The 57,671-nt window shown below is 66.9% G+C and carries 49 protein-coding genes (2 of these 49 running past the window's edge); 31 read left to right on the top strand and 18 right to left on the bottom strand.

Features of this window, described 5'->3' with window-relative positions; translation table 11 throughout:
• A protein-coding gene (locus tag J3P31_RS09650) for a calcium-binding protein (RefSeq protein WP_210528222.1) crosses the window boundary here: on the bottom strand, positions 1-1,660 show its 5' portion. Its footprint begins 584 nt before the window's first position; the window shows 1,660 of its 2,244 coding nt (coding positions 1-1,660); the start codon lies at positions 1,658-1,660; the stop codon falls past the left edge of the window.
• 657 nt (positions 1,661-2,317) lie between these two features.
• Positions 2,318-3,475 carry a LacI family DNA-binding transcriptional regulator gene (locus J3P31_RS09645; RefSeq protein WP_210528221.1) on the bottom strand — a complete coding sequence of 386 codons (1,158 nt, stop codon included), beginning with the start codon at positions 3,473-3,475 and terminating at the stop codon, positions 2,318-2,320.
• Between the two features lie 162 nt (positions 3,476-3,637).
• Here J3P31_RS09645 and J3P31_RS09640 point away from each other — a divergent pair, with 162 nt between their 5' ends.
• A complete protein-coding gene (locus J3P31_RS09640) occupies positions 3,638-4,057 on the top strand; it encodes a hypothetical protein (RefSeq protein ID WP_210528220.1) in 420 nt (139 codons plus the stop codon).
• Positions 4,058-4,289: 232 nt separating this feature from the next.
• Positions 4,290-5,438: a copper-containing nitrite reductase gene (nirK, locus tag J3P31_RS09635; protein ID WP_210528219.1), complete on the top strand. Its 1,149-nt coding sequence runs from the start codon at positions 4,290-4,292 to the stop codon at positions 5,436-5,438.
• Positions 5,439-5,737: 299 nt separating this feature from the next.
• Here the strand turns inward: nirK and J3P31_RS09630 are convergent, their stop codons facing one another.
• A complete protein-coding gene (locus tag J3P31_RS09630) occupies positions 5,738-6,175 on the bottom strand; it encodes a pseudoazurin (RefSeq protein ID WP_210528218.1) in 438 nt (145 codons plus the stop codon).
• Between the two features lie 98 nt (positions 6,176-6,273).
• Here J3P31_RS09630 and J3P31_RS09625 point away from each other — a divergent pair, with 98 nt between their 5' ends.
• Positions 6,274-6,972 (top strand): Crp/Fnr family transcriptional regulator, encoded by a 699-nt coding sequence (locus J3P31_RS09625; protein ID WP_210528217.1) that lies wholly within the window; start codon positions 6,274-6,276, stop codon positions 6,970-6,972.
• On the opposite strand, the gene J3P31_RS09620 is transcribed toward J3P31_RS09625, so the two are convergent.
• Positions 6,959-7,186, bottom strand: coding sequence for a DUF1858 domain-containing protein (locus J3P31_RS09620; RefSeq protein WP_210528216.1), 228 nt, complete (start codon positions 7,184-7,186; stop codon positions 6,959-6,961). The genes J3P31_RS09625 and J3P31_RS09620 overlap by 14 nt on opposite strands.
• Positions 7,187-7,331: 145 nt before the next feature.
• Between J3P31_RS09620 and J3P31_RS09615 the strand changes: the two genes are divergently transcribed.
• From J3P31_RS09615 to J3P31_RS09580, 8 genes are all read left to right on the top strand, one after another.
• Positions 7,332-7,784, top strand: coding sequence for a c-type cytochrome (locus tag J3P31_RS09615; protein WP_210528215.1), 453 nt, complete (start codon positions 7,332-7,334; stop codon positions 7,782-7,784).
• Between the two features lie 15 nt (positions 7,785-7,799).
• Complete coding sequence (locus J3P31_RS09610) at positions 7,800-9,140, top strand: cbb3-type cytochrome c oxidase subunit I (RefSeq protein ID WP_210528214.1); 1,341 nt, start codon at positions 7,800-7,802, stop codon at positions 9,138-9,140.
• A gap of 3 nt (positions 9,141-9,143) precedes the next feature.
• On the top strand, positions 9,144-9,941 hold the full coding sequence (locus J3P31_RS09605) for a CbbQ/NirQ/NorQ/GpvN family protein (protein ID WP_210528213.1): 798 nt from the start codon (positions 9,144-9,146) through the stop codon (positions 9,939-9,941).
• Between the two features lie 4 nt (positions 9,942-9,945).
• Positions 9,946-11,862, top strand: coding sequence for a nitric oxide reductase activation protein NorD (locus tag J3P31_RS09600; RefSeq protein ID WP_210528212.1), 1,917 nt, complete (start codon positions 9,946-9,948; stop codon positions 11,860-11,862).
• A 2-nt stretch (positions 11,863-11,864) separates the two neighbouring features.
• A complete protein-coding gene (locus tag J3P31_RS09595; protein ID WP_210528211.1) occupies positions 11,865-12,038 on the top strand; it encodes a hypothetical protein in 174 nt (57 codons plus the stop codon).
• A complete protein-coding gene (locus J3P31_RS09590) occupies positions 12,035-12,262 on the top strand; it encodes an NnrT protein (protein WP_210528210.1) in 228 nt (75 codons plus the stop codon). Before J3P31_RS09595 ends, J3P31_RS09590 begins: the two co-directional genes overlap by 4 nt.
• Positions 12,259-12,948, top strand: a complete 690-nt coding sequence (locus J3P31_RS09585) for an NnrU family protein (protein ID WP_210528209.1) — start codon at positions 12,259-12,261, stop codon at positions 12,946-12,948. Before J3P31_RS09590 ends, J3P31_RS09585 begins: the two co-directional genes overlap by 4 nt.
• Positions 12,949-13,467: 519 nt before the next feature.
• On the top strand, positions 13,468-14,244 hold the full coding sequence (locus J3P31_RS09580) for a dienelactone hydrolase family protein (RefSeq protein WP_210528208.1): 777 nt from the start codon (positions 13,468-13,470) through the stop codon (positions 14,242-14,244).
• 52 nt (positions 14,245-14,296) lie between these two features.
• Here the strand turns inward: J3P31_RS09580 and J3P31_RS09575 are convergent, their stop codons facing one another.
• From J3P31_RS09575 to J3P31_RS09565, 3 genes are all read right to left on the bottom strand, one after another.
• Positions 14,297-16,477 (bottom strand): right-handed parallel beta-helix repeat-containing protein, encoded by a 2,181-nt coding sequence (locus J3P31_RS09575; RefSeq protein ID WP_210528207.1) that lies wholly within the window; start codon positions 16,475-16,477, stop codon positions 14,297-14,299.
• 793 nt (positions 16,478-17,270) lie between these two features.
• Positions 17,271-17,750, bottom strand: coding sequence for a Cu(I)-responsive transcriptional regulator (gene cueR / locus J3P31_RS09570; protein ID WP_210528206.1), 480 nt, complete (start codon positions 17,748-17,750; stop codon positions 17,271-17,273).
• A gap of 28 nt (positions 17,751-17,778) precedes the next feature.
• Positions 17,779-20,328: a heavy metal translocating P-type ATPase gene (locus J3P31_RS09565; protein WP_210528362.1), complete on the bottom strand. Its 2,550-nt coding sequence runs from the start codon at positions 20,326-20,328 to the stop codon at positions 17,779-17,781.
• A 153-nt stretch (positions 20,329-20,481) separates the two neighbouring features.
• On the opposite strand from J3P31_RS09565, the gene J3P31_RS09560 reads away from it, so the two are divergent.
• Entirely contained in the window at positions 20,482-20,685 is a 204-nt protein-coding gene (locus tag J3P31_RS09560; protein ID WP_210528205.1) for a heavy-metal-associated domain-containing protein, read from the top strand.
• Between the two features lie 57 nt (positions 20,686-20,742).
• Here J3P31_RS09560 and J3P31_RS09555 read toward each other — a convergent pair whose 3' ends face one another.
• Entirely contained in the window at positions 20,743-22,389 is a 1,647-nt protein-coding gene (locus J3P31_RS09555; protein ID WP_246849403.1) for a methyl-accepting chemotaxis protein, read from the bottom strand.
• A 187-nt stretch (positions 22,390-22,576) separates the two neighbouring features.
• Positions 22,577-23,704 carry an aminotransferase gene (locus J3P31_RS09550; protein WP_210528204.1) on the bottom strand — a complete coding sequence of 376 codons (1,128 nt, stop codon included), beginning with the start codon at positions 23,702-23,704 and terminating at the stop codon, positions 22,577-22,579.
• 242 nt (positions 23,705-23,946) lie between these two features.
• Here J3P31_RS09550 and J3P31_RS09545 point away from each other — a divergent pair, with 242 nt between their 5' ends.
• Entirely contained in the window at positions 23,947-24,828 is an 882-nt protein-coding gene (locus tag J3P31_RS09545) for a manganese catalase (protein WP_210528203.1), read from the top strand.
• Positions 24,829-24,926: 98 nt separating this feature from the next.
• Here the strand turns inward: J3P31_RS09545 and J3P31_RS09540 are convergent, their stop codons facing one another.
• Complete coding sequence (locus J3P31_RS09540; RefSeq protein ID WP_246849404.1) at positions 24,927-27,314, bottom strand: glucose/quinate/shikimate family membrane-bound PQQ-dependent dehydrogenase; 2,388 nt, start codon at positions 27,312-27,314, stop codon at positions 24,927-24,929.
• A gap of 257 nt (positions 27,315-27,571) precedes the next feature.
• Here J3P31_RS09540 and J3P31_RS09535 point away from each other — a divergent pair, with 257 nt between their 5' ends.
• From J3P31_RS09535 to J3P31_RS09490, 10 genes are all read left to right on the top strand, one after another.
• Complete coding sequence (locus J3P31_RS09535; protein WP_210528201.1) at positions 27,572-29,890, top strand: glycoside hydrolase family 15 protein; 2,319 nt, start codon at positions 27,572-27,574, stop codon at positions 29,888-29,890.
• A gap of 333 nt (positions 29,891-30,223) precedes the next feature.
• Positions 30,224-31,339, top strand: coding sequence for an L-dopachrome tautomerase-related protein (locus J3P31_RS09530; RefSeq protein ID WP_210528200.1), 1,116 nt, complete (start codon positions 30,224-30,226; stop codon positions 31,337-31,339).
• 21 nt (positions 31,340-31,360) lie between these two features.
• Positions 31,361-32,443, top strand: coding sequence for a catalase family protein (locus J3P31_RS09525; protein WP_210528199.1), 1,083 nt, complete (start codon positions 31,361-31,363; stop codon positions 32,441-32,443).
• 65 nt (positions 32,444-32,508) lie between these two features.
• Positions 32,509-32,976, top strand: coding sequence for a (2Fe-2S)-binding protein (locus tag J3P31_RS09520; protein ID WP_368373060.1), 468 nt, complete (start codon positions 32,509-32,511; stop codon positions 32,974-32,976).
• Positions 32,973-33,986, top strand: a complete 1,014-nt coding sequence (locus J3P31_RS09515) for an FAD binding domain-containing protein (protein ID WP_210528197.1) — start codon at positions 32,973-32,975, stop codon at positions 33,984-33,986. The genes J3P31_RS09520 and J3P31_RS09515 overlap by 4 nt, the downstream gene beginning before the upstream one ends.
• A 15-nt stretch (positions 33,987-34,001) precedes the next feature.
• Positions 34,002-36,266, top strand: a complete 2,265-nt coding sequence (locus tag J3P31_RS09510; protein WP_210528196.1) for a xanthine dehydrogenase family protein molybdopterin-binding subunit — start codon at positions 34,002-34,004, stop codon at positions 36,264-36,266.
• Positions 36,267-36,386: 120 nt separating this feature from the next.
• Positions 36,387-36,965 (top strand): AAA family ATPase, encoded by a 579-nt coding sequence (locus J3P31_RS09505; protein ID WP_210528195.1) that lies wholly within the window; start codon positions 36,387-36,389, stop codon positions 36,963-36,965.
• 706 nt (positions 36,966-37,671) lie between these two features.
• Positions 37,672-38,619, top strand: coding sequence for a substrate-binding domain-containing protein (locus J3P31_RS09500; RefSeq protein WP_210528194.1), 948 nt, complete (start codon positions 37,672-37,674; stop codon positions 38,617-38,619).
• A gap of 55 nt (positions 38,620-38,674) precedes the next feature.
• Entirely contained in the window at positions 38,675-40,249 is a 1,575-nt protein-coding gene (locus J3P31_RS09495) for a sugar ABC transporter ATP-binding protein (RefSeq protein ID WP_210528193.1), read from the top strand.
• Positions 40,246-41,262 (top strand): ABC transporter permease, encoded by a 1,017-nt coding sequence (locus J3P31_RS09490; RefSeq protein WP_210528192.1) that lies wholly within the window; start codon positions 40,246-40,248, stop codon positions 41,260-41,262. Before J3P31_RS09495 ends, J3P31_RS09490 begins: the two co-directional genes overlap by 4 nt.
• A gap of 61 nt (positions 41,263-41,323) precedes the next feature.
• Here the strand turns inward: J3P31_RS09490 and J3P31_RS09485 are convergent, their stop codons facing one another.
• Positions 41,324-43,030 carry a PAS domain-containing hybrid sensor histidine kinase/response regulator gene (locus tag J3P31_RS09485; protein WP_210528191.1) on the bottom strand — a complete coding sequence of 569 codons (1,707 nt, stop codon included), beginning with the start codon at positions 43,028-43,030 and terminating at the stop codon, positions 41,324-41,326.
• A gap of 758 nt (positions 43,031-43,788) precedes the next feature.
• On the opposite strand from J3P31_RS09485, the gene J3P31_RS09480 reads away from it, so the two are divergent.
• Genes J3P31_RS09480 through J3P31_RS09470 form a run of 3 tightly spaced genes read left to right on the top strand, consistent with a single transcriptional unit; the run spans position 43,789 to position 45,945 of the window.
• Positions 43,789-44,538 (top strand): amino acid ABC transporter substrate-binding protein, encoded by a 750-nt coding sequence (locus tag J3P31_RS09480; RefSeq protein ID WP_210528190.1) that lies wholly within the window; start codon positions 43,789-43,791, stop codon positions 44,536-44,538.
• 4 nt (positions 44,539-44,542) lie between these two features.
• Positions 44,543-45,217 (top strand): amino acid ABC transporter permease, encoded by a 675-nt coding sequence (locus J3P31_RS09475; RefSeq protein ID WP_210528189.1) that lies wholly within the window; start codon positions 44,543-44,545, stop codon positions 45,215-45,217.
• Positions 45,214-45,945, top strand: a complete 732-nt coding sequence (locus J3P31_RS09470) for an amino acid ABC transporter ATP-binding protein (protein ID WP_210528188.1) — start codon at positions 45,214-45,216, stop codon at positions 45,943-45,945. Before J3P31_RS09475 ends, J3P31_RS09470 begins: the two co-directional genes overlap by 4 nt.
• 145 nt (positions 45,946-46,090) lie before the next feature.
• Here J3P31_RS09470 and J3P31_RS09465 read toward each other — a convergent pair whose 3' ends face one another.
• From J3P31_RS09465 to J3P31_RS09435, 7 genes are all read right to left on the bottom strand, one after another.
• Positions 46,091-47,758 (bottom strand): hypothetical protein, encoded by a 1,668-nt coding sequence (locus tag J3P31_RS09465; RefSeq protein ID WP_210528187.1) that lies wholly within the window; start codon positions 47,756-47,758, stop codon positions 46,091-46,093.
• Entirely contained in the window at positions 47,739-48,815 is a 1,077-nt protein-coding gene (locus J3P31_RS09460) for a protein-glutamate methylesterase/protein-glutamine glutaminase (protein WP_210528360.1), read from the bottom strand. Before J3P31_RS09460 ends, J3P31_RS09465 begins: the two co-directional genes overlap by 20 nt.
• A gap of 32 nt (positions 48,816-48,847) precedes the next feature.
• Positions 48,848-49,750 carry a CheR family methyltransferase gene (locus J3P31_RS09455; RefSeq protein ID WP_368373050.1) on the bottom strand — a complete coding sequence of 301 codons (903 nt, stop codon included), beginning with the start codon at positions 49,748-49,750 and terminating at the stop codon, positions 48,848-48,850.
• Positions 49,747-50,268 carry a chemotaxis protein CheW gene (locus tag J3P31_RS09450; protein WP_210530863.1) on the bottom strand — a complete coding sequence of 174 codons (522 nt, stop codon included), beginning with the start codon at positions 50,266-50,268 and terminating at the stop codon, positions 49,747-49,749. The genes J3P31_RS09455 and J3P31_RS09450 overlap by 4 nt, the downstream gene beginning before the upstream one ends.
• 471 nt (positions 50,269-50,739) lie before the next feature.
• Positions 50,740-51,282 carry a chemotaxis protein CheW gene (locus tag J3P31_RS09445; protein WP_210528185.1) on the bottom strand — a complete coding sequence of 181 codons (543 nt, stop codon included), beginning with the start codon at positions 51,280-51,282 and terminating at the stop codon, positions 50,740-50,742.
• Positions 51,279-52,979, bottom strand: a complete 1,701-nt coding sequence (locus J3P31_RS09440; protein WP_246849405.1) for a chemotaxis protein CheA — start codon at positions 52,977-52,979, stop codon at positions 51,279-51,281. The genes J3P31_RS09445 and J3P31_RS09440 overlap by 4 nt, the downstream gene beginning before the upstream one ends.
• The gene (locus tag J3P31_RS09435; RefSeq protein WP_210528184.1) at positions 52,979-53,347 is read right to left on the bottom strand and encodes a response regulator; all 369 of its coding nucleotides are present in this window, start codon (positions 53,345-53,347) and stop codon (positions 52,979-52,981) included. Before J3P31_RS09435 ends, J3P31_RS09440 begins: the two co-directional genes overlap by 1 nt.
• Positions 53,348-53,676: 329 nt before the next feature.
• On the opposite strand from J3P31_RS09435, the gene J3P31_RS09430 reads away from it, so the two are divergent.
• The 5 genes in view from J3P31_RS09430 to J3P31_RS09410 are tightly spaced (at most 10 nt apart) and all read left to right on the top strand, a layout consistent with a single transcriptional unit that may run on beyond the window.
• On the top strand, positions 53,677-54,051 hold the full coding sequence (locus tag J3P31_RS09430; protein ID WP_210528183.1) for a response regulator: 375 nt from the start codon (positions 53,677-53,679) through the stop codon (positions 54,049-54,051).
• Entirely contained in the window at positions 54,048-56,171 is a 2,124-nt protein-coding gene (locus tag J3P31_RS09425; protein WP_246849406.1) for a chemotaxis protein CheA, read from the top strand. The genes J3P31_RS09430 and J3P31_RS09425 overlap by 4 nt, the downstream gene beginning before the upstream one ends.
• Positions 56,155-56,619: a chemotaxis protein CheW gene (locus J3P31_RS09420; protein WP_210528182.1), complete on the top strand. Its 465-nt coding sequence runs from the start codon at positions 56,155-56,157 to the stop codon at positions 56,617-56,619. The genes J3P31_RS09425 and J3P31_RS09420 overlap by 17 nt, the downstream gene beginning before the upstream one ends.
• On the top strand, positions 56,616-57,497 hold the full coding sequence (locus J3P31_RS09415) for a CheR family methyltransferase (protein WP_368373049.1): 882 nt from the start codon (positions 56,616-56,618) through the stop codon (positions 57,495-57,497). Before J3P31_RS09420 ends, J3P31_RS09415 begins: the two co-directional genes overlap by 4 nt.
• 10 nt (positions 57,498-57,507) lie before the next feature.
• Positions 57,508-57,671, top strand: partial view of a response regulator gene (locus tag J3P31_RS09410; RefSeq protein ID WP_210528181.1) — the start only. The gene runs 223 nt beyond the window's last position; 164 of the gene's 387 nt are visible here — the first part of the coding sequence; it begins with the start codon at positions 57,508-57,510; the stop codon falls past the right edge of the window.

Here is a 57,671-nt window from a genome sequence, read left to right as displayed (position 1 = left end):
GGACCGAAAGGTCGGCGTCGATGTAATCGACACGGTCGTATCCCTGGCCCCCGTTAATCCGATCGGACTTGAAATCCTCCGACCGAAGATAGGCCCCCATGTGGAAGACGTCCCCGCCGGCTCCGCCGTTCAGGATGTCAGCGCCGTACCCGTCGTTGAACGTGTCGGCCCCGCCGCCGCCGAAGTAGGTGTCCGAGCTGGCGTCATCCACGCCTTCCGTGTCATGGAACGTATCATTGCCCGAGCCGCCATCCGCCCTGTCGGACCCGGCCTGGCCATCGATGGTGTCGTTGCCGCCGCCGCCGTTCAGGACGTCCTGACCTCGGCCCCCCTCCAGGATATCGGCGAAGCGGGCGCCGGTGACGCGGTCGGCTCCGGCCCCGCCGTCGAAGTTGATGACCTCGAAGCCCCCAAGCTGGGTGCCGTTGGCCAACGTGGTCATCTTCTGGCCTTGCGTCGCCAGGTTATAGGTCACGCCGGTGTCGAACTCGGGATCACTCGACGACAGGTACTGGAACGTGAGGTGGACCAAGTCGACCGTTCCGCGCTGGTCGCCCCCGACCGCCTTGTCCCTGACGCCGGCCCAGACCTCGTCGCTCCCGCTGCCGCCGAACAGGACGTCGATGTTCCGGAGATCGTCGCTGCTGCGCCAGTTGGACGAATAGAGCTCGTCGTTGCCGGCACCCCCGTAGATCCGGTCGGCATCGAAGCCTCCGGTCAGGATGTCGGCACCCTGGCCCCCGTCGACCAGATCGTTCCCGTAGTCGCCATTCAGGCTGTCCCGGCCATCCTCGCCATAGATCTTGTCGGCCAGGTCGCCGCCGGACGCCGTATCGTCCCCGCGGCCGCCATAAAGCACGTCGGTCCCGGCAGAGGCCGGCGTCTCGCTCCAGTCCGAGTATCCGGTCTGGTCGCCCTGAAGGCTGTCGTTCCCGTTCCCGCCACGCAGCACGTCGTCGCCATAGGCCCCGAACAGGCTGTCGGCCCCGCCCATGCCGGAGAGCGCGTCGTCGCCCTTGCCCCCCATCAGAGTGTCGCCCATGGCCCACCCTGTGAGCCGGTCCGAGTAGTTCGAACCGCGGATCTCATACTGCTCGATGTTCCGGATGGTGAAACCACCCGGCACGGCGGTCGGACTCAGATAGTCCTTGGCCGCGAACGAGACGAAGGAGCTGCGCTCGTGGTAGCTCGCCCGGAGGAGGTCGACCCCCGTTCCGCCATCAACCACGTCGTCCACCATGTCGCGGCCGCTTCCGACATCGAGGACATCGTCGCCATTCCCGCCGTTCATCACGTCGCCGCCAGCGCCACCGACCAGGGTGTCGTTGCCCTCACCGCCGTAAAGCCGGTCGGCGCCGTCCGGCCCGCCTCCGGAGTAGGAGTTGCCATAAAGCCGGTCGTCGCCCTCGCCGCCGTAGAGCGTGTCACGACCGGCGTCCCCGCTGAGACTGTCGTTGCCGTAGTCGCCGGTCAGGTTGTCGTTGCCGGTATCTCCTTCGATCGAGTCGTTGCCGTAGCCCCCAAAGACCGCATCGTCTCCCGAGCCTGCCGAGGCAAAATCGTCGCCGTGGAACAGATTGATACGGTCTTGGGCGTTCGTGCCGAACAGATAATCGTAGCCAGAATAATACCAGTCGTTCTTGCCGTTGATAACAGCCATTCCAAGCCCCTTTGAGATTTGGGAAAGTGATATGGAGATCGAAGAATATGGCGGAATTGTGCGTGCAGCCGGATGGCCTGTCAACGGAGGCCGAGCGGTCCTGATGGTGGGGAAATCCCGACTTTCTGAAAGGCTCGCGCTGCCCTAGATCCATGCAGCAGAGCTCTGATTTCAGTGCCTTACCGGCCCGTCTGAGCGCAGTTCAGCACCGCGACGTGCAGTCGCGATAATCGAACGATTTAATCCAGCAGATATGGTCGAGCCGCTCGCCACACGGCCTTCAAGCTGACGGGTCCGGATCTTAACCCACCCTATCGAGCATTATTCGGCTACCCCGAAGCGGTTCGGGTTCGGGTCAGGCGCATGACCCAAACCGTAGCAATATTTCCGCACAAAGGGCCGATCTATTGCGCAAGTGTTCAGCCATTTCGATGAACCAGAGATGGTCCTGAATTTCGGCCTGATCTGAAAATCTCAGGGAGCTTTGGGCCTCTGCACGTCGCCCTGGACCATACGGACCGGGTGGGCCTCCCTCTCGGCAGGTTATGCGCTGGCACCTATGGAGCGAGGCACGGCAAGACCCCACCCGACGTCGCTGGGCTGGACGAACGCACATACTCCGCCCGGGAACCCCATCGAACTGAGGGCGGTCCCGGATCAGACTTCCCCAGTGACGCTGACGCCCAAGCCGGTTGCGACCAATGGCTTGGGGCGGTCCGGCGACGTGTCGCGGCTATCCGCGCCGGCTTCCGTCCGACGGGGCGGCGGCCCGCTGCTATCCCGGACCAGCAGCCTGAGCGGCAGCACTTCGCGGCCGACGGGAAGGTCGTCGTCCAGGATCGCCCGCACGGATCGTTCCGCGATCTGCCGGTAGGGCTGCTCGACAGTGGTCAGGGCCGGGATGGCGGCCGCCGCTTCAGGGACGCCGTCGAAGCCGACGACCGAGACGTCGGACGGGACGTGCCAGCCCCTTGCGCCAAGCCAGTCCAGCGCCGCCAGCGCCACGAGATCCGACATGGCCAGGACGGCCGTCGGCGGCGGCTCGGCTCCTTCGAACAGCGCCTCCATGGCGGCCGCGACGCTTGCCTGATCGTTGCGGGTGCTCAGGAACGGAACATCCGTGTCCTTGATGCCCGCCTCGGCAAGGGCCGCCCAGTAGCCCCGCGCCCGTTCGCGGACATTCACGAACCGCGTCGCCCGCACCTCGTCGGGAGTGGACCGGCCCGAGCCATCGCCGACGCCGATGCCCAGGATGGCGAAACGGCGGTGCCCTAGGTCCACGAGATGGCGCGCGGCGTCGCGAGCCCCGCCGAAATCGTCGATGTCCACGGCCGGGACGTCCGGCTCGCTCGTGTCGAGCGACAGGGCCACGAACGGCAGACCGCGCCGCTGGGCGATCTCGACAAGAAGTTCACGTCCCCCACACCGCAACAGGAATCCATCGACCAAGGCGCTCTCGATGCTCCAGGCGAGCCCGTGGTCCTCGGCCACTGAAACCAGCGCCAGACCGGCGCCGCGCGCGTGGCATACGCTGGCGATTTCGGTCATCAGCCGCCGCGCCCATGGATCGGCAAAGAAGTAGTCCAACGGTTCGGCGGCGGCGACGCCGATCGCATGGGCCTTGCCGGCGCGCAGAAGCCGGCCTTTCGGGCTCGGACCGGCGTAGCCGAGCACCCTGGCGGCCTCGCGGACCCGTTCCCTAACCTCCTCGCGTACCAGATCGGGACGGTTGAACACGTTGGACGCGGTGCCCTGGGATACGCCGGCCGCCTCGGCCACGTCTCGGAGCCGGATCGGGTTCGGCGTTCGTTTCATCTCCTGCAGCCCTCTGCCCTGCGACCCCTGTCCGGTAGCTCGCACCCGACTTGGATCGATTCAAAAATCACTTGACGGAGTCCTAATCCTCGGCTTGAATCGTTTCAAGTCACGAAACCCCAACATTCCATTGTATCCTTTTTTGCCGACTGGGAGGTCGCTATGGCCGATTCTCATGGTGTGGGTCCGTCAGCTTGGGCCGTTGCTTACGTCGGCCTTCCTTACGTTCTCGGGGTGGGCGAATGCAGTCACCGCGCCGCGCTGGTGTGGCGCCAGGAGTTCGGCCTGGACATCGAGGTGCCGGCCGCCTTCGGCGATCTGAACGTCGCCCAGACGTTGCTGAAGGCTGAACTGGCCAAGCCCGACTGGGTGCCGGTCCGGCGACCCGCCGAAGGCGATGCCGTGATCATGTGGAAAGGGGATCGGCTGGCCCATGTGGGCGTCTGGGTCGCTCCCGGACATGTCTTGCACTGCACCCGTGCCGAAGGCATGGTGCTGACCCCGGAGGCTGACCTCCCGGCACAGGGCTTCAGGATCTTCGGCTACTTCCGTCACCGGATGGAGCAGGCTGCGGCGGCCTGAACGCCATCACCGGCCGGGCCTGGATCCGGCGTTGCCCGGATCCGTCGGTCAGGCCCCGCCGTCGACCCAGATGGATCCCTGCCCGCTGCGACAGCGCGGCCCGGCACATGGCGTGTGGTTGGCACAGCAGGAGCCACGTCCGCTGCAGATCGTTCAAAGCTTGCGAAACCGCAACGTCCGCTTGGACCGGTCAGGGCAAGGTCCCGCTCGACAGGTAACCAAGGAGATGACGATGCTGTCGCGCAGAGCCGCCCTGATGATCGGTGCAGGGCTTGCTGCCGCACCGATGCTGGTCCAACCCGTTCTCGCCGAAGGAGGTCTCGACACCTCGAACTCGGCGCCGAGCGATCTTTCGGGCCTGACCCGGATCAAGCGCGAGCTGGTCGCGCCGCCCGAAGTGCACGAGCACGAGCAGGTGGCTCTCGGCGGACCCCGCATCGTCGAATTCGAGATGCGCATCCAGGAGAAGGAGATCCAGATCGCCGACGACGCCTGGCTGCAGGCGATGACCTTCAACGGTTCGGTGCCGGGCCCGATGATGGTGGTGCACGAAGGGGATTACGTGGAGCTGACGCTCAAGAATCCTCCGACCAACATGATGCAGCATAACATCGACTTCCATGCTGCGACCGGCGGCTTGGGCGGCGGCGCCCTGACGCTCATCAACCCCGGCGAGATGACCAAGCTGCGCTTCAAGGCCACGCGCGCGGGCGTGTTCACCTACCACTGCGCACCCGGCGGCCCGATGATCCCGTGGCATGTCACCTCGGGCATGTCTGGCACGATCATGGTGCTGCCGCGCAACGGCCTTCGGGACCAGCATGGCGAGCCGGTGGCCTACGACCGCATCTTCTACATCGGGGAAAACGACTTCTACATCCCCAGGGATCAGAACGGCGCGTTCAAGCGCTACCCCGATCATGGCGAGGCCTATCCCGACATGCTCGAGGTGATGAACAAGCTGATCCCCAGCCACGTCGTGTTCAACGGCCGTGTGGGATCGCTGACCGGAGACAATGCGCTTAAGGCCAAGGTCGGTGAGCGGGTCCTCATGATCCACAACCAAGCCAACCGCGACACCCGCCCGCACCTGATCGGCGGGCACGGCGACCTTGTCTGGGAACAGGGCAAGTTCAACAATCCGCCGGCGGTCGACCTGGAGACCTGGTTCATCCGCGGGGGCTCCTCGGGCGCGGCGCTCTACCAGTTCCGGCAGCCGGGCCTTTACGCCTACGTGAACCACAACCTGATCGAGGCCGTGAACCTGGGCGCCACCGCGCACGTGAAGGTCGAAGGCGAATGGAACAACGACCTGATGGAACAGCTCGTCGCGCCGACCCCGTACGACGCAGATCTTGAGATCAGGACAGCGTTGCCCTGACCCCTTGCCAGACCATCCAGATACGCCAGCGGGGCTGCCAGTGACGGCCGCCCCTGTTGCGTTGGACGGCGCAGGAGTGATCGTCCGGTAGCGGACGGTGCAGGAGCCGGAGGACCCAGCCGGGTCGGGGGTGACCTGTCGATGGAACCAAGGGTCAGGGCCGCCTCCGAAAGGTCCCTGCGGGGCGTTGAGTCCGATCACTCGGCAAATCGCGGCCCAGAGGTACGCTGATCGGGACAATCGACATGAGAAAAGGGCGGCGGACATGTGTCCGCCGCCCTTGCACGATCGATCCAGGATCACTGGACCTGAGCCAGGTCCTCGACCAGCCGCGTCTTGGCCTTTCCGCGGAGGGCCTCGGCGGCGGCGGTCGCAGCGTCGAGGTTGGCGGCAGCCCCCACCTGCACAAGACCCACCATGCCCATTCCGGCGTGGGGCGTGCACTTGACGCCATAAAGGCCTTCCTTGTCGACGGTCAGCGTATAGCCCTGCCCCATGGGGCTTTCGAAGGGCTCGACGCCGTCCGGAAGCATCCCGTCGATCGAGGCCACGTTGTGGCCCTTGTCGGTCGCGATGAACTCGATGACATCGCCCGGGGCGGCGGTCACGAAGGCGGGCTCGAACACCATTGCGCCTTGGGCGCCCTTGTTCAGCAGCTGGACCTGAATGGTCTCAGCGGGGGCCACTCCGGCCACCAGGGCCAGGAGGGATGACACAGTGAGGATCTTGGCGAGCATCGGACTGTCCTTTCCAGCGTGATGCATTTGTTCTGCGCCCGGTGGTAGGCTATGGGCGCGGCCGGGACGTTGCGCGGCGACAAACTCGGAGGCCGATGGTGAGGAAACTGGACGAAAGCCTGATCGCGCCCCTGCCCCCGTTCCGCAGGCTGGAGCGGACCCAGATCCGCGAGATCCTGGATCAGGCCACGTCGCGGCGACACGACGAAGGGTCAGAGGTTTTCCGGTCGGGGGAAGAGGCAGACCGCTTCTTCCTGCTGCTGGACGGAGTCGTGCGCGTGGTCCGCATCCTGCCGGGCGGGGATCAGGTCATCCTGCGGCATATCCCGCCGGGGCAGCTGATCGGCATTGCGTCGGCCCTGGGCCGCTCGACCTACCCCGCCTCGGCCCTCGCGGCCAGCGAGGCTCTTACCCTCGCCTGGCCCACGCGGCTCTGGGCCGGGTTCGTGCAACGCTACGAAGGCTTCGCGACCGAAACCTGGGCCACCGTGGGCCGGAGGTTGGACCAGCTCCACGACGACATGGCCGCGATGGCCACCCAGGCCGTCGAGCAGCGCGTCGCGGCCTGCGTGCTGCGGATGGTGAACCAGACCGGCCGACCGGTCGAGGGCGGGATCGAGATCGCCTTTCCCATTACCCGGTCCAACATCGCCGAGATGACCGGAACCACGCTCCACACTGTGAGCCGCCTTCTGTCGGCTTGGGAAAAGGACGGTGTCGTCGAAAGCCGGCGCAAGCACATCGTGGTGACCGCGCCGCACCGTCTCGTGCTGCTTTCGGGCGCTAGCGGCGGCTGATGGCCGGTTCCGCGGCCGCGGCCCGCAGCTCCTCGCGGAACTCCGCTTCGTCCAGGCGGTATTCGCGGCAGGCATCGATCACCCGGTGAAAGGGGGCGATCGGACATCCGAAGCACAGCATTCGGTGCTTCAGGAACACCGCGCCGGTGCCGGGCCACAGTTCGAACAGGTTGAGCAGCGCGAGGTCAGGGTCGTCGACAGACGGAGCCGCCATGACTCATCTCCTGGTTTGCGGCACGGGGGCCGGATCACAGGCACCATGGCCGCGACGATCGTTCCGGTCTTTGCGCAACCGCAACAACCGCTCCTGGCGATCCGGCTAGGACCGAAAAGGTCCGAACCATCGTCCGAGGAAGCCCATGTCGGAAATCCTGACAAAAACCAGGGCGCGGAACGTGTTCTACGGAGGATCCCTCTTCTTCGTAGCCGTTTTCGCGGCCCTGGTCGCCAATAGTCACCATTACATCGCCACCACCTCGACATCCTCCCTGCCCCTCACCGATGAGGTCACCCTGGGGAAACGGGTCTGGGAGGCGAACAGCTGCATCAACTGCCACACGCTCCACGGCGAAGGCGCCTATTTCGCACCTGAGCTCGGGAACGTGATGACCCGCTGGGGCTTGGCCGACGATGCCGAGGGGGCCTACGAGGCGCTCGACGGCTGGATCAAGGCGCAGCCCTCCGGGATCGAGGGGCGCCGCCAGATGCCCCACTTCGACCTGACCGAGGAGGAGACGCGCGGCCTGGCCGAGTTCCTCCGCTGGGCCGACCACACCGACACCCAGTCCTGGCCGCCCAACGACGCCGGCTGAGAAGGATCACCCGACATGAAGTATCAATCCCAAAAGGTCGCGCTGGCGTATTTCGCCGTGGCGCTCGGCCTCTTCGCCGTCCAGGTCCTCGCGGGGCTGCTCGCGGGCTGGATCTACGTCTCGCCCAATACCCTGGCGACGGTGCTGCCGTTCAACGTCGTCCGCATGATCCACACCAACGCTCTGGTGGTCTGGATCCTCCTGGGCTTCTTCGGCGCGGCCTACTACCTCGTCCCCGAGGAGGCCGAGCGCGAGGTCTTCTCGGTCAAGCTGGCCTGGGTCCAGCTCGCGATCCTGACCATCGGCACCCTGGGCGCCGTCGCCAGCTACCTGATCGGCATCCATGGCGGCCGCGAGTTCCTCGAGCAGCCGCTCTGGGTCAAGCTCGGCATCCTCGTCGCCGCGGTGATCTTCCTCGTGAACATCTCGCTGACCTCGCTCGCCGGGCGGAAGACCGCGATCACCAACATCCTGCTGCTCGGGCTGTGGCTCCTGTCGCTCCTGTGGATCTTCGCCCTCATCAACCCGGACAACCTGTCGCTCGACAAGATGTACTGGTGGTTCGTCGTCCACCTCTGGGTCGAGGCGACCTGGGAGCTGGTCATGGCCGCGATCCTGGGCTTCCTGATGCTCAAGCTGACCGGCGTGGATCGCGAGGTCATCGAGAAGTGGCTTTACGTCATCGTGGCGCTCGCCCTCTTCTCGGGCATCCTCGGCACCGGGCACCACTACTACTGGATCGGCGCGCCGGGCTACTGGCAGTGGATCGGCTCGATCTTCTCGACTCTCGAGGTGATCCCGTTCTTCGCGATGATGAGCTTCTCGTTCCTCATGGTCTGGAAGGGCCGCAGGAACCATCCGAACAAAGCCGCGCTGCTCTGGTCGCTGGGCTCCGCCACGGTCGCCTTCTTCGGCGCGGGCGTCTGGGGCTTCCTGCATACCCTGCACGGCGTGAACTACTACACCCACGGCACGCAGGTCACGGCCGCCCACGGGCACCTTGCCTTCTACGGCGCCTATGTCTGCGTGAACCTGGCCATCATGACCTACGCCATGCCGGTGCTCCGCAACCGCGAGCCCTACAACCAGTCGCTCAACATGGCCTCGTTCTGGCTGATGACCGGTGGCGTCTCCTTCATGACTTTCGTGCTCACCTTTGCGGGGACCGTGCAAACGCATCTCCAGCGCGTGATGGGCATGTACTACATGGAAGTGCAGGACCAGCTTGCCATCTTCTACCTGATGCGCTTCGGCGCCGGCGCAGCCGTCGTCCTGGGCGCGATCCTCTTCATCTACTCCATCGCCTTCGCCCCGCGTGAGCGGGCCGTGCCGGCAGCCCTCCAACCGGGAGAATGAGCCATGAATGCGCCCGTCCGGGTCCACGAAGTCCCCTATTACCAGCCCAAGGGTGACGAATGCGAAATCTTCGTCACCGCTCAGGCCAAGGGTTTGCCCCTTCTGCTCAAGGGGCCTACCGGCTGCGGCAAGACGCGCTTCGTGGAGCACATGGCGGCGCGCCTGAACCTTCCCCTTTACACGGTCGCCTGCCATGACGACCTTTCGGCAGCCGACCTGATCGGCCGCTATCTCCTCAAGGGCGGCGAGACGGTCTGGGTCGACGGCCCGCTGACCCGCGCCGTCCGCGATGGCGGGATCTGCTATCTCGACGAGGTGGTCGAGGCCCGCAAGGACGTGACGGTGGTGCTGCACCCCCTGACGGACGACCGCCGCCGCCTGTTCATCGACCGCACCGGCGAGGATCTCCGGGCGCCCGCGAACTTCATGCTCGTGGCCAGCTACAACCCTGGCTACCAGAGCATCCTGAAGAAGCTGAAGCCGTCCACCCGTCAGCGCTTCCTGTCGGTCGCCTTCGACTTTCCCGAGCCCGAACTGGAGCAGCGCATCCTCACGCACGAGACGCGGCTCGATGATGGCCGAGCCAAGGCCCTTGTCCGGCTCGCGGGGCACATCCGCAAGCTGTCGGGCATGGACCTGGAGGAAGGCGTGTCCACGCGCCTCCTCATCTATGCCGGGAGCCTGATCGCGGGCGGGATGTCGGTGGACCGCGCGCTCGAAGCCGCGGTCATCGAGCCGCTGAGCGACGACCCGGACACGCAACAGGCGCTGCGCGACCTCGCGGCCACCGTCTTCGGGTGACGAGATGCTGCACGCAGCCCTCGAATTCCTCGAGCCCGAAGAGACGGTTGGCAACCTTTGGCATGGCTGGGCCAGCCGGATGGCCACCGTACCTGACCAAGGGGTGGATCATGGGGTCACGCTCGAGGAGATGCGCATGTCCGCCGGGATGCTGTTCCGCGCGCTCGACGGGACATCGGGCGTGGAGATCGGACCGGCTCCGGCGACCGTGGTTGCCCGGCGCCGTCGCCTGAAGGAGCAGGTTGCCGGCGTCTGGCCCCGGGAGTACCGGGCGAGCTTCGACGGCGAACGCCTTCGCCTTCCACCTGCCCTGACGGTCTTCGCATCCCGCGATCTGAACCGGGCGGCCTATCTCTGGATCGCGGCCCTGGCCGCGACGGCCAGGATCCCGGACCGGTGCGATGACCCGCTGATGGCCGATCTGATGCAGATCAGGTCCATCGGCGAAGCGAGCCGCGCGGTCCGGAGCCAATGCCCCGGCCTTGCGCCGACGGGCGACATCCTTGCCGCGCATCTCAGGTCCCAACGGGCGGTCCAGCCGGTCGGGGCGGCGGAGGCCGCCGTCGAGGAGCTGGTGCTGTGGATGCTCGGCGGTGACCTGCCCGCCAACGGTCCCGCACGAGCGCTCCTGTCCGATATGGACACCGGCGTCTCGGCGCCGCGGGGCTATGTCCCGATGACCTCCGTTCCCATCTGGCCCAGGCTCGAGCGAAGTGCCGCAGGACAAGGGGCGAGCGACTCGCCCGAACCCGAGCCGGGTCCGGCCGGCGCCGCGGTTCCCTCGCGCAAGCAAGGCCGGCGAGAGACGCTCGATCAGGCCAACCGCCGCGACAGCTTCATCCTTTATCGCTTCGAAGGCATCCTGTCCTGGGCCGAAAGCCTCAACCTCGCGCGCATGACCGACGACGATGACGCCGAGAATGCGGCCAAGGCGGCCGAGGACCAGGATCACGTCACCCTGTCGCAGCATTTCCGGCGTGCCGCATCCCGCCTGCGCGTCTCGCTCGATCTCGCGCCCCAGGACGCCGACCATGAGCGCCTGTCCGACCGCTTCACCTACCCGGAATGGAACCATCGCACCCGGTCCTACCTGCCCGATCACACGCGGGTGCTGGAGGCCGAGGCCGAGGCCGCCAGCGCGACGACGATGCCCGATCCCCGCCTAGCGGCCCGCGTGCGGCGCCAGTTCGAAGCGTTGCATCCCCGGCGGGTCACCCTGCCCCGCCAGATGGACGGCGCGGAGCTGGATCTCGACTCCGTCGTCGCGTCGCAGGCGCTGATCCGGGCAACCGGCCAAGGCAGCGACCGGATCCACCTCGCCTCGCGCGCGACGGAGCGGGACCTTGCCGTGGCCCTGCTCGTGGATTGTTCGCGCTCCACCGAAGCCGTGACGGGCGACCGGTCCGTGATCGAGACGGCGCGGGACTCCGTGGCCGCCCTGGCGGCGGGTCTCGACAAGGTGGGCGACCGCATGGCGATCTGGGGCTTCTCCTCGCTGCGACGGGATCGAGTGTTCCTGCACCGCTGCAAGTCGTTCAGCGAACCCATGTCCGCCGCGGTGACCGCCCGCATCGGCGGACTGCGCCCCGGCCATTACACCCGGCTCGGCGCGGCGATCCGACACGCGTCGGCGCAACTGGCGCTCCAGGGCGCGACCAAGAGGCTCCTGCTCGTGCTCACGGACGGGAAGCCGAACGACCTCGACCATTACGAAGGCATCCACGGCATCGAGGACAGCCGGATGGCGGTGCGCGAGGCGCGTGCCCTGGGCCAGTCGGTCCATGGCGTCATCATCGATGCCGATGGCCAGGACTGGTTCGCGCGCATCTTCGGGCGCACCGGCTTCACCCTTCTGCCCCACCCGGAGCGCCTTCCGCGCGCGCTCCCCGACATCTATCACGGCCTGACACGGGAGACCTGAACATGCGTATCCTTTCCGCCCTGCTCGCCATGTTGCCTGCTGTCGCAATGGCCGAGCCCTTCGCCCCGCCCGTTCCCCAGGCGCAGACCTCCGAGGCCGAGTTCTGGTATGCCGTCGCCTCGGTCGCGATGCTGCTGACGCTGCTCGCCGTCCAGCGGCTCGTGGCACGTCGATGAAACCTCGCTGGATGCTGGTGTGGGCGCTCTACCCGTTCGCGGCCGGAGCGATGGCGCTGAACGTCTACTTCGTCTCGCTCCTCCTGAGCTGGATCGGATGGGCTGTCCTGTCTCCCTTGAACGCTGGCGCGCTGGGACTGGTCCTGGGGCTTCCCGCCGCCTGGGCCTATGCGCGGCATCTGACGCGGCTGATGGCGGAGGCGGACGGGGAGGTCGCATCATGACTGGTTGGGGGTCGTTCGCGGTCGCCGGGCTGGCCTTCCTGCTCACCCATTTCGTGCCGGCGCGTCCTGCCATCCGGGCACGACTGATCGCTACGCTGGGCCGACGTCTCTGGTTCAGCCTTTACGGGCTGATCTCGCTCGCCGTCACGGCCTGGGTGATCGCGGCGGCGAGTCAGGCTCCCTTCGTCGAGCTCTGGCCGCAGCTCCCCTGGACGCGTTGGGTTCCGAACCTGATCATGCCGATCGCGATCGCCCTCGCCGTCTCTGGGCTGCCGTCCCGGACCGTGACGCTGGGGGGCCGCCGGACGCCCAGAGTAGATGTCGCGGACCCGGGACTGGCGGCGCTGACGCGGCATCCGTTGCTCTGGGCCTTGGCCCTCTGGTCAGGATCCCACCTGCTGCCCAACGGAGATCTGGCGCATGTCCTCCTGTTCGGCGGGTTCCTGGCCATGGCGCTTGCCGGCATGGCGGCCTTCGACCGGCGTGCCCGAACGAGGCTGTCGGCCGAGGAGGCCGGCGCCTACTTCGCCAGCACCGCGATCTTCGCGCCGCGCGCCCTTGTCCGGGCTACGTCCGGTCGATGGGATCGCGGAAACTTGGCGCGCCTCATCCTCGCTCTGGGTCTCTGGCCTGCGCTGCTCCTGCTCCATCCCTACGTGATTGGCCTATCACCCCTGCCGATCTGATCCGAGCGGGTTCCCGGCATCCCGGGGGACCTGATCATTTCATCGGAAACGGGCCGACGCCAAGCCCGGTTGAACCCAGGAGCCCGGTTGTGGCGAATGGCACATCCGGCACTGGGCAGCCAGCGCGCCGCACCGCCGAGGAACGCGCGGCGAAGGAATCAAACACGACCGCACCTACGCGGCGGGCCAGCCCGTTGCTGGGGCCAGCGACGAGACGGACCTCTTGGGCGCCGCGCAAGGCTACCGGCGACCTGGGCGCCATGACTGGGCGCATCACCATCGACCTGCCCCTCACCCGGGACGCCAACACTTAGCCTTTCCCCAAGACCGACATGAGTTCCGGCCTAAGGAGGCCAGTTCGGCGCTTCGGGGTCATGGCCCGCTCTCTTTACCACCGCATTTGATCTCCTTTTGTGTGTCGGCGTGATCGCGACGGGGCGACTGCGTGCGACGCTGGGCTACAGTTCCGCAGCATGAAAGCTCAGGCGGACTGAGCTGTCCCTTAACCCCGGAGCCCAGATGCTGATGGAAGAGCTTTCGATCCATGCCGCGGATGGAACGGCCCGCGCACGGATATTCCTGCCCGTCGTTCAGTCCGCGTCGGGCCAGCGTCCGGGTGTGGTCCTGTTCATGGATGCCCTAGGCTTCCGGCCGGCAATGGAGCAGATGGCAGAGCGTTTGTCCGAGCTCGGCGTGCTGGTCCTGCTGCCCGACCTGTTCTACCGCGCCGGCGACTATCAGGCCATCGACGTGAGAGCCACGATGGCCAATGAAAGTGCTCGAGCAGCCGTCTTCGCGCGCGCCAGGGCCACCACCCCGGACATGATGATGCGGGACACCAGGGCTTATCTGGATGCGCTGCGGTCGAATGGTGCGTCGGGACCGCTGGGCGTCGTCGGCTACTGCATGGGCGGGACCGCGGCGTTCCGGGCGGCTGGGACCTTTGGCGACCGGATCGCGCTGGCGGCAAGCTTCCATGGGGGCAATCTAGCCACCCTGGACGAACGCAGCCCGCACCACCTGGCCAGTGGCATCAGGGCACGCGTCTATGTCGGCATGGCAGGCGAGGACACCAGCTTTCCGCCCGAACAGTCCACGCGCCTCGCGGAGGCACTCCGCGTTGCGGGTGTGGATCACGCGCTCGAGAATTATGTCGGCTGCGCCCATGGTTGGACCGTGCCGGACACCCCCGCCTTCCACCCGGAGGGGGCCGAGCGGCACTGGCGCCGCCTCGCGCTCCTGATCGATGAGATGTCGGCAGGGACGGACCGCCCGGATGCGAAACCCGGCTCATGAGCGTCACACCCCGTCTGGCGGGGCGACGAACTCGCCTCCCGCCGACCGACGCTCAGAGCAGAAGCTCGTTCACTCCCGGCTCGTCCACGTAGGGACTGTTCACATATCCGATCTGCTCCGACGCGAGAGAACCATCGTCGGGCTCTGACGACATGGCCGCATCGGTGCCGCTCGGCAGCGGGTCGGGAGCGACCGGGTCGGACGGGAAGTCACCCGTGCTGACCGAGAAGTCGAAATGATCCAGGTCCCCGTTGAAGTTCACCTGACCCCAGGGGTTCCCAAAGACAAGGTTGTGCGATGAGAACCCGCTCGCGCCGCCGACGACGCCATGGAAGGAGGTTTCGGCGTTCAGCGTCCCGTCCACCCAGATCTGGAGCTTGCCGTCATCCAAGCTGATCGCCAGGTCATGATCCTGATCGGCGACTGCGTTCAATTTCGCGCCGGAGGTCAGGAGCTTGGTCGAGCTCTGGCCATCCTGCAGTAGCAGGAACTGAAGCTCTCCACTGCTCAGCACGCTTGCGATGAAGCTGCCGTGAAGCCGGAAAACCTCGCCCGTAGCCCCCACCTTGTCCGCATCCAGCGAGAACGACATGAAGAAATCATCCTCCGCCACCACGTCGGCGACATACTGGCGCCCGACGGACGCCACGACCCCGGATGCACCCAGTTGGAGCCCTTCGCTCGTCATGGCAGCCGGCTGCCCCAGCGCGATCGCCGTGTCCCGGTCATAGGCAATGATCCCGTTCGCCGAGTCCATCGACAGGAGATGGGCGCCCTCCACGGCCACGACGGTCTTTTCAAGGGCGAAGCTGCCGTCCGGCAACATGACCTTCAGCGCGACGGAGTAGTCGCCGGCCGTCGTGTAGGAATGGGCGACCTTCATGCCCTCGGCCACGGTCCCGTCCCCGAAGTCCCACAGGAAGGTCGTGCCGTCGGGCAGGTGCTGCCCGTCGGCCAGGGAGAAACCGGCGTCGAAGACCCGGGTGGCCCTGTTCGCCTCGGTGACGTGGAACAACGGCTCCAGCCCCGTCCCGGACGTCCGGATATAGCTCGATCCGGCGTCAAGCAGATCGATGAGGCTTCCCTCGAGGACGAGGTAATGGGTCTGCCCGTTCTCGACATCCAGGGTCGAGCCGACGAACATCGTGCCGTAGTAACCCGCCTTCAGGGTGCTCTGGTCCTGCACCATCACGTTGTCCAGGATGACCCAGCCGGACTGCCCCGAGAACCCGGATATGGCCGACGTCAGGTTCTTGACGATCTCGACGAGAACCGAGGCCGAAGCGACTTCGATCCGCGGGATCTCGACCGTCGAATCCGCCCCATCCACGTTTCCGCCATCGGCATGGAGCACCGAGTTCCAGCGGATCGTCAGGCCCTCCGTCGCGCCGACCACGATACCATTCAACTGGGCATTGAAGATCGTGTTATCCTCGATCAGCACGTTCCGATAGAACATCTCGGATCCGGCTTGCCCGCGGTCGACGAGCTCATTCCGCATGAAAATGGACTGGGTGGCCGCGCCTTCCCCGATGTCCATCAGATTGCCCCGGATCACGATGTTCTGCGACGGCGCGGTGGTTCCGGTCGTCCAGAACTGGATCATGTCGGGATGGTCGCCTGATCCAGGGGCCAAAGTGAAGTCGTGAAACCAGTTTCTCTCGATGACGACGCCATCCACCTGGTTGAAGTCCATTCCATCGCTGCGCATCGAATGGACGTTGTTGTCGGCGACCACGACATTCTGGCTTTCCGTGACTACCAGGCCGCGATGGAAGTTCTCGAATTCATTGCCCTGGATTGTGACGCCCTTGCAGTTGTTGATAACCAGCCCCTGGGCATACCCGTATCCGTCCGCCTCGGCGGATACATTCTCGGCGTAGTCTCCGTCGAACTTCGAATTGGTGATCGTGATGTTCGTGCAACTCGAAAACTTGAACGGCTTGTAGTAGATCGGATCGCCATCCTGAAAGTCATAATCGAATTTCACTGCATCGAACGTCAGGTTCGATACCCCGGTCATGGCGATCTTGGAGAACGACGCCGGATTCTCTGGGTCGGCGGACCGGATCGTCACCGTCGAGGCATATTGGGCGAAGGGCTGGGTTACATTCCAAAGGCCGAAATCGCCGTAGTTTCCACCGGCCAATTCGACGACCTCTCCCCCTCGGGCCTGGCTCAACGCCGCGAGAAGGCCCGCCGAGTCCGAGACGCTGATGATCTGGGTGCTCATGTGTGGTTTTCGCCCTTTACTTGCGGACTCGCTCCGATCCGGGGTATTCCGCCCCTGATTGGATCGCGAAGATCCGTAGCCGACATCTTCCAGGTGTGGTCTTAAGCGATCGCACCCCGACTATCCCCCGCGCAGGCGGCGGGTTACAGCCTAGCGAAGATGAACAATTCGTTTCCGCCTGACGGTTGGCCAGGTCGGATCGGCGCCCTATCGGTGCCGCGGATGGAAGGCCACCCGATCATCAATCGCCCGGTGAACGATCGGACTGTTACCCCGGAACGTCTGGAGATTGCTGAAGAATGGCCCCTGCAACGCTACATTGTTTGTAAACGAAATTCTGAATCTGCGGCCTCACGGGCGTCAGTGTCTCAAACAAATCGGTCAAGAATGAGGTCGCCGGCAGGCAAGAATCAGTCTCGCCGAGTCCATCCTGACCACGGTCCTTCGTCGACGTGGCTGCTCCGGGCCCGAGCCCATCGGAATCGCGACCGGCACGGCCACGTTGACGTCTCATCAAGGTTAAAGACAGGCCGGCCTGCCGATCCCTTCGTCATAGCCTGAGGCATCGGCTCCACCTACCGCCCGATCTGCCCGAACTTGGGCGTCCTGCTGTTCACGCCAGTTCGACTGCTGGTTGCGAGCGGCAAGAGCAAGCACATCTGAGCGCCCCCGAGGACGGCCGGGCGAAGCCAGCCCAGCATCAAGGAGCCTCTGCATGGCGCTTTTTCGGACCTGCAAACGGCGCCAAAGCCGACCCCCAGCGATCCCCGCTAAGCCGATCGATGCACTTCGATCAGGGCCTCGTTGCCCGCCCAGCCCCTTTCCGCTCGCCGATCTGACCAAACCGCTGGGGCCCGGTCGCTGGGCGCCCGAACGGTTCAGCCTCGTCAGCCGCCAATTCGTCGAGGATCGGACAATCCGGGCGGTCATCCCCGTGGCAGGACCGAACAAGACGTTCCAGCAGGGAGATCATGGCCTCGATCTCTTTCTTCTTGCGCGCCAACTCGTCGACATGGCTGAGCGCAAGAGATCTGACCTTCGAACTCGCCCGGGAGCGATCACTCCACAATCCCAGGAGTTCCGTGATCTGATCCACGGTAAATCCGAGATCGCGGGCCCGACGGATGAAACGCAATCGGTGAACATCGGCCTCGGCGTAGTCGCGGTAACCGCTGTCCCGCCGCGGAGCAGGCGGGATCAGGCCGATCTCCTCATAGTAGCGGATCATCTTGGCGCTCACCCCCGAAACCCTGGAGGCTTCTCCGATATTCATGTTCAGGGTCCTTTGCTGGATCACGACTTCAGGCCGCCTGTGGACGTGCCTGCTCCTGTCCTGGATGATGGCCGACGTCGGACGCCGCCGGCAACCACGGGCGCACGTTCCGCAACCTGAGCGCATTCGCGACGACAAACACGCTCGAGAGCGCCATTGCCCCAGCTGCGAGCGCCGGAGAAAGAAGAATGCCGTAGACCGGAAAGAGCAGACCCGCCGCGACCGGGATGAGGGCGCCGTTGTAGGCGAACGCCCAGAACAGACTCTGCCGGATGTTCCGGATCGTTGCACGTGAAAGCCCGATGGCGTTCACAACGCCCCGGAGGTCTCCGCTCATCAGCACGACTTCGGCGGACTCGATGGCGATGTCCGTTCCCGTGCCTATGGCCAGCCCCACGTCCGCTTCGGCGAGCGCCGGCGCGTCGTTGATGCCGTCGCCCACGAAGGCGACAGTTCGACCGCCCTCACGCAGCCGTCGAAGCGCCGCCACCTTACCTTCGGGGAGAACCTCGGGGATCACCTCGTCGATTCCGAGCCGATCCGCGACCGCTTTGGCGGTTACGCGATGATCGCCCGTGATCATGGCCACCCGCAGGCCCAGTTCATGGAGCGCACGGATCGCCTCCGGCGTTGTGGGCTTCACAGGATCGGCTACGGCCATCACCGCGGCAAGCCGGCCATCGATCGCGATGTAGATCGGCGACTTTGCCTCTCTTCCAAGCCGTCCCGAGCCGACCGATGCGTCATCAAGACGATAACCGAGCCGTGCCATGTACCGGTCGGCCCCGATCTCCACGCGGCGACCGTCGACCTTCGCCGCTACGCCATAACCAGGGACCGCGTCGAAGGCCTCGACTTGTCCCAGGGTGAGGCCCTGCAGTTGAGCGGCGCGGGCGATGGCTTCCCCGATCGGGTGTTCGGACTTGACCTCGACCGCGGCGGCAAGGGCCAGAACCTCCGGAGCCGTGAAGCCCTCGACCGGATGCAGGTCGGTCAATTCGGGCCGACCAAGGGTCAGAGTCCCAGTCTTGTCGAGAGCGACGACACTGACATCCCGCAGGGTCTGCAGCGCGGCGCCACGCCGGAACAGCACGCCCAGTTCGGCCGCCCGGCCGGTCCCCACCATGAGGGAGACTGGCGTGGCAAGCCCCATGGCACAGGGACAGGCGATGATCAGCACCGCCACCGCGTTCACCATCGCATGCCCGAGAGCCGGGTCCGGCCCCAGGATCAGCCAGCCGACAAAGGTCAGCAGTGCGGCGCTCATCACGGCAGGAACGAACCAGGCCGTGATCCTGTCCACTGTCGCTTGGATGGGCAGCTTCGACCCTTGGGACTGCTCGACCATTCGGATGATCTGGGCCAGGACCGTGTCCGCCCCGACATGGCTTGCACGGGCGGCAAAGGCGCCCGTTCTGTTGATCGTGCCGCCGACGACCCGGTCGCCTGCCGCCTTCGCGAGGGGAACCGGCTCGCCCGTGATCATCGACTCATCGACATAGGAGGACCCTTCGACCAATTCGCCGTCCACAGGGATCCGTTCGCCCGGGCGCACCTCGACGATGTCGCCGACCTCGACCATCTCCAGCGGCACGTCGACGGCACCATCCGGGCGTCGGACCCGGGCCGTTCTGGGTTGCAGCCCAACGAGCTTCCTGATCGCGTCCGATGTGCGCCCACGCGCCCGGAGTTCCAGAAAACGGCCGAGCAGGATCAGGGTCACGATGACCGCCGCCGCTTCATAATAGACGTTGACCGTGCCGGGCGGCAGAAGCTGGGGCATGAACGTGGCGACGACGGAATAGCCCCAGGCGGCCAGGGTTCCGACCGCCACCAGCGAGTTCATGTCCGGCGCAGCGCGGCGAAGGGCAGGCAGGCCCTTGCGGAAGAACCGCAATCCGGGACCAAACAGGACCAGGCTGGTCAGCAGGAACTGCAGGATCCACGAAGCCCGCATGCTGATGGTGGTCATGACCAGATCGTGCATGGCGGGGATAAGATGCCCCCCCATCTCCAAGACGAAGACAGGTGCGGTCAGTCCACCGGCTATCAAGAGGGATCGGCGCAGAGAGGCCGCCTCGCGCTCACGGGTTTCCTCTTCTCGGCTGTTCGCGTCGATTGAGTCCGGGCTTGGATGAGCCTGATAACCAGCGTCCTGGACAGCGGCCACCAGTTCGGCTGGCGTGGCCACCCCTCGTCCGAAACGGACGTGCGCCCGCTCCGTCGCAAGGTTCACGGTAACCTCGGTTACCCCAGGAACGGCCTTGAGCGCCTTCTCGACATGAGAAACGCAGGAGGCGCAGCTCATGCCTTCGATGGCCAGGTCCACCTCATCGTCCGGAACGGAATACCCCGCTTCCTCAACGGCGTGGATAAGCGCGAGGGGATCGGGCTCGGTCCTGAACGTGACCTCTGCCCGTCCGGTCGCGAGGTTCACCGCCACCGACGTGACCTCGGGCACCTTCGCGAGCGCCTTCTCGACATGCGACACGCAGGACGCGCAGCTCATGCCTTCGATGGACAGATTGACCCTTGCTCCGGGCGCATTCCCGGGGGTCTGTGCGCCTGCCTGTGCCATGCCTCGTCTCCTTGCCGGTCTACGACGCTGGACCACATAAGGGTTCCCATCATGGGAAGGTCAAGGGAGCATCCGCAGATGGTCTCTTTCGGGCTTGACCTTCCCACGATGGGAACCCTTATCCAAGGTGAACAGTGGATCAGGAAGGCTAGAATGCACCAGTTGCAAGTTCCCGACATGTCCTGCGCGGCCTGTGTGCGCCGGGTCACCCGCGCGGTCCAGACGGTGGATCCCGGCGCCCAGGTCGACGCCGACCTTGCCAGCCGCGCCGTCAAAATCGACAGCACGGCCGATGTGTCGGCCCTCAAGGAGGCGCTCGCTGCAGCAGGTTACCCTGCCGGCCCGGGCACGCTCTGAGAAACGGCGGGACCGGACGGATGCCCGTCCAAGCGCTGATCCCGTTTGTGCGTTGCCCTAACCTGCGCGCCGGAACTGGAGATCGAGATCGGCCTCGCTTCCATTTGGCTGGGACGGCCCCGCCCCTCGGGCGTTGGGCGTCATCCGGGCCTGCGACCCGGTCTCGCCTGCCGCCGCCGGGCCGCGGGGTCCCGTGACGCCCACCGGGCTTGCGGAAAGCCGGAAGAAGGCCATGGAGGCGCGGAGAGTCTCGGCCTGAGACGCCAGAACCTCGGCCGTGGCCGCGACTTCGGTGGCCGAGGAACTGGTGTCCTGAGTCACCTGATCGAGTTGCCGAAGAGCAAGGTTGACCTGGGCGGCTCCGGTCGCGAGTTCCTGATTGGCGGTCGAGATCTGGGCCACGAGGTCGGCCGTGCGCGCGATGTCGGGCACCAGGGTGAGCAGCTTGCGACCCGCTGCTTCGGCCGCCTCCACCGTTGAAGCGGACAGGCGGCTGATCTCGCCGGCGGCGCCCTGACTTCTTTCGGCCAGCTTGCGGACCTCCGAGGCGACGACCGCGAAGCCGCGCCCGTGTTCGCCAGCGCGCGCCGCCTCCACGGCGGCGTTCAAGGCCAGAAGGTCGGTCTGGCGCGCGATCTCCTGGACGACAAGGATCTGCTGGGCAATGGTCCGCATCGCTTCGACCGCTTCAGCGACTGCCTGGCCCGAGTCCCGGGCGTCCTGCGCGGACCGGGCAGCGACGGCCTCGGTCTCGGAGGCATTCTGGGCCGTCTGACGGATGTTGGCGGTCATCTCCTCCATGGCGGCGGACGCCTCTTCCGTCGCGGCGGCCTGTTCGGTGGCCCCTTGGCTCAACTGGCCGGCCGTGCTGGCCATCTGGCCGGCGCCGGCCGCGACCTGACGCGCGCTGCCACCCGCGTCGCCAGCCACCTGACGCAGGCGCTGCACCATCCCGTTCAACCGGCCGAGCAGGACGCCCACCTCGTCCCGGGACGCGACCTCGACGGTCTGGGTCAGGTCACCCGTGGCCACCAGGTCCGCCAGGTCGTTGGCGCGTCCGAGCCCCCGGGTCACGCTCAGCAGGACCCAGGCCGCGGCTCCTGCCCCCGCCAGCGCGGCGGTGACGAGGATGACGAGCAGCAGGGCGCGTGAGGAGGCATAGAGCTGCTCCGAGTTCGCGTTCGCGGCCTGCATGGCGCTCTGATCGGCGTCCACGATGTCCTGCAGCTGCGGTTCCATCCGGGTCCAGATCTCCTCTCCTTCGCCGGAGACGAGGTCGAATGCGGCGGCGGTGTTGTTCGCCCGCGAGGCAGCCAGGGCGCGGTTGTTGAGTTCGCGCATCTGGAGGACGATGTCCTTGAACTGGTCCAAACGCTCCTCGTCCTTGGCGTCGGCCAGCGCCCTGAGCTGCGTGAGGATGTCGTCCGTGCGCCGCCGCGCTTCCATGATGCGGTTCTCGGCCTCCTGCTTCGCGGCAGGGGAAAGGCTGAGAAGATGCCCCCGGACTTCACGCTGGACCCGCATCTGTTCCAGCAGGAGCGACTGGGACAGGCGCATGCTCTCGGCCTCGCCGTGCACGATCCTGTCGATCCCACCGTCCAGGGCGGCGAGGTTGCGGATGGCGATGCCCATGCCGCCCGCCGAGGCCGCAATGAGTACCAGGAAAACGGAGGCAAGCTTCAGCTTGATCGTGGGGCGGATCATGTAAGTCCCTTGGAGATCGTCGCGACGCCGTGTCGGCAACGCTTTCCGGACATCCTGCCCCAAACTGGTGAACGCACGCTTAACCCTGCGCCGAAAGGCGCAACGCGACGCCGGGCCGGGAGCCCCGACGAACTCCGATCCGGGGCCGCGCCCATCCGGACGAGAGATGCGCAGAACCCGATCGGCCTCAGGCCGTCGCGCGACGGGCCAGGAACTCCGACACCCGCGCCAGCCCTGCCCGGAGCACCTCGGGGCCGTTCGCGTAGCCGATCCGCACCTGCCCTTCCATGCCCAGCGCGGAGCCCGGCGTGAACATCACCCCCGTCTCGCGCAGCAGGCCAATGCAGAAGTCGCGCGACGACATCGGCAGATCGTAGCGGAGCAGCGCCGTGGTTCCCGAACGGGGCCGCACCCAGGAGATCAAGGGCTCCTGCTCGACCCAGGTCGAGAGATGGGCGAGGTTGCTGCGGGTGATTGCCTGGCTGCGGGCCAGGATGCGGTCACGGCTTTCCAGGGCCAGGGCGGCGAAGTGGTCGTCGAGCACACCTACTGAGATCGTGTTATAGTCCCGGTGGATCATCGCGGCCTCGGTCACGCTTCGCGGGCCGACGATCCAGCCGAGCCGCAGACCGGCGAGCGAGAAGGCCTTGGACATCCCGCCGGTGCTGATGCCCCGTTCGTAGATGTCGGCCATGGAGGCGGTCAGGCCAGCCCCCTCCTGATCGGTGCCGCGATAAACCTCGTCGCAGAGGACCCAGGCCCCGGCATCGCGCGCGACCGCGGCGATCCCTTCGAGCAAGGGGCGGTCGATCAGCGCGCCCGTCGGGTTGTTCGGGTTGGTGAGCGCGATGAGCCGCGTTCCGGACGTCACCAGGGCCCGCAACTCGTCGAGGTCGGGAAGGTAGCCGTTCTCCTCGCGCAGGTGCAGGAGCCTGACATCGGCGCCGAGGCTTTGCGGGATCGAGTAATGCTGCTGGTAGGTGGGCACGACGGCAACGACCCGGTCCCCTGGCCCGACCAGCGCCTGATGCACGAGCGCGTTGGCCCCGATGGTGCCGTGGGTCACGAGCACGTTCCCGCGGTCCTGGTGATCGTAGAGGGCGGCCACGGCGTCGCGCAGGCGGTCCGACCCCTCGATGGCCCCGTAGGTCATCTTGAGCGGAAGCAGGTCGGCCAGATCGGCCGATCCTCGTCCCGACAGTTCGAGGAGCTCCGCCAGGGTGAGGCTCTCCACGCAGGTCTCGGCGAGGTTGAGCTCGCACCGGGTTTCCCACTCGTTCATCCAGATCTCGACGTCGAACGGGGCGATGTGCATGGCATCTTTCTCCGGGCCGGGATGACGGGGCCCTGCCTAGCCCCGCCCTGCCCGGACGGGAAGAGGCCTCGGGCGCGATCCCGTGCCGGGCGGGAACGATCGCCGCGTCCCCGGGTTAGGGCGCCGTTGCCGCGGAGCCGATGTCCCCGACCGCGAGTCAGGACAGCTCCGATCGGTGGCCGCATCGTCATTGCTGGCGCAGGCGCCAGACACGAATGCCTTGTCCTGAACAGGAGCCGGATATGTTCTTCCGCACCAATCAATACCAGTTCGACGCCAAGCCCGAACGGCCCGACCCCGTCTTCGCCAAGATGCTCCAGGAGCCGCTGGGCGGGCAATGGGGCGAGATCAGCGTCATGATGACCTACCTGTTCCAGGGCTGGAACTGCCGCGGCCCGGCCAAGTACAAGGACATGATCATGGACATCGGGACCGAGGAGATCGCCCATGTCGAGATGCTCGCCACCATGATCGCGCGGCTGCTGGAAACCTCGCCCGTCGAGACGCAGGAGGATGCGGCCAAGAACTCGGCCATTGCCGCCGTGATGGGCGGGGCGCGGGTCGAGGACGCGATCCTGGCCGGCATGAACCCCCAGCACGCCATCGTCTCGGGATCGGGCGCCATGCCGTCCGACAGCATGGGCTATCCCTGGAACGCCAAGTACACGATCGCCTCCGGCAACCTGCTCGCGGACTTCCGCTTCAACGTCACGGCCGAAAGCCAGGGCCGCCTCCAGGTGTCGCGCCTCTACAACCTGACCGAGGACCAGGGCGTGAAGCGGATGCTCGCGTTCATGATCGCGCGCGACACCATGCACCAGAACCAGTGGCTGGCCGCCATCGAGGAGCTGCAGGCCGACGGGCTGGAGGAAACGCCGGTGCCCTCCAAGTTCCCGCAGTCGCTCGAGGACCAGCGCGTGAGCTATCAGTTCTGGAACTGCTCGGGCGGCACGGAAAGCAGCGCGGGCCGCTGGGCCGCCGGCACCACGCCCGACGGCAAGGGGGAGTTCGAGTACCTGGCCGAGCCCAGGCCCATGTCCGACGACATGGGACAGCTGGGTCAGGTGGATCCGCGGCTCTATGGCACGCCCGCGATGCCGGTGCCCAAGTCGGCGCACGAGTAGGCAGGCGAAGGGCAGGTTCGGGACGACCCCCGGACCTGCCCTGCAGGCTCTCCAGACGGCGGCGCGGCCCAGGCGATCCCCGGGCCGCGCCGTCCGTTTCAGCCTTCCTCCGGCAGGGCGTAGGCGATGACGTAATCGCCCAGGTTGGTGCCGAGCGAGCCGTGCCCGCCGACGACGGTCACCACGAACTGCCGCCCGCTGTCGGCCGACCGGTAGGTCATCGGCGTCGACTGGCCGCCGGCCGGCAGGCGCGCCTGCCACAGCTCTTCCCCGGTGGTCACGTCGTAGCCCCGGATGAACTGGTCGAGCGTGCTGGTCAGGAAGGCCACGCCGCCCTGGGTCGTGATCGGGCCGCCCAGCGCCGGCACCCCCATCTTGAAGGGAAGCGGAAGCGGCGTGTTGTCCCGGATCGTGCCGTTGCGGCGCATGTAGGCGACATCGCCGCTCACCAGGTCCACGCCGGCGACATAGCCCCAGGGCGGCTCCTGGCAGGGCAGACCGATGGGTGACAGGAACGCATTCAGCGCGACCGCGAAGGGGGCGCCCTCGTTCGGGTTCAGGCCGTCCTCGCTGTGCGAGCCCTGGATGTCCGACCCGCCGGTCGGCTGGTTCTGCGGATTGTCGACCTGGGCGTCCGAGGCCGGGTTCTCGCGCGGGACCAGCCGGTCCACGAAGGCCATGTAGTCGGGATTGGTGAAGGCGATCTGCCGCACGGGGTCCACCGCCACGCCACCCCAGTCGAACACCCCGAAGTTGCCCGGATAGACCAGCGTGCCCTGCACCGAAGGCGGCGTGTAGTCACCCTCGTAGCGCATCTGGCGGAACTGGATGCGGCAGGCGAGCTGGTCGAACAGGGTCGAGCCCCACATGTCCTTTTCGCGCACGAGGCCGGGCCGCAGCGTCACGGTCGAGAAGGGCTGCGTTTCCGACGTCCAGTCCCCCTCGGCGGCGCCCTGCGGCACGGGCCGTTCGGGCGCGGGGTGGACGGGCTCGCCGGTGCGACGGTCCAGGATGAACAGGTCGCCGGTCTTGGTGGGCTGCACCAGCGCGGGCACCCGGCCCTGCGGCATGTCGAGGTCCACGAGCGTCGGCTGCGCCCCGAGGTCCATGTCCCAAAGGTCGTGGTGGACCGCCTGGTAGGTCCAGCGCGGCGCCCCGGTCGCCAGGTCGAGCGCCAGGATGCTGGTCGCGAAGCGCTCGGTCGTCTCGGGCCGGTTGCCGCCCCATTGGTCCACGGCGCCCATGCCCATGGGGACATAGACCAGGCCCAGATCCTCGTCCGCCGTCGAGGTGCCCCAGCTGTTCGGCGTCGAGGGGACGTAATGTTCGCCCGGAGCCAGCGGCGTGGTATCGTCGGGGCGGCCCGGATCGAAGTTCCACACGAGGGCGCCGGTGTTGACGTCGAAGGCGCGGATCACGCCGGATGGCATGGTCACGGCGGCGTTGTCGTAGACCGCCCCGCCCAGGATGATGAGCTGCCGCGTCACCAGCGGCGCCGAGGTGAACTGGTACCAGCCGGGCCGGAACTCGGGGCTTTCCTGGTCCAAATGGACCGCTCCGCCCTCTCCAAAGCCGGGACAGGGCTGGCCCGTTGCCGCATCCAGCGCCATCAGGCGGGAGTCGTTGGTGCTCACGAGGATCCGCTGCGGGCACTCGCCGCCGGGCGCGGCCGCGGCGCCGGGCTGGGTCGCGTCATGATAGCCGACGCCCCGGCAGGTGAGGTGCTGGAGGTTCTCGCGCACTTCGATCTCCGGGTCGTAGCGCCAGCGCTCCTCCCCGGTCTCGGCGTCCAGTGCGATGACCCAGTTGTGCGGCGTGCAAAGATAGACGGTGTTCCCCACCTTGAGCGGCGTCACCTCGTAGGTGGTCTCGGCCGGATCGTCCGGGCCGGCGATGTCGCCCGTCCGGTAGGTCCAGGCCACGTCCAGCTGCTGGACGTTCTCCGGCGTGATCTGGTCCAGCGGCGACCACCGCTCCCCGCGCAGGGAGCGGCCATAGGCCCACCAGTCGTCGTCGGGAACGCCGCCGTAGTTCGTCGGCACGTCCGCGCGTGCGGTGGCCAGCTCTCCGGGCCGCGTATGCTCGTCGCCGATCATGGCGGCGATCCCGACCACCGCGGCCACCACCAGCGACCCGGCCAGCGCGAGCCCGCCACCCCGTCGGGCGGACGCGCTGCCCCCCAGGCCGCGTGTCACCCAGGGCAGGAGGAGCAGGACGCCGAGCACGAAGATCACGTCGCCGCGGGGCACCAGCGCCCACCAGTCCAGCCCGATCTCGGCCACGGCCCAGGCGAGCGTGCCGAGAACGACCAGGGCATAGAGCCAGAGAGCCGCAGGCGAGCCTCGGAACAGCAGGAACCCCGTCAGGGTGATGCCGACGCCCGCGATGGCGTAGTAGGGCGATCCGCCGAGGCTGATGAGCCATCCCCCCGCGACGAAGAGGCCGACCCCGATCAACAGGAAGATCACGGCAAGTGCACGTGCCAAGACGCCCGGCCTGCGCCGGCCCAGGTTCGAAGATGCCATCGCGCCGCCCTCAGCTTTCGGTGTGTCGGGGGCCATAACGACGCGCAGGGACCAATGTTCCGGCATGGCAGCCCTGCATTCATGGTATCAGAGACCGCCCCAAGCGTGCCCGAGGTCTGGGGTAGCCTCGGCACGATGCACCGGTCCGGCGTCAGGGGGCTGGGACCTGCTCCGCCGGAACAATATGGTCCCTGCGCGGGGATCAAGGGGCTTGCACGATGACAAGGGACACGGAGCGACCGGACGCGCCTTCCGGACCGACGGATGTCGGGCCGACCTGGACCTCCTCGGCCAAGGATCTGGTGGTGACGGCGCTCGGCCCGGGGCGCGTCTGGGCCACTCTGGGCTACGGCATCCTGAACGAGGTCTACTGGCCCTCGACGGGGAATCCGCAGATCCGCGACCTCGGCTTCATCGTTCAGGGTCCGGCTGGCTGGACCGAGGTCAAGCGGGCGAACCGCTACACGCTGTCCACCCCCGCACCGGACATTCCCCTGCCGACGGTGGTCCACGACGGGGGTCCCGACTGGAGGCTTACCCTCGAGGTCGTGCCCGACCCCTCGCGTGATTGCCTCCTGATCCGCTACGCGCTCGAGGGCGAGGGATGCCGGCTCTACGCCCTGCTGGCCCCGCGCCTGGGGCCGACCGGCACCATGAACACGGCCTGGGCCGGGTCCGAGCTGGTCGCGAACGGCGGTCCGTTGTGGCTGTGCCTGGCGGGGGACGGCGGGTTCACCCGGTCCAGCGCCGGCCATGTCGGCACCTCGGACGGCTGGCAAGATTTCCATCGCAACGGCGCGATGACCTGGGACTGGGGCAAGGCCGGCCCGGGCAACGTCGCCGTCATGGGGGAGCTGGCCGCCGGCTCCGGAACCCTGGCCCTGGCCTTCGCGGCCTCGCGCGAGGGTGCGGTGACGCTGGCCCGATCGAGCCTGGCCGACGGCATGGACGCGATCCGCGCCGAAGCCATCCGGGGATGGAGCGATTGGGCGGCCCGCGTGAGGCCGCTGTCCTGGGGAAACCTCGACCCTGGCCTCCTGGACCAGGGGCGCCGCTCGGCCGCGGTCCTGAAGACCCACGAAGACCGGAGCTTTCCGGGTGCCATCGTCGCCTCGCTCAGCGTGCCCTGGGGCAACTCCCGCGACGACCTGGGCGGCTATCACCTGGTCTGGCCACGTGACGCCGTGAACACCGGCCTCGGCCTCCTGGCGAGCGGGCAGACCGAGGACGCCTGCCGGATGCTTGCCTACCTCACCGCGACCCAGCAGGACGACGGGCGCTGGGCGCAGAACTTCTACCCCGACGGCCGAGCCTACTGGAGCGGCGTGCAGCTCGACGAGGTGGCGTTCCCCGTCCTGCTTGCGGCCAAGCTCCAGGACGCCGGGGCGCTCAGCGCCGACCCGGGCGTGCGGGCGCGGGTCGCCCGGATGGTGCGCCGCGCCGTCGGCTACATCGTGCGGAATGGCCCCGTGACGCCGCAGGACCGCTGGGAGGAGAATGCCGGGCTGAGCCCCTACACGCTGGCGGTCGTGGTCTGCGCCCTCGTGGCCGGCTCGGACTGGCTGTCGGGGCCCGAGCGCGAGGCTGCGCTGGCGCTCGCGGACGACTGGAACACCCGGATCGAGGATTGGACCTTTGCCGAGGGCGGGACGCTCGCCCGCGCGGCATCCGTGCCCGGCCATTACGTCCGCATCGCTCCGCGCGCGACCGCTCCGCTGGCGGAACAGCTGCTGCCGATCCAGAATCGCGGGGGCCTCCAAGTGCCGGCGACGGAGGTCGTGGCGATGGACTTCCTGGCGCTCTGCCGGTTCGGCCTGCGGAGCCCGCACGACCCGAGGATCCGCGACACGCTCCGCGTCTGCGAGGGGGTCCTCGGGATCGACACGCCCTTCGGCCGGACCTACCGCCGCTACAACGAGGATGGCTACGGCGAGCATGACGACGGATCGCCCTTCGACGGGACGGGCCGGGGGCGCGGCTGGCCCCTCCTGACCGGGGAACGCGGGCATTACGCGCTCCAGTCCGGCGAGGATCCGCAACCCTGGCTCGGGACGATGGCCGCGATGACGGGACCGGGCGGCCTGATCCCCGAGCAGGTCTGGGACGGCCCGCCCATCCCGGGCCGCCCGCTGGCTCCGGGGCGACCCACGGGAGGCGCCATGCCGCTCGTCTGGGCGCATTCGGAATTCCTGCGCCTTGTGGCGGCGACGATGACGGGCCGCCCCGTCGAGATCCTGGACAGCGTGCTCGCCCGGTATGGCCAAATGCCGCCGCGATCGCACCTCCGGTCCTGGCGACCGGAGACGCCGGCCAGGACCGTGCCAGTGGGCGCGGCCCTTCGGATCGAGGACACGGCCCCCTTCCTGCTGCATTTCAGCTTCGACGACTGGCGGACCGCCTTCGACCGTCAGGCCGAGCCGGGCGCCTTCGGACTGCATGGCCTGACGATCCATTCGGAGCCGGGGCGCGAGATCGTCTTCACGCGGCAGGGGCCGGACGGCTGGGACGGGGTCGACCACCGCGTCCGCTTTCTTTGACGCCATGTCCACGCCGCCCTGACCTCTGTCGCTCCCGGACAGGCTGCGGCAGCCTGCGCCGGACGCGTCGCAGGCCCGGGACCTTTCATGGGCCCCTTCGCCCTGGCCGTCAGGTTCCGCGTCAGGCCCGGCAGAAGGGGAGCCTTCCGGCTGGTGGCCCGTGATCCGGCGCCAAGCCCCGGCACCTGGCGCCCGACGGATCGCTTCGCCGCGGGGAACCGCAATGCCCCGAGACACGTCTTCCCGCGAACGCGCCGGATCGGCGCCAAGGCCCGGCGCCTCCTCCCTACGGAGCGGGCGCGCCATTGCAGACTATCCCGGGAGGGATCCAAGATGAACAAACGCCAGATCATACAGGCCGGTATGGGCGTGGCCGGCGTCGTGGGCGCGGCGGCCATCGCGCGGCATCTGTCGCAGACGAGCGGGCCGCTGACCCTGGTGGCGGAGTTCGACCATCAGGTGACCGGCGTCGCGGTGACCGAGGACGGGCGGCGCTTTGTCAACTTCCCGCGCTGGACGGACGACGCCCCGATCTCGGTGGCCGAGGTGCTGGCCGACGGCACCCTGCGCCCCTACCCGGACGAACGATGGAACAGCTGGCGCAACGCCAAGGCCAGCGAAATGCCGGTGCAGGAGTATTTCGTCTGCGTGCAGTCCGTCGTGCCGGACGGCCATGGCCATCTCTGGGTCCTGGATCCCGGCGCCCCGGGGAACGAGAAGATCCTGGAGGGCGCGCCCAAGCTGGTGCGGGTGGACCTTTCGACCAACAGCGTCACCAAGGTCATTCCCGTGGCCCAGGATGTGGCGCTGCAGGGCACCTATCTCAACGACATCCGCTTCTCGCCCGACGGCAAGACCGGCTACATCACCGACAGCGGGACGCGCGGCGCCATCATCGTCATCGACCTCGAGAGCGGCGAAGGGTTCCGCGCCCTCGACGGGCATCCTTCGACGCAGATTGACCCGTCCGTCACCGTCACCGTGGACGGCAAGCCCCTGACACGGCCGGACGGACGCCAGCCGATGTTCTCGGCCGATGGCATCGCCCTCTCGCTCGATGGGCGGACGCTCTACTGGCAGGCGCTCACCGGACGGACGCTTTACGCCATCGACACCGATCTCCTTCGGCCCGAGATCGGCGAGGACGAGCGCGCCGCCAAGGTCCGGACCATCGCCACGACCCATGTCGCGGACGGATTGTGGATGAGCAAGGCGGGCGTGCTCTACCTGACCTCGCCGTCCGACAACGGCATCACCCGATTGGCCGGCGACCGGGTCGAGCCTGTCCTGACCGACCGGCGGCTTCGCTGGCCCGACACCTTCTCCGAAGGGCCGGACGGGCGCATCTATGTCACCGCGAGCCATATCCAGGACACCTTCTGGTTCAAGCCCAGCGCGCCGCCATCGATCCGGACGCAACTGTTCTGCTTCGATCCCGCCGCCCACTGACCGCCACCCCAGGAGGGCTGCATGGCCTATCTGCGCTACTCGCCCGACATCGAGCGCCCCGAGCCTGACGAGCAGAAGACCATCGATGGCATCATCGCCGGGATGACCGCGCAGGCCGGGACGGTCGAAGCGCGCGAGCATCATGCCGTCCGCGCCAGCCACGCCAAGAGCACCGCCTGCGTGATCGGCGAGATGAAGGTACCCGACGACCTGCCGATGGAACTCGCCCAGGGGCTCTTCGCCCGGGGGGGCACCTACCCGGTGGCCGTGCGCTTTGCCCAAGGCCCGGGCGAGACGCTGGGCGACCGGGTGTCCACCCACCGGGGCATGTCCATCAAGGTGTTCGGGGCCGAAGGCGAGCGGCTGCCCGGGCACGACGCGCCGACGCAGGACTTCGTGCTGGCCACCGGGGCCACGTTCCCGTCCGGCACGGCCAAGGGGTTCCTGCGGGACGGGACCGTGATCGGCGGCTCCGCGGGGTTGCCCGAAGGGGCGAAAAGCGCGGTATCGTCGCTGGCGCGAAACCTGAACCGGGCGCTGAACGCGGTCGGGACGTCGAGCGCCCTGGCCGAGTTCCTTGGCCATCCCTACGATCATCCGATCTGCAACGCGTATTTCAGCCAGGCCCCCCTGCGCTGGGGCGATTACGTGGCCAAGGTCGCCGCCTTCCCGTCCTCGGTCCACCAGGACCGGCTGAAGCCGTGGCGGCTCAACCCCCATCAGGACGAGGACGGGTTCCGCACCGCCACCGTCGCCTTCTTCCGGGCGTATGATGCCGTGTTCGAACTGCGCGCGCAGCTTTGGGCCGATGCCAAGACCCAGCCCATCGAGGATGCCTCGGTCGAATGGCCCAGCGCGGACAGCCAGTACCGGACCATCGCCACGATCACCCTGCCGCGCCAGGACGCCTACGGGGACGACCGGGTCCGCTACTTCGACGAGGTGATGACCTTCCGCCCCGCCCACAGCCTGGCCGCGCACCGGCCACTCGGGTCCGTCATGCGGGGGCGGCTGCAGGTCTACCGGGCGCTGTCCGACATCCGCCACCGCGCGAACGGCATCGCCCCCGCCGACACCGCCAGCATCGAGGAGATCCCGGCATGAGCGAGGCCGCCCTGTCCCTTGCGAACGACCCCGGCCGAGAGGTCGCGTCCTCGGCCATCGGCACCGTGCCGGTCACGCTCACCATCAACGGGCAGGAGCATCGGCTGGCCGTCGAGCCCTGGGTGACGCTCCTCGACCTGCTGCGCGAACGGCTGCACCTCACGGGGAGCAAGAAGGGCTGCGACCACGGCCAGTGCGGGGCCTGCACGGTGCTGATCGACGGACGCCGGATGAACTCCTGCCTCAAGCTCGCGGTGACGCTGGACGGGTCCGAGATCACGACGATCGAGGGGCTGGGGCAGCCGGGGAACCTCCACCCCCTGCAGGCGGCGTTCCTGGAGCACGACGCCTTCCAGTGCGGCTACTGCACGCCCGGCCAGATCTGTTCGGGCGTGGGGTTGATCGCCGAAGGGCATGCGCGCACGCGCGATGACGTGCGCGAGCAGATGAGCGGCAACCTCTGCCGCTGCGGGGCCTACACCAACATCGCGGACGCGATCCTCGAGGTGCTGGGAACGGAGGACCGGGAATGATCCGCTTCGACTACGCCCGGCCGACCGAGGTTTCGGACGCGGTCCGGGAAGGGGCCGCCGAGCAGGCGACCTATCTTGCGGGAGGCACCAACCTCGTCGACCTGCTCAAGGAGAACGTGGCCCGGCCGACCCGCGTCGTGGACATCGGTCGCCTGCCGCTGGCGGAGATCGGCGAGACCGAGTCAGGGGGGCTCCGGCTCGGCGCCCTCGTGACCAACAGCGAGACGGCCTACGACAGCCGGGTGCAGGAGCGCTATCCCCTGCTCTCCTCGGCGATCCTGGCGGGCGCGACCGCGCAGCTTCGCAATGCCGCCACCAACGGGGGCAACATCAACCAGCGGACGCGCTGCTACTACTTCTACGACGTGGCCACGCCCTGCAACAAGCGCAACCCCGGCCAGGGCTGCGGCGCCATCGGCGGCGTGAACCGGATCCACGCCATCCTGGGCACGAGCCCTCATTGCATCGCCACCCACCCCTCGGACATGGCCGTGGCGCTCGCCGCCCTGCAGGCCGAGGTCCGGGTCACCGGGTCCGACGGGGAGCGCGTGATCCCGTTCGCCGACTATCACCGCCTGCCCGGCGAGGAGCCCTGGCGCGACAACACGCTGAAGCCCGGCGAGCTGGTCACCGCCATCGACCTCCCGGCCGAGCGGTTCACGCAGAACTTCACCTATCTGAAGCTCCGCGACCGCCTGTCCTACGCCTTTGCCCTCGTGTCGGTGGCAGTGGCCATGCGGATCGAGGACGGACGCATCGCCGAGGCCCGCATCGCGCTGGGCGGGGTTGCCCACAAGCCGTGGCGACGCCTGGAGGCCGAGGAGGTCCTGGTCGGCCGGGCGCCCGATCGCGCGGCCTTCGACGCCGCGACCGAGGTGCTCCTGGACGGCGCCCGCGGCCACGGGGCCAACGACTTCAAGATCCCGATGGCCCGCAAGGCCATTCCCCGCGCGCTGGAGCAGGCCGCTGCCGGCACGCCCCAGTCCCAGACCGACAAGCGCCTCGCCTGAGAAGGAGCGGACACCATGCCCGACACCCGCCACGAGCCGATCAGGGTCGGCATCGGCACGCCACTGAACCGCGTCGACGGCGAGGCCAAGGTCACGGGCCAGGCGCAGTACGCCGCCGAATACCCCGCCGCGGGCCTCCTTCACGGCGTGATCGTGTCGGGCCGCATCGCGCGCGGGCGGATCACCGGGATCGACGAGACGGCCGCGCGCAGCGTGCCCGGCGTCGTCGAGGTGCTGACGCACCGGAACCGTCCCCACACGCCCTGGCTCGACCGCAACTACAAGGACGAGCTCAGCATCCCCGGGGACCCGTTTCGCCCGCTGGAAAGCGAGGAGATCCAGTTCAGCGGCCAGCCGGTCGCCCTTGTGCTGGCCGAAACCTTCGAGGCGGCCCGCTTTGCGGCAAGCCTGATCGACGTGTCCTACGAGGCCGCGCCCCACAACATCGACTTCGAAGCCTCGCTGGCCGAGAAGTTCCTGCCGTCGAAGAAGCGCAACTCGTACCACGAGCCCAAGAACCACGGGGACGCCGACGCCGCCTTCGACAAGGCGGAGCTGCGGCACGAGGCGCGGTATCACCTCGCCGTCGAGCACCACAATCCCATGGAGATGCACGCCACCACGGTCGACTGGCACGGGGACGGCACGCTGACCGTCTACGACAAGAACCAGGGCTCCCAAGGCGTGCAAAGCTACCTTTGCAACATCTTCGGCTTCTCCAAGAAGGAGCTGCGGGTGGTGAACGCCTATGTCGGCGGGGCGTTCGGGTCCGGGCTCCGGCCCCAGTATCAGGTCTACCTCGCGGTGATGGCGGCCAAGCACATGCAGCGGTCGGTCCGGGTGGTGATGACCCGCCAGCAGATGTTCACCCACGCCCACCGGCCCGAAGCGGTCTACACCGTCAAGCTGGGCGCGGAGCCCACGGGCAAGCTCACGGCCATCCTGGGCGATGCGACCACCTCCACCTCGCGCTTCGAGGACAACATGGAGGACGTCGTGATCTGGGGCATGATCAACTACGACAGCCCCAACATGAAGGGCGAATACTCGATCGCCCCACGCGATACCTACACGTCCGCCGACATGCGTGCCCCGGGCGCGGCGACCGGCATGACCATCTTCGAGATCGCGATGGACGAGCTGGCCTACAAGGCCGGGGTCGATCCGCTCGAGTTCCGGATGATCAACTATTCCGACATCGACGCGATGTACCGGACCCCCTTCACCAGCAAGGCGCTTCGCGAGGCTTACCGCGAGGGCGCGGCCGCCTTCGGCTGGGACCGCCGCTCGCCCGAGCCGAGGTCCATGAGGGAGGGCCGCGAGCTGATCGGATGGGGCATGGCCACCGGCCTCTGGAACGCCGAGTTCGTCGAAACGAGCGCGCGGGCCAGGCTGACGGCGGATGGACGGCTCGAGGTGGCAAGCGCCACCTCGGACATCGGGACGGGGACCTACACCGTCCTGGCGCTGGTCGCCGCCGACACCCTGGGCCTGCGGCCCGAGCGCATCACCGTCAGGATCGGCGACAGCGACCTGCCGCATTCCCAGGTCGAAGGCGGCTCCCGGGCGGCGGCCTCGGCCGGCGCGGCGGTGCAACTGGCCTGCCAGGCAGTCGGGGCCAAGCTCCTGGCCGCCGCGGCCAAGGTCGAGGGAAAGCCGCTGGGCGACGCGCGTTCCCTCGAGGACGTGACCCTGACGGACGGCTACATGATCCTCCGGAGCGACCCGTCGAAGGCGGTCAGCTTTGCCGATGCGATGGCGGCCTCAGGGCTTGACGTCATCGAGGAGGAGGCCACCGCCAAGCCGGGTCTGGGCGACCGGATCAGCCAGATGACCAAGTCGCGCAACGTGCACAGCGCCGTCTTCGCCGAAGTGCGCGTGGACGAGGACTTGGGCCAGGTCAGGGTCACCCGGATCGTGAACGCGGTCGCGGCCGGCCGGATCATCAATCCCAAGACCGCCCGCAGCCAGATCCTGGGCGGCGTCGTCATGGGCATGGGGATGGCGCTGCACGAGGAGACGATGGGCGACCCGATCCTGGGCCGCTGGATGAACCACAATCTGGCCGAGTACCACATCCCGGTGAACGCCGACGTGCACGACATCGAGGTCATCTTCGTGGACGAGCCGGACCCTGAGGTCACGCCCCTTGGCGCCAAGGGCGTGGGCGAGATCGGCATCATCAGCACCGCGGCAGCGATCGCGAACGCCATTTTCCACGCCACCGGCCAGCGCCACCGCAACCTGCCCATCACCATCGACAGGCTGATCGCAACCTGATCCATCGCGGTCGCGCCTTCGACGAGGACCCTTGCGGCTCCGGGCCGAACGGCTCCAACCTGCGCCCGGGGCCGCACGGTCCCGATCGCGAACGGGACCGCCCCGAACCTGGAGCCCAGAATGAAGGTCAGCCTGCCCCCGGATCCCTGGCAGAAGGTCCGGACCCTCCATGATCTCCCCGCGGACGAGGTCATCTCGGGACTGCAGAAGAGCCTCCGCCGCAGCCTCGTTGATACGGCGCTGCTCCTGGCCTACGAGATGTTCCTCACTTCGGCCGAACTGGAGGACAAGCTCTGGTCCCGCCTCGTCGTGATCGCGGTGGAGGACGTGGGCCTGGGCCATCCCACCCTCCCCATCCTGGTGGAAACCCTGTTCCAGCAGCGGCTTCGCTATCCGCGGCCCCTCGGCGATCGCTTCCTGTTCGCGGCCCACGCCGTCCGGCTCATTGCACAAAGCCCCAAGGATCGCACCTCGGACGACATGACGAACTGGGCGCGGCTGGAACTGGTGGTCCGCGACCGCGCCCCCGGGGTGCCCGACTTCGCCATCGACATGCACACGCGCCGCGGTGTCGAACTTGGCCGGGGTTATGAGCACTTCGTTCAGGAGGCCAGCCGCGTGGAGAACGAGCACCCGGACCGCGACACAAGCTGGCGTGAACGCATCCTCGCGGCCATCGCGGCAGGCGAGCTTGGCTGAGCGGCGACCCATGGCCGCCCCACGAACCTTCGGCCTCTCTGCCCGCGAGGCCGCCAGCCCGGTCTTCGGGTCAGCCGGGAGTTGATCTTGGCCAGACCTGTCCGGGCACGCCAGGAGTTCGGCACCCGAGGCGGCCAGGATCCGGGTCATCTGGTCGTTCCTGCTACCCCAAGGGTGATCGCGACGCACATAGGGCCAAGCCCGCACGACCGGAGCGATGCCGCATCCCTCGGCTTGCACCACCAATCCATTGCCTTGGCCGGGTCCGGGTTCGCGTCCCTGCTCTAGGCAGCAGGCCGCGCGAGTGCCAGAAATCGGCGCCTTGCCCAGCCCATCGTCCTCAGGTGTCTTAGGGCCGAGGACGGCAGAGCGGTCGAGATCCGCCGCGACCTGCCCGGTCCATGGGTCGTACAGGCTGTCCACAGTTGCATGACTCACTCGGCCATCGGGTCCCCTCCCCCTCGCGGGTCCCCCGATCTGGCGGCGCCTGCGGCAGAGGTGACCTCGCCGTGGCACCCTCGCAGACCGGCGTGCGCCAACTTATTCGGGGATTCGGCCAAACCCCCGGGTGCTTGCCGCACCGTGTCGGGCCCTCATGGAAACGCTTGCGTCCGAAGCCCGGGGGCCGATAGGCTCAGGCGTGTTAGCAGCCCAAGAAATAAGCCGAAATGGCGCGATCCGGCTGCTTCCACTTGGAGGAGAATGAATGGATCGACGTAGTTTCCTGCTGTCGTCAGTAGCCTTTGGCGCCCTGACGGCCTCCGCCCCTGCGGCCTTTGCCCAGGAGCGGCTCACCATCCTCGGCTCGGTGCCCAGCCTCGGATTCCCGTTCTTTGTTCACATGCTGAACCAGATCAAGGTCGAGGCCGAGGCCCAAGGCGTGGATCTGATCGAGTCGGACGGCCAGAACTCCGCGCCCAAGCAGACGGCCGACATCGAGGCGGCGGTGGTGCAAGGGGTGAACGCCATCGTCATCTCGCCGCTCGACGTGAACGCCCTGGCGCCCGCCATCGAAGCCGCGATCCAGTCGGGGGTGCCGGTCGTCACCGTTGACCGCCGGGTCGACGGGGTGGAGGGCATCCTCGCCCATGTCGGGGCGGACAACGTCAAGGGCGGTGAGGCGCAGGCCCAGGCGCTCATGGCCGCCTTCCCGAACGGCGCCAAGATCTTCCACCTCCAGGGCCAGCCGGGGGCCGGTCCCGCCATCGACCGGAACCAGGGCGTCCACAACGTCCTCGACTCCGTGTCCGACAAGTACCAGATCATCTTCGAGCAAACGGCGAACTTCGCCCGCGCCGAAGCCCTTTCCGTCACAGAGGCGGGCCTTGCGGCCAACGGTAAGCCCGACGCGATCGTCTGCGCGAACGACGACATGGCGCTGGGCGCGATCGAAGCCTGCGCGGCGCGGGGCTTCACCGACGTGAAGATCTATGGCTTCGACGCCCTTCCCGAGGCGCTGGTCGCCGTCCGGGACGGCACCCTGGCCGGCACGGTGGAGCAGTTCCCGGGCGAGCAGTCGCGCACCGCGGTCCGGATCGCCGTGGCTTACGCCAAGGATGGCACCGAACCTGCGGAGTCGCTGGTGCTGCTGACCCCGATCGTGATCGGGTCCGACAACCTCGATAAGGCCGAGCGCATCGGCGAGACGAACTGATCCGACGCGGCCGGAGCCAGACCGGCTCCGGCCACCCCCATTCACGGAGAGGCTTATGACCAGCGCCAGCGCGGCCCAGGCCGTGCCGCCCCCGCTTCTCGAGATCTCGGGCCTGTCCAAGCGGTTCCCCGGGGTGGTGGCCCTCGACGACGTGTCGCTCGACGTTCGCGCCGGAGAGATCCTGGGGCTCATGGGCGAGAACGGCGCGGGGAAATCGACCCTCCTCAAGATCCTCTCCGGCGCGCAGCCCGCCACGGCCGGCCGGATCACCTTCGACGGAGAGACCTACCAGCCCGCCGACCCCGTCGCGGCCCGAACCGCCGGGATCGTGACGATCTACCAGGAGCTGAGCCTCATCCCCACCCTGACGGTGGCCGAGAACATCTTCGTCAACCGGGCTCCGACCGGGGCGCTGGGGCTCGTGGACTGGCGGCGGATGCGGCGCGAGGCGCTGGCCATCCTGGGCCGGGTGGGCCTGTCCGTCCATCCCGACACGCCGGTCTCGGCGCTGTCGGTCGCCGAGCAGCAACTCGTCGAGATCGCGCGGGCGCTGTCGCTCGGCGGGCGGCTCATCATCATGGACGAGCCTACCTCGGCCCTGACCGAGGCCGAGGTGCAGCGCCTTTATTCCATCATGGAACGCCTGCGGCGCGAAGGGATGGCGATCATGTTCGTCACCCACCGCCTCGAGGAAGCCTCGCTCATGTGCGACCGGATGACCGTCCTGCGAGACGGACGGCTCGCCGGCCACCTCATGCGCGAAGGCGGCCCCATCCCGGTGCCCCGCATCATCGAGAAGATGGTCGGCCGCGCCGCGTCCGAGCTTTACGCCCGCCCCAGCCGCCGGGACATCGCCGGTCCCGTGCGGCTCAGCGTCCGGGGGCTGCGCACGGTCCGCGCCGCCGACGCGCCGCATGCCATCGTCCTGGACGGGGTGGACCTTGACCTTCGCGCGGGCGAGATCCTGGGCGTGGCGGGTCTTGTGGGCTCCGGCCGGACCGAACTGGCCCGTGCCATCTTCGGAGCCGACCCGATCGCCGAAGGAGCCATCCTGCTTGACGGGGTTCCCGTCGCGCCAGCCTCGCCGGCGGATGCGCGGGATCTGGGCATCGGGCTCGTGCCCGAGGACCGGAAGGCCCAGGCCATCTTTGCCATGCTGCCGATCCGGCAGAACTTTTCGATCGCCGCCATGGACCTCTACTCGGGCCGCCTCGGCTTCATGTCCGGCGCGCGCGAGGTCGCCGCCCTGTCCGAGTATCGCAAGGCCATGTCGATCCGGATGGCCTCGCCCGAGCAGACGATCGACGGCCTGTCCGGCGGGAACCAGCAGAAGGTGATCCTCGCCCGCTGGCTGGCCCGCGACCCCAAGGTGCTGATCGTGGACGAGCCCACGCGCGGCGTCGACGTCGGCGCCAAGGCCGAGGTGCATCAGATCCTTGTCCAGCTTGCCGCGCGCGGGATCGCGATCATGATGATATCGTCCGAACTGCCCGAGGTCCTCTCGGTCAGCGACCGCATCGTGACCATGCGTCAGGGGCGGATCAGCGGCGAGATGCCGGCCCATGAGGCCACCGAAGAATCGCTCATGGCGCTGATGGCGCTCGAGTCCCGTCCCGGAGAGCCTGCATGACCTCACCCGTCGCCCATCGGCCCATCGGCGGCCTGAATGCCTTTCGCATCCTCAAGCAGTTCGGACCGCTCATGTTCCTGCTGGCGCTGATGCTGGTCTTCGCCGCCACCAACGAGAACTTTCTGAGCCAGCTCAACCTGTTCAACGTGGCGCGGCAGATCTCCATCACGGGCCTCATCGCCCTGGGCATGACCTTCGTGATCCTGACGGCAGGCATCGACCTCAGCGTGGGCTCGCTGCTCGCCTTCTGCGGCATGGTGGCGGCGATCGTCGCCAAGGGTGGGGCGGCGAACACGCTGTCGCTCTCGTCGAACGCCGGCCAGGGATATGGCTGGTTCGCGGCGCTCCTTGCCGCGGTGCTCGTCGGCACGGCGGCCGGCCTGATCCAGGGGCTCGCGATCACCCGGCTCCGGGTGCCGCCGTTCGTGGTCACGCTGGGCGGTCTCACCATCTTCCGCGGACTGACGCTGACCCTGTCGGGGGGCGGCCCGATCTCGGGCTTCACGCCCGGGATGCGCTGGTTCGGCACCGGCCTCGTGGGACCAGTGCCGGTGCCGGTCATCATCTTCGGCGCGGCGGCCGTGCTGTGCCACATCGTGCTGCGGTACACGCGCTTCGGACGGGCGGTCTATGCCGTGGGCGGCAACGCCGAGGCCGCACGCCTGTCGGGGGTCCGCGTCGATCGCATCCTTGTCGCGGTCTACATGATCGTGGGCTTCTTCTCGGGCCTTGCGGCCTTCGTGCTGTCCGCGCGGCTGAACTCGGCCGAAGCGGTGGCGGGCATCGGCTACGAGCTGACCGTCATTTCGGCGGTGGTGATCGGGGGCACATCCCTCTTCGGCGGCATCGGCGGCGTTGGGGGGACCGTGGTCGGCGCGGCGCTGATCGGCGTGCTGGTGAACGGGCTCGTCCTGAACAACGTGTCGTCCTACACGCAGCAGGTGGTGATCGGCCTCATCCTGATCGCAGCCGTGGCCTTTGACCGCTGGCTCAAGCTCAGGGCCGGCACCTGAAGGGTGGGGTCGTCAGGACCGGGATCAGGCGGACCCTTCCGGGTCCGCGCCCCATCGCTGCTCACTTGCTGGCGGCCGAAGCTCCGGGGCCGCGCGGGCGCAGCGGCACCACCTTGTCGCTTTCGACGGCCAGCATCAACGCAAGCCGGCTGGCCAGGTCGGACTGGCGGAACGGCTTGCCCAGGACCTGGAGCCCGCGGGTCTGCTCGGGCGAAAGCTGGGCATAGCCGGTGATCATCAGCACAGGCAGGTCGGGAAGCCTTTCCCGCAGTTCGCGGGCCAGATCCGCCCCGAGCATCCCCGGCATGATGTGGTCGGTCACGAGCACGTCCGGGACAAAGCCCATCCGAACGGCCTCGAGCGCCTCGGCGGCGGTGCCGACATCCTCCACATCATAGCCCAGTTCGCGGAGGCCCTCCGCCATGGACATGCGGACGAGATCCTCGTCATCGACAAGGAGGACCACGGTCTTGCGTGCGACCATCGCCGCTTCGCCGGATTCCCCCTCGTTCGCGATCTCCTGCGCCACGGGCAGGAACAGGACGGCGGCAGTGCCACGGCCCTTTTCGGTCAGCAGCTTGAACGCGCCCCCGGATTGGGCCGCAAAGCCATGCACCATCGACAGGCCCAGCCCGGTCCCCTGCCCCGCCGGCTTCGTGGAAAAGAACGGCTCGACCGCCCGGTTCGCCGTGGCCGTGTCCATCCCGACGCCGTTGTCGGCCATCGCGATGCTGACATACAGCCCGGGGGGAAGCCCAGGCACGGGATCGTCGTCGGTGTCGACGAGCTCGGCCGTCAGGGTCACGCGGCCCCCCGTCGGCATGGCATCGCGGGCGTTGGCGCTCAGGTTGAGGAGCGAGACCTCCAATTGGCTCGGATCCACCATGATGGGCGGCAGGTCCGGCGGCACCTCGAGGCGCAGTTCGACGGACGGGCCGAGGCTGCGGTCGATGAGATCGCGCAGGCCTTCGAGCAGGCCGGATGGGCTGATCGCGCTGGGCTGGAGCATCTGCCGCCCGGCGAACGCCAGGAGACGCTGCACCAGGGTCGCCGCCCGTTCGGATGACTGGAGCGCCCCCGAGATGAGCCGTTGCGAGCGTTCGTCCGGCAGCTTGCGCCGGATAATGTCGAGCCCGGCCACAATGGGCGTGAGCAGGTTGTTGAAGTCGTGCGCAAAGCCGCCGGTGATCTGCCCGATCATGTCGAGCCGCTGCAGTTCTTCCTGGCGGGGCGGCTCGGTCTGGGACCGGGGCTGCGGCGCGAGCACGGCCTCGGTCGTCTCGACGATGGTCATCAGGATCCCGGCCGGGTTCCCGTCCTCGCCCGGCACGGGCACGCAATCGATATTCAGGAAGATTCGTTCGGCATGGCCGTGCCGGTGAGAGGTGAACTCCTGATTGCGGAAAGTGAGCGTCTCGCCAGCAAGGCTCCGCTCGAGAACCTCGAACAGGAAACCTGCGGAGTCGGGCCAGCGGTCCAACGCCCGCGAACCGATGATCTCGGGGTTCAGGCCCGCCGTGATCAGCGCGAAGGCATCATTGTGAAGGACGATCCCCTCCACGCCCCAGAGCAGCAGGGTGGGATTGGGGGAACGGAGCATGATGCCCACGGCGGTCTGCAGGCTGCGGGGCCAGTTTCGCGCCGGACCCAGCGGGGTGCCCTGCCAGTCGCGCCGGGCGATCAGCTCGCCACAGGTGCCGCCGCCGCCAAGAAAGCCGGGCGTTTCCTCGGTCGCTGTTGGTCTGTCAGGCGCGTCCTGCTGTCCCATCGGGTCACCTGCCTGCGGCGAGCCACTGATCTGGCCCTTGTTCTGCCCGAATAACCTCACCGGACATCTCCTGAGGATATGGCTCGTTCCGCGATCACGTCGAGGTTGAACGACGTTGCGGTCGCCGCTGGATATGAAGCAGGTCCGGCGCAGGGCGCAAGCCCGGCCTGAGGTTGCATGAAGACGGATCCGGCGCGTCGCATGGGTTGTAAACTGCCAGTCTCTTCAGGAATGAGCAACCATCTGCGATCGACCGGACTAGACCGCCGTGTCTGTGCGGCGTCGATCGACCCGGCGTAGGCACATCCATCTCAGGACGAGCCCCACGCCCATCGGACAGCACAGTGCGCTGAGGCCACGGCGGAGTGCAGGCGACTGGGGGCACCGGGTCGCAGGCGCAGGCGCGTTGCCCCGTCAGGACACGCGATCTTTCGTCCAGGCCAAGCACCCCGGCCAGATAGTCGCAACACGGTTCCTGCGCTTGTGGCATTGGTCGTGACCACAGGCAGGCCGGGGTGAGCGAATGCCAGGGGCGTCGCGCTGGCACCCGCATTCAACAGCCCCCCGGACGGTGGCTGTTCCAAGGCGTGAAAGGCCGCCGATCCCGAAATCATTCCACCGCCCCCCCCGGCCCGCGCCGGATGACGGCCCTGCCCCCTCGTCAGGCACTTGCAAGGAACCTCGGCCCTGTTCCACACATTCCCGGCTTGGCCTCGCTCGTATGAACGGCGCGGGGTGCAACCGAACAGGAGGTGCAGATGCAGAAGCTCGTCGGTTCCGTGGTCCTCAGCCTAGCCGCCGTGACCAGCGCGTCGGCCCAGGAGACCATCAACGTCGGCATGTCGGGGGGCTATTATCCCTTCACCTTCGTCGAGCAGGATGTTCTGCAAGGGTTCGAGGTCGACTTCATGAATGCCGTCGGCGAGGAGATCGGCCGTCCCGTCAATTTCGTCACGATGTCCTTTTCGGGCCTGATCGGCGCGTTGGAATCGGGCCGGATCGACACGGTCGCCAACCAGATCACCATCACGCCCGAACGCGAGCAGGCCTTCCTCTTCACGCAGCCCTACGTGATCGACGGTGCGCAGGTGGTCGTCCGCGAAGGAAACGACGAAATCCATGGCGTCGAGGACCTGAAAGGTCATTCGGTCGCCGTCAATCTCGGCTCCAACTTCGAGCAACTCCTGCGCGAGTTGCCCTATGCGAGCGAGATCGACATCCGCACCTACGAAAGCAACATCGAACAGGATGTGGCCCTGGGCCGCGTGGATGCCTTCGTGATGGACCGGGTCTCGACCGCCACGGTCGTCAAGGACAGCGGCCTGCCGCTGCAGTTGGCCGGCGAGCCGTTCAGCGAGATCCAGAACGCTCTGCCGTTCCGCAACGACGAGGAAGGCCGCGCACTTCGGGACGAGGTCGACGCTGCGATCACCACGCTGCGCGAGAACGGCACGCTGAAGGCGATCTCGGAAAAGTGGCTGGGGCTGGACGTGACGGCGGTGGACTGAGATCATGCGGGCACTCGACCTCGACTACATGCTGGGTCTTGTGCCCGTCCTGCTTCGGTATCTGCCTCTGACGCTGGCCATGGCGGTGGCCGCGATGGTGCTGGCGCTGATCCTGGCCCTGCTGCTCGCGATGGTGCGGGTCTCCCGCATCCCTGTGCTGAACCAGATCGTGCAGGGCTTCATCAGCTTCTTCCGGGGCACCCCGCTGCTCGTGCAGTTGTTCCTCTTCTACTACGGGCTGCCGCAGATCGTCCCGGCCTTCAGCGCGATCAACGGCGTCCAGGCCGCCATCACCGGGCTCACGCTGCACTTCGCGGCCTATATGGCAGAAAGCATTCGCGCCGCCATCCTCGGCGTGGACCGGAGCCAATGGGAGGCCAGCCAGGCCATCGGCATGACGCAGGTCCAGGCCATGCGGCGGATCATCCTGCCCCAGGCGGCGCGGATCGCCGCGCCGACGCTGCTCAACTATTTCATCGACATGATCAAGAGCACCTCGCTCGCGTTCACCTTGGGCGTGACCGAGATGATGGGAGCAGCGCAGAAGGAGGCCGCCAGCAGCTTTCGCTACTTCGAGGCCTTCCTGCTCGTCGCGATCTTCTATTGGATTGTCGTGGAGTTGCTTTCGGTCGTCCAGCGATGGCTTGAGGTGCGCATGAACAGGGCCTTGGCGCGATGATCGAGATTTCGGGACTCATCAAGCGGTTCGGCCCTACGGTCGTGCTGAACGGCATCGACCTGAGCATCCGGCCCGGCGAACGGATCGTGGTGATCGGGCCCTCGGGCACCGGGAAATCCACGCTCCTGCGCTGCATCAATTTCCTTGACCGAGCCGACGCGGGCCGGATCCGCATCGGAGATCTTGCCGTCGACGCCTCCCGCGCGACGCGGGCCCAGATCCTGGCGGTGCGCCGCCGGACGGCCTTCGTGTTCCAGAACTATGCCCTGTTCGCCAACCGGACGGCGCGCGGCAACATCACCGAGGCGCTGGTGACCGTCCAAGGTCTGCCCAAGACCGAGGCTGTCGCCCGGGCGGACGCGATCCTTCGCGACATCGGCTTGATCGACAAGGCGGACGCCTACCCCGCTGCGCTTTCCGGAGGGCAGCAGCAACGCATCGGGATCGGCCGTGCGCTGGCGCTCAATGCCGATCTGATCCTCTTCGACGAGCCGACGTCGGCGCTCGACCCGGAATGGGTGGGTGAGGTGCTGGACCTCATGCGCCGCATCGCCGAGCGCCGGCAGACCATGCTGATCGTCACCCACGAGATGCAGTTCGCCCGCGAGATCGCAGACCGCGTCATCTTCATGGAAGGCGGACGCATCATCGAACAGGGGACCCCCGGCGAGGTGTTCGACTCGCCCCGCGATCCTCGGACCCAGGAGTTCCTGCGGCGCGTCAGGTGAGCACTGCTCGTGCCCCGACAGGGGTCGAGCAAGCCCGCTGACGATAATTATCCGCCCTCAGTGACTGGTCCGGTTCAGGGTCCCCGCTCTTGGGACGCAACTCGTGGCCAGTGGACCTGCGCGACCAGTTGCGGCCCCGAGCATCTCAGGCGAACAGGATGTCGTCCTCGTCAAGCGTCGCAGCAGCGGTAGCCGGCGCGGCGGCGAGATTGGGGAACTTGGCATCATGCACCTCACGTTCGGCGTGCATGGTGTAGATGGCCCTGATCCGTTGCAGGAACGCCTCGCCTTCGGCATCGAGGTCCTTGATGACAGGCTCGACGTCGCTGGCCGGCATCATCCGGTCCAGCGCAAGAGCCGACATCAGGAATTCGTCGATCTCCTCTCCGGACCGGCCCATGATGTGCACGATCTCTTCCGGGCCCCGCCCCCCTGACATGGCGGACAGGTGGCTCCTGACCCGACCCGCCAGAATCGTCACCTCCCGGGCTCCGTCCCCCGCGTGCCGAAGGGACTCCACGAGCAGGTTGTCCTCTGCATCATCAAGCTTGCCGGACGTGGTCATGACATCCTCGATGTTGCGCCGGAGCCGGCCCATGACATCGATGATGCTTCGCGCGATATCCCTCTGCTGCTGGGCAACCTCCTCCATTGCGCGACCTTCCGGTCCCAGTCGCGAGGATAGAAGGATCGCGTTCAGGCCCAGGACGGTCATGCGCCGCTCGAACTCGGCTGCCTCGCCGGCATCGCGCCCCGCACCGGCCAGCGTTTGCATGAGCCCCCTTGAGGCAGCGAGCAGGCGTTCGCTGGTCTGCGACACCTCGGCCATCATGCGCTCCATCCGCGCCGCGCCGGCCAGCAGCGGCACGAGGCTGCCCTCCCCGGTGCCACAAAGCGCATCTATCGCGCCCGCACGGGGAATGTCCGTCGCGGACAACTTGAGAGCGCGCAGATGCCGCCCTGCCGCCCGCAGCGCATGTCCCAGATCGTCGAGAGCGGCCCTTGTCTGCGCCCGCGCGAGATCACGTATGACGGCCCGAGGGATCGCAGGATCAGGCTGCCCCGCCATGGCCAGCATGTCCTCGACATGCTCCAGTCGCTGCCGGAAGCTGTCGCCAACCTGAAGGTGGACAACCACCTGACCAACCCTGTCCTGAAGAGCCCGGAACCTCTTGGAGACAAGACTGGCCGAGCGGGCGACCCGGTCGTCACGCGACCGCGCCACGACCATCTCGGTGAAGCTGTGGATCGCGGGCAGGGCTTCGGACCGCGTCAAGGCGGCCAAGGCTGCCGTCTCTCGTTCCACCTGCTCCAGGCCGAGACCACCGGCCGACATGGTGGCCGCAAGGTCGGCGACGAGCCCGCCCACGCCGCTCAGCACGGCGCGCATCTCACGGGCAAGTCCATCGATCGTCCCGCTGTCGGACGTGAGGGTGCGGCTGACCACCAACGCATTGAGCGACACCAGTGTCGCAGTCCGCGCCAGCCGCCGCAGTTCCTCCAGGCTCTCGCGGGCGCTTGCCATCAGCCGGCTCAGGTCCCGGGCGGCCTCCCGGCAACGCGCAGCCTTGGCCTCGAGCTGGATGCCGAGTTCATGAAACCTGGGTTGCAGCGACTTGAGCCGTCCCATCGCCTCGGGCGAGAGCGTTACCGACAGCGCCGTCAAGGAGGACTCGGTGACGCTTAGATCCTCCATCGCGGCCAGCATGGCATCAAGGGAGGATTCGAAGACTGCTTCGGTGCGACGGCGGACCGCCGTGACGGAGGCGGTCGATTCCATCAGATCCGGACCTTCATTGTTCAGCGACGACATTCTTTCTTCCCCAGGTCACGATCTCGTTGCACATCCGACCCAAGGGCAGAGCGCGATCGGCCCCGCCCAGGCGCAGAGCTTCACGCGGCATGCCAAAGACGACGGAGGTGGCCTCGTCCTGTGCCGCCGTGCGCGCCCCAGCTTCCTTCATCTCCAGAAGACCCCGCGCCCCGTCGTCTCCCATGCCTGTGAGGAGCAGGCCCAGGGCGTTGAAGCCCGCCGCTTGGGCAAACGACCTGAACAGCACATCGACCGATGGGCGGTGACGCGCGACATAGGGACCGTCGATGACCTCGACGCGGTACGCCAGCCCCTGCCGCCTCAGGAGAAGATGGTGATCCCCCGGCGCGATCAGCACCGTCCCCGGCGACAGTTGGTCGCCCGTGACGGCCTCGCTGACCCGAACCCGGCAAAGTCCATCCAGGCGTTGCGCAAAGGCCGCTGTGAACCGCTCCGGCATATGCTGCACAATCACGACGGGCGGCGCATCCACCGGCAGCTCGCGCAGGATCGTGGCAAGAGCCTCGGTTCCACCGGTCGAGGCCCCGATGGCAACGATCGGGGCCGTCCGCGGAGGCTTGGGCGAGTTCGGCCGTGCTGCGGGCAGGATCACGTCCGCCGTGTGCTTGGGTCCTGGCTGCAGGGGCCTCGGCACGGTTGTCCGAGCCTTCGACCTGGTCTGGGCTGCGGCGTGAATCGCATCGCAGACACGCATCTGGGCGTCCTGTCGCTGCGCCGCAGTAGCCATGCTGGGCTTGCAGATCACCTCGGCGGCCCCAAGCTCGAGCGCCCGCACCGCGTTGCGCGACCCGACCTCGCTGTGACTCGAGCAGATCACAACGGGTAATGGTCTCTGGGCCATGATCTTGCCCAAGAAGGTGAGCCCGTCCATCCGGGGCATTTCGATATCGAGAAGCATCACGTCCGGGACCGTTTCTCGTAGACGGTCCGCGGCTTCGAAGGGATCCCCTGCGGTGGCGACAACCTCAATGTTGGGGTCGCTTGCCAGGATCGACTTCAGGCCCGCCCGAACGCTGGCGCTGTCGTCCACGATCATGACCTTGATGGCTCCGAGACCCTGAGTCCTGATCACAGCAGACCTCCTGTCGCAGGGTGCCGTGGCCCGACATCGCGAGGCACCGGTGCCCCGTCACCCCGCTCCCTGACGAAGACGGCGGGTGCGACCTGCCGAAGCCCATTCTGGCGAACGATCATCGACTCAGCGTGGCCTACGACCAGATGTCCGCCGGGTCGAAGATGCGAGGAGATCGAGGCAATGACCCGCGCCTGCGTCGGGGGATCGAAGTAGATCAAGACGTTTCTCAGGAAGATGGCATCGAGGTTGCGATCAACGGGATAGGACGGATCCATCAGGTTCATCTCTTGAAACCGCACCCGCTGACGGAGCTCGGGAACGATGCGGCGAAGAGGCGCCCCGTCCCGCCCCCTCCCAACCATCGCGTAGCGATCTCGCAAGGCGGCAGGCACGGGCTCGAGTTCCGCCTCGGGATAGATGGCGCGCCCCGCGGTTTGCAGGACTCTGCGGGAGATATCGGTCCCAAGGACATCCCAGTCGAGTTGAGGAGAGTGCGCTTGCGCTTCGGCCAGCACCATGGCAGCGGACCAAGCCTCTGCGCCGGTCGACGAGGCTGCGCTCCAGAACTTGAAGGGCACCCTTCCCGGCGCGGCTTTGAGGGCGGCCGGGATCATAGTCTCCCACAGGAACGCGTAGTGAGCCCGTTCCCGGAAAAAGTCGGTCTTGTTGGTCGTGACCGCTTCGATGATCCGAGGCAACTCATCCTGGAGAGCCCCCTTCTCGAAGAGGTAGTGGAAGTACTCTCCCACATCCCTGAGACCGAGGGCGACCAGTCGGGAACGGAGGCGGGACTCGATCATCCCGTCCTTCGAGTCCGGGAGGAAAATCCCAGTGGTCTCATGAACGAGCTTCCGGAACCGCTCAGCCAGGCGAGCGCGAACGATCAGGGCCGTCACACCAGTCCCGGCTCAAGACGGGCCGCCCCCTTCTCCGTGGTTCCGAACGCGGTCTGACGGCCGGCCAGCATGGCGATCACCTCCGGATCGAAGAGGCCTGCGACGCGCAGCACGGTCACGAAGGTCCCGTCGCGGCGTCCGATGCCCTCCACCATGCGCTGGTCCCAGTCCAGGAAGCCCGCCTCGGCCAATGGTTCGAGACGGTCGTCATCAAGTCCGGCCACCTCGATCACTCGATCGACTCGCAATGCCACCAGCAGAGCGTCACCCGACTTCGGGATCTGGAGCACCATGATGCGGGTGTCCGGCTCGTCGGCGCGCGCGGGTTCGCCGAGCAGGATGCGCAGGTCGATGACCGCTACGGAGGCCCCCCTGACGTCGATCACGCCCAATAGGTGCGCCGGGGCGTTCGGAAGGCGCGACACAGGCCGCGGATCGAGAATTTCCTGCACCAAAGCTACAGGCAGGGCAAAGAGGGAGTCGCCCAAGCCGAATGTCACCACTGGTCCTTCCAACATGGCGGTCCTCACTTTTTCTCAGGTTGATTGGCTGGATCGGTCGAACTTGACATCAATGTCGTCCGTCGGACGACCGCTGAAGAGACAGGCATCCCCGTTGACCTCCACTCCCACGAGACAGCCGCGGGACACGGCGGGCGGTGGCCGCCGAGGGCCCGAGGGCCTGTCCAGCCCCAGGACTGCGGGGCGGGTCTGGACAGCGACGGCTCGGCCCCCCCGGCAGGCCGAAGGAGATGACGCCCTGCAAGGTCCCTACCATTTCGCCCCGAACGCCGACCGATTCGTGGATCAGCATTTTCCTTGGATTGGGGAGAGCTGGAGGTGCGTGACCTGAATTTTCAGCTCCGCGGGGCGGCCTCTCTACGTCAGAAGCGAAAGCCGCAATGAATGGCACGACGAGCATACCTTCGGCTTTCGCGTGACTGGCCGTTCTAAGAACATCTCTGGCCCATGACGTACCGGCTGTCGTCATCATCGATCCAACTGGTGCGGCGGGAGCTGCGTACCGCCCGAATGAGACGAAACCGGGGTCGCTTGAGTGCTCAGCGCAGATGCGAAAATGGCTGGAAGGTCGGGGATCATGACGACGCTGCTATCTCGGTTCGCAATCGCCTCGACGAATTGCGCGGGCCAACTGGTGCCGACGGCTGGCACATCCTGCAGGCTGTCCTGACTGATACGGGTCACCTCGTGCACCGCATCGGCGATGATGCCCACCACCGCAGCGCGACCCTCCATCGAAAGATCAAGGACGAGGATCCGTGTATCCGGACCAACGGGCCCCCGATGCATCCCGAAGATGACCCTCAGGTCCGCCAGGGGAACCACGGTGCCCCGAACGTTGACGAGTCCCGTGCAGAACTCAGGTGCGCCTGGAACCCGTGTGATGGCGACAGGCTCCAGAACCTCTCGGATCAGGCCCGCTCGGATTGCCAGCGTATCCTGACCTAGACGTAGGGTGACAACGTCCAGAGATCCGGACGTTCGATCGCGTGTCGAGGATACCAAGCTCATACATAGGCCTCCTGAAGGCGGTTCACGGAGGGCGAAGGACGCTTGGACCGCGTCACAAGGCTAGGCACGTCCAAGATGAGGGCTACGGCGCCATCGCCCAGGATGGTGGCACCAGAGAAGATCTTGAGCCCCGAATGGAGCGGCGAGAGCTGCTTGATGACGGTCTGGTTGGACCCGATGATCCGATCGACCACCAGTCCGACCCGCCCCCCGCCTGAACTGACTACAACAATCTTCTGGAACGGTCCCGGCCGGCCGGGGCTTCCGAACACTTCACGGAGCGGCAGGTAAGGCACCAGTCGCCCGCGAATATCGAGCAGCCGGGCGGTGGCTTGCTGATCATCGAGGATCTCGGGCAGTTCCACGATCTCCTCCACGGCGGCGAGCGGGATTGTGAAGCGTTCGCCCGCCACCTCGACCAGGAGACCATCGATGATCGCCAGAGTGAGCGGCAGCCTCAGGGTGATCCGGGTTCCCTGGCCCGGCTCGGAGTCCAGATCGACGCTGCCCCGCAGGTCCGAGATGGTGCGGGAGACGACATCCATGCCGACGCCACGGCCCGACAGTTCCGTCACGCGCTCGGCTGTCGAGAAGCCGGGTGCAAAGACGAGCCGAAGAAGCTCGTTGCGGCTCAGATCGGCTTCCGCAGAGATGAGCCCCCTTTCGACCGCCTTGGCCCGGATACGCCCGGCATCGAGCCCCTGCCCGTCGTCCGCGAGCTGAATGAGCACCTCGGCTCCGGAGTGGCGCGCGGACAGCGTGATCGTTCCAGCCATGGGCTTGTCGAGGTCGATCCGAGTCATCGGATCTTCAAGGCCATGATCCGCGGCGTTGCGGATCAGGTGCATCAAGGGCTCGGCCAATTGCTCAACCACGCTCTTGTCGAGCTCGGTATCTTCGCCCTCAAGAACCAGTTCGATGGGTTTGCCGGTCTGATCGGCCAAGTCATGGACGAGCCTTCGGAAGCGTCCGGTGATGGACGACAACGGCGTCATGCGGATAGACATCGTTGCGTCCCGCATGCCGGTTGCCAGGCGCTGGATGTCTTCGGTGACGGACATCAGAGTCGGGCTGCCGCTCTTGGCAGCAATCTCGGCGAGCCGAGCTTCGGCAATCACCAACTCTCCGACACGATCCATCATCTCGTCCAGGCGGTCGGCCGAGATCCGGATCGTCGAACTGCTCTTGGCGGGCGCGCTCGCTGGACCCTCGGGTACTGACACCGGGGCTGCCGGCGGCTGCACACGCAGCGCAGGTTGCGGCTCTGGCGGAATGACGATGTCGATATCGGCAGCCACAGGCGCGACGTCGGGTCTGGGCCCCGGGATCGGGGTCTGATCACCGACAGCGGCCGCGAGTCCGGCCAGGATCGCGTCTGGGTCTCCCGACGACTGACCGTCCAGCAAGGCCACGATATGGTCATGGGCCTTCAGGGAAATCGCCACGAGTTCGGAGCTGGCTACGCTCGATCCCGAGCGAAGGGCCTCGAAGGCGGACTCGAACCCATGCACGAAAGCCGCAAGTTCGGTGTAGCCGAACATGCCCCCGGTGCCCTTGAGGGTATGCAGGTCCCGAAAGACCTGATCGATCAGGGCGCGGTCGCCCGGACGCGTTTGAAGGGCAAGCAGCCCCCCCTCCAGGCTCTCGACGAGGCTGTCGGCCTCCGCACGGAAGATGGCAAGCGTTTCCTCATCCATCAGGCGGCCACCACGCGGGACATGACGGACAGAAGCTTGGCCTGATCGAAGGGCTTCACCATCCAGCCGATCGCCCCGGCTGCGCGGGCCCGTTCCTTGATCTCGCCCTCGCTCTCGGTCGAGAGGAAGACGATGGGAATCCGATGGCGCGAGGCATCGGCGCGGAATTCGCGGATGAAGGTCAGCCCATCCATCCGGGGCATGTTCTGGTCGGTCAGGACAGCGTGGACCTCCGCCCCGGCTACCTTCTCAAGCGCCTCGACGCCGTCTCCCGCCTCGACGACATCGTAACCGGCAGCTTTCAGGGTCATGGCCACCATTCGACGGACGGAAGGAGAATCGTCCACGACGAGAATGCGCCGGGTCACTTGGATGCCCTCCAGCTGAGGGGGCGGGCGGACAGGCTTCTGGACATGGGCCACCTTTCTCGAATCGAGAGTTGTCCACTGTTCCTAGCCGGACAGCCTTAAAGCGGACTTAAGACGGGTCCACCGTCGCCTGGCTTTCCACTGCTGCCCCGTTCAGCGGCTATTAACGAAGGCCGGGTATCGACGTGTTGGAACGCCACGAGCGTTCGCGAGCCAATCGATGAGGTTCCCGATGGACGACGCCCCTTCCGTGCCCGCTCTGGCCCATCACCGTCTCGGTATCGGCCTTTGTGCCATCGTCGTGCGCCGTGCGGCGGGGGTGGCCTGAGATGCTGTCCGTTCTGGCCATCGACGATTCCCGGACGATCCGGGAACTGGTCCGCCGCGCTCTTGAGAATGCGGGCATGAATGTGACGACCGCCGACGACGGCCTCGATGGCGTCTCCTCCTTCGGCGAATCAGCGTTCGATGCGGTGATCACAGACATCAACATGCCGAACCTGGATGGGTTCGGCGTCATCGAGGCCATACGCAGCGGCCAACGGAACACGCGGGTACCTATCCTGGTGCTCACGACTGAGACCGGGCCCGAGCTCCGCGCCCGCGCCAGGGACGCCGGCGCGACGGGCTGGCTCACGAAGCCGTTCGACGGTGCTGTCCTCGTGCGAACCCTGAAGCGGGTCACGGGGGCCCCCCTGTCATGATGGACGATCTCCGCGACACGTTCTTCGCCGAAAGCGAGGACCTCCTGACCGCCATGGGTGAGGGGCTTGCGGCCATGTCGGACGGAAGCGCTGGGAGCGAGACCGTTCATGCCGTCTTCCGCGCCGTGCACTCGATCAAAGGGGCTGCAGGCGCCTTCGCCCTGTCGGATGTCGTGGCCTTTGCCCATAGCTTCGAGACCGTTCTCGATGCTGTACGCTCCGACCGTCTCGTGCCGGATCCGGACGTCATGCGCGTCCTCCAACGGGCTGGGGACGTCCTTGCGGAACTCCTGGAGCATGCCCGCGAGGATCGATCCGATCCCCCGTCGGCTCTGGGCTCTGTTCTTGATGCGCTCGAGGAGATCACGGGAGGGCAGGACGATGCTACCCCCGACGACTTCGTTTTCGAGCCACTTGGCCTGGGGATGATGGCGCCATTGGCGCTCCCTCCGGCAGAGGCGACAGGCTTCCATCTGGATTTTCGGCCAACAGGCAATTTCTATCCCAACGGCCATCATCACCAGCATCTCTTCGCCGCGCTGTCCGAGTTGGGTGAGTTGACGGTCACGTGCTCCGTGCCAGACCTGCCCCCGTCGGCGGAAACGGACGCTGAGGGCAACCAGCTCTCCTGGAAGCTTGAGCTCAGGACCGATGCCGACGAAGTTCAGGTCCGGGATGTGTTCGAATTTGTCGAAGGCCTCTGCGAACTGGAACTCAGGAAAGTCGAGTCCCTCGATTCATTCGATGACCGACCTCCGCATGATGATTCCACTCTGCCCGAGGTTGCCATGCCAACCCTGGCCCAGGCACCAGATCCCGAGGTTCTCCCGCGTCCCCTGGATGTTTCGTCCGCTGTCCCGACACCTGCGGCCGCAAGGGAATCTGCGCCCCGTCCAACATTGCGGGTGGACCTTGATCGCGTGGACCGCCTGATCAACTCGGTCGGCGAGTTGATCATCAATCAGGCGGTCATCGCGCAGAAGGTCTCAGAGGCCGGCTTGCCCCCCGCCTCCAGCCTCGTTGCACATGTCGAAGACCTGAGCCTTCTCGCGCGCGAGATTCAAGAAGGCGTGATGCTCATCCGGGCTCAACCCGTCAAAGCACTGTTTCAACGAATGGCGCGCGTCGTCAGGGAAGCGGCGGAAGCGACAGGCAAGCAGGTCGAGTTGGTCACCGAAGGTGAAGAAACCGAAGTTGATCGCACTGTTGTGGAGGGCTTGGCCGACCCCCTGACCCACATGGTCCGCAACGCCATCGACCACGGCATCGAGCCTCCGTCCGAGCGGATCGCCACAGGGAAGCCTGCCTGCGGCCGCATCACCCTTTCCGCCAGTCATGTGTCTGGCAATGTCCGGATCGTGGTGCGGGATGATGGCGCCGGATTGAACCGCGACCGCATCCACGCCACGGCGTTGCGCAAGGGGCTGGTTGCAGCGGATGCCGTTCTGACTGAAGCCGAGATCGACAATCTGCTGTTTCTGCCCGGGTTCTCGACAGCTGCCTCGATCACGAGCCTGTCGGGCCGGGGCGTCGGCATGGATGTGGCCCGCACAGCCATCACGGCGCTGGGCGGCCGAATTGGCATCCTCAGCACCCCCGGCGAAGGCACGACCTTCAACATCATCCTTCCTCTGACGCTTGCGATCCTCGAGGGTCTCATCGTGACCGTTGCTGGCCAGCCGATGGTGGTTCCGGCTGCCTCTGTCATCGAGACGATCCGACCTGCGCCGCGTGACTTCATAGCCCTGGGACACGCTGATCGAGTCCTTGCGGTTCGGGGTGACCATGTCCCCGTCATCGATGTGCCTTCGCTTCTGGGATTCGGCCCTGAACTTGATCCCATGGACGCCATCGTGGTTCTCGTCCGGGCCAGCGACGATTCCCTGGCCGCACTGGTGATGGAGGCGATCTCCGACAAACGGCAGGTCGTCATCAAGAGCCTCAGGTCCAATGTCGGCCAGGTTGCCGGCACTTCAGCTGCCACCATCCTCGGCGACGGCAAAGTCGCCCTCATCCTTGATCCCGACGCGCTGACCGCCCTCGCGGCACGCCGCCGCGCGGCACAGCACGCAGTTCAACACCTCGCTTCGAGGGAGGTCCGCCATGAGCACGCAGCCTGACACCGTGAATCCGAACGACATCGAGTTCGTCAAGCTTGTGGCGGGAGGCCAGGACTTCTGCATCGAGGTTGCGCGGGTGAGAGAAATCCGCCGCTGGTCACCGGTCACCCCGTTGCCACATGCGCCGGAATGGTTGTTGGGCGTCATGAATCTTCGTGGCGCTGTCGTTCCAATCTTCGATCTCGCGATGAAGCTTGGGCTGGGGTCGACGGCCATCACCCCCCGGCATGTTGTCATGATCGTCACGGCCAGCGATCGGACCGTGGGCCTCCTGGTCGATGCCGTGGCTGAAATCCTGAAGGCCTCGGACGAAGCGGTGAGCAACGCGCCGCCTCTGCCCGGCGCGAATGCCCGGCTGATTCAAGGGATGATCGCTCTGTCCGAGGAGGCCCTTTGCATTCTCGATGTCGATGCTGTCGCGCCTGTGTTGGCAGGGGCAGCCCCGTGAGCCCGGTCCAGGACGTTGAACCAAGACACAGTCCGGGGCGTACGACCTCCCCCGCCGACGGCATCCGGCTATCCCGCCTCCTAAGGGGATTGCTCGGCATCGACCTGCCGCCGTCGAAGGCCGCGACGGTTCACCACAAGCTGTCCGGGCGCATTCGGCAACTCGGCTTGGCAACCCTCGGCGAATACCTTGACGTGATCGAAGGATCCGGGGGGCGCCGGGAACGCGACATCCTGATTTCCGCAGCGACGACCAATGTCACCCAGTTCTTCCGCGAGGCCCACCACTTCGAGTTCCTGGAACTGGAGGTGTTGCCAGCGCTGGTGGCTCGAGCCCGACAGGGCGCGCGGATTCGGGTCTGGTCGGCCGGATGTTCAACTGGACAAGAGCCCTACTCCCTGGCTGCCTGCATATTGGCCTTGTGCCCTGAAGCGCGCGACCTGGATGTCAGGATACTGGCCACGGATGTCGATCAGCAGGTTTTGGGCCAGGCTGAACAACGGAGTTACCCGGCGGAGGAGTTGCAACAGCTCTCGCCATGCCGGCAATCGGCGCTGTTCGGTCATGTCAGCGGGGCTGGGCCCGCCATCGTCCGCGACGAGGTCTCCTCGCTCGTGACATTCAATCGGTTGAACCTGATCGATAACTGGCCAATGCGCCGCGGCTTCGACATCATCTTCTGCCGGAATGTCGCCATCTACCTCGATCGAGGCGTTCGTGAACGCCTTTGGCGGCGGTTCGCGGATGCGCTCAACGACGCCGGGTACCTGATCATCGGTCACTCTGAACGCGTCCTGGGACCAGCCCTCGACTGCCTCGAGCATGTGGGCATCACCGCTTACCGCAAGCGGGCGGCTCGACCGTCCGTACAGCCCTAAGGAGCAAGAAATGACACTCAAGGACACGCTCCGCGTGATGGTCGTGGATGACATGTCCGTCAGCCGCGCGCTCCTGACCCAGGCACTCGAAGAGATGGGTCTCTGGAAGTTCCAGACAGAGAGCGCGGGGCAGGCCGCACTCAACAAGATCGTCGCAAGTCCGGTTCACTTGGT

The sequence above is a fragment of the Rubellimicrobium arenae genome, assembly GCF_017916275.1.
In the GTDB taxonomy this organism is placed as follows: domain Bacteria; phylum Pseudomonadota; class Alphaproteobacteria; order Rhodobacterales; family Rhodobacteraceae; genus Rubellimicrobium; species Rubellimicrobium arenae.
Note: the sequence above shows the minus strand (reverse complement) of the source record. Positions and strands in the feature narration are given on the sequence as shown.

Excerpts from the sequence above, each read along its gene's own strand:
- J3P31_RS09645 (WP_210528221.1), bottom strand. The coding sequence starts at position 3,475 with ATGAAACGAACGCCGAACCCGATCCGGCTCCGAGACGTGGCCGAGGCG.
- J3P31_RS09640 (WP_210528220.1), top strand. The coding sequence starts at position 3,638 with ATGGCCGATTCTCATGGTGTGGGTCCGTCAGCTTGGGCCGTTGCTTAC.
- nirK (WP_210528219.1), top strand. The coding sequence starts at position 4,290 with ATGCTGTCGCGCAGAGCCGCCCTGATGATCGGTGCAGGGCTTGCTGCC.
- J3P31_RS09630 (WP_210528218.1), bottom strand. The coding sequence starts at position 6,175 with ATGCTCGCCAAGATCCTCACTGTGTCATCCCTCCTGGCCCTGGTGGCC.
- J3P31_RS09620 (WP_210528216.1), bottom strand. The coding sequence starts at position 7,186 with ATGGCGGCTCCGTCTGTCGACGACCCTGACCTCGCGCTGCTCAACCTG.
- J3P31_RS09615 (WP_210528215.1), top strand. The coding sequence starts at position 7,332 with ATGTCGGAAATCCTGACAAAAACCAGGGCGCGGAACGTGTTCTACGGA.
- J3P31_RS09610 (WP_210528214.1), top strand. The coding sequence starts at position 7,800 with ATGAAGTATCAATCCCAAAAGGTCGCGCTGGCGTATTTCGCCGTGGCG.
- J3P31_RS09605 (WP_210528213.1), top strand. The coding sequence starts at position 9,144 with ATGAATGCGCCCGTCCGGGTCCACGAAGTCCCCTATTACCAGCCCAAG.
- J3P31_RS09600 (WP_210528212.1), top strand. The coding sequence starts at position 9,946 with ATGCTGCACGCAGCCCTCGAATTCCTCGAGCCCGAAGAGACGGTTGGC.
- J3P31_RS09595 (WP_210528211.1), top strand. The coding sequence starts at position 11,865 with ATGCGTATCCTTTCCGCCCTGCTCGCCATGTTGCCTGCTGTCGCAATG.
- J3P31_RS09590 (WP_210528210.1), top strand. The coding sequence starts at position 12,035 with ATGAAACCTCGCTGGATGCTGGTGTGGGCGCTCTACCCGTTCGCGGCC.
- J3P31_RS09585 (WP_210528209.1), top strand. The coding sequence starts at position 12,259 with ATGACTGGTTGGGGGTCGTTCGCGGTCGCCGGGCTGGCCTTCCTGCTC.
- J3P31_RS09580 (WP_210528208.1), top strand. The coding sequence starts at position 13,468 with ATGCTGATGGAAGAGCTTTCGATCCATGCCGCGGATGGAACGGCCCGC.
- J3P31_RS09575 (WP_210528207.1), bottom strand. The coding sequence starts at position 16,477 with ATGAGCACCCAGATCATCAGCGTCTCGGACTCGGCGGGCCTTCTCGCG.
- cueR (WP_210528206.1), bottom strand. The coding sequence starts at position 17,750 with ATGAATATCGGAGAAGCCTCCAGGGTTTCGGGGGTGAGCGCCAAGATG.
- J3P31_RS09565 (WP_210528362.1), bottom strand. The coding sequence starts at position 20,328 with ATGGCACAGGCAGGCGCACAGACCCCCGGGAATGCGCCCGGAGCAAGG.
- J3P31_RS09560 (WP_210528205.1), top strand. The coding sequence starts at position 20,482 with ATGCACCAGTTGCAAGTTCCCGACATGTCCTGCGCGGCCTGTGTGCGC.
- J3P31_RS09555 (WP_246849403.1), bottom strand. The coding sequence starts at position 22,389 with ATGATCCGCCCCACGATCAAGCTGAAGCTTGCCTCCGTTTTCCTGGTA.
- J3P31_RS09550 (WP_210528204.1), bottom strand. The coding sequence starts at position 23,704 with ATGCACATCGCCCCGTTCGACGTCGAGATCTGGATGAACGAGTGGGAA.
- J3P31_RS09545 (WP_210528203.1), top strand. The coding sequence starts at position 23,947 with ATGTTCTTCCGCACCAATCAATACCAGTTCGACGCCAAGCCCGAACGG.
- J3P31_RS09535 (WP_210528201.1), top strand. The coding sequence starts at position 27,572 with ATGACAAGGGACACGGAGCGACCGGACGCGCCTTCCGGACCGACGGAT.
- J3P31_RS09530 (WP_210528200.1), top strand. The coding sequence starts at position 30,224 with ATGAACAAACGCCAGATCATACAGGCCGGTATGGGCGTGGCCGGCGTC.
- J3P31_RS09525 (WP_210528199.1), top strand. The coding sequence starts at position 31,361 with ATGGCCTATCTGCGCTACTCGCCCGACATCGAGCGCCCCGAGCCTGAC.
- J3P31_RS09515 (WP_210528197.1), top strand. The coding sequence starts at position 32,973 with ATGATCCGCTTCGACTACGCCCGGCCGACCGAGGTTTCGGACGCGGTC.
- J3P31_RS09510 (WP_210528196.1), top strand. The coding sequence starts at position 34,002 with ATGCCCGACACCCGCCACGAGCCGATCAGGGTCGGCATCGGCACGCCA.
- J3P31_RS09505 (WP_210528195.1), top strand. The coding sequence starts at position 36,387 with ATGAAGGTCAGCCTGCCCCCGGATCCCTGGCAGAAGGTCCGGACCCTC.
- J3P31_RS09500 (WP_210528194.1), top strand. The coding sequence starts at position 37,672 with ATGGATCGACGTAGTTTCCTGCTGTCGTCAGTAGCCTTTGGCGCCCTG.
- J3P31_RS09495 (WP_210528193.1), top strand. The coding sequence starts at position 38,675 with ATGACCAGCGCCAGCGCGGCCCAGGCCGTGCCGCCCCCGCTTCTCGAG.
- J3P31_RS09490 (WP_210528192.1), top strand. The coding sequence starts at position 40,246 with ATGACCTCACCCGTCGCCCATCGGCCCATCGGCGGCCTGAATGCCTTT.
- J3P31_RS09485 (WP_210528191.1), bottom strand. The coding sequence starts at position 43,030 with ATGGGACAGCAGGACGCGCCTGACAGACCAACAGCGACCGAGGAAACG.
- J3P31_RS09480 (WP_210528190.1), top strand. The coding sequence starts at position 43,789 with ATGCAGAAGCTCGTCGGTTCCGTGGTCCTCAGCCTAGCCGCCGTGACC.
- J3P31_RS09475 (WP_210528189.1), top strand. The coding sequence starts at position 44,543 with ATGCGGGCACTCGACCTCGACTACATGCTGGGTCTTGTGCCCGTCCTG.
- J3P31_RS09470 (WP_210528188.1), top strand. The coding sequence starts at position 45,214 with ATGATCGAGATTTCGGGACTCATCAAGCGGTTCGGCCCTACGGTCGTG.
- J3P31_RS09465 (WP_210528187.1), bottom strand. The coding sequence starts at position 47,758 with ATGTCGTCGCTGAACAATGAAGGTCCGGATCTGATGGAATCGACCGCC.
- J3P31_RS09460 (WP_210528360.1), bottom strand. The coding sequence starts at position 48,815 with ATGATCGTGGACGACAGCGCCAGCGTTCGGGCGGGCCTGAAGTCGATC.
- J3P31_RS09450 (WP_210530863.1), bottom strand. The coding sequence starts at position 50,268 with ATGTTGGAAGGACCAGTGGTGACATTCGGCTTGGGCGACTCCCTCTTT.
- J3P31_RS09445 (WP_210528185.1), bottom strand. The coding sequence starts at position 51,282 with ATGAGCTTGGTATCCTCGACACGCGATCGAACGTCCGGATCTCTGGAC.
- J3P31_RS09440 (WP_246849405.1), bottom strand. The coding sequence starts at position 52,979 with ATGGATGAGGAAACGCTTGCCATCTTCCGTGCGGAGGCCGACAGCCTC.
- J3P31_RS09430 (WP_210528183.1), top strand. The coding sequence starts at position 53,677 with ATGCTGTCCGTTCTGGCCATCGACGATTCCCGGACGATCCGGGAACTG.
- J3P31_RS09425 (WP_246849406.1), top strand. The coding sequence starts at position 54,048 with ATGATGGACGATCTCCGCGACACGTTCTTCGCCGAAAGCGAGGACCTC.
- J3P31_RS09420 (WP_210528182.1), top strand. The coding sequence starts at position 56,155 with ATGAGCACGCAGCCTGACACCGTGAATCCGAACGACATCGAGTTCGTC.